This is a genomic window from Paenibacillus sp. L3-i20 (assembly GCF_022180385.2).
Taxonomy (GTDB): domain Bacteria; phylum Bacillota; class Bacilli; order Paenibacillales; family Paenibacillaceae; genus Pristimantibacillus.
Genome location: NZ_BQME02000001.1, coordinates 2,210,390 through 2,268,060, shown reverse-complemented (window position 1 = coordinate 2,268,060; position 57,671 = coordinate 2,210,390). Strand labels below are relative to the sequence as shown.

General features: G+C 42.6%; 49 protein-coding genes (2 of these 49 running past the window's edge). 15 read left to right on the top strand and 34 right to left on the bottom strand.

Annotated features, from left to right (window positions below; translation table 11 throughout):
* Positions 1-716, top strand: partial view of a GNAT family N-acetyltransferase gene (locus MFF31_RS10630; protein ID WP_238187979.1) — the 3' portion only. Its footprint begins 319 nt before the window's first position; only the last 716 of its 1,035 coding nucleotides appear in the window; the start codon falls outside the window, past its left edge; the stop codon is at positions 714-716.
* 103 nt (positions 717-819) lie between these two features.
* On the opposite strand, the gene MFF31_RS10625 is transcribed toward MFF31_RS10630, so the two are convergent.
* From MFF31_RS10625 to MFF31_RS10600, 6 genes are read right to left on the bottom strand one after another with little or no spacing between them, the layout of a single operon-like run.
* Positions 820-1,530, bottom strand: coding sequence for a hypothetical protein (locus MFF31_RS10625; protein ID WP_238187978.1), 711 nt, complete (start codon positions 1,528-1,530; stop codon positions 820-822).
* Positions 1,527-2,768 carry a hypothetical protein gene (locus MFF31_RS10620; RefSeq protein ID WP_238187977.1) on the bottom strand — a complete coding sequence of 414 codons (1,242 nt, stop codon included), beginning with the start codon at positions 2,766-2,768 and terminating at the stop codon, positions 1,527-1,529. The genes MFF31_RS10625 and MFF31_RS10620 overlap by 4 nt, the downstream gene beginning before the upstream one ends.
* 42 nt (positions 2,769-2,810) lie before the next feature.
* Positions 2,811-3,317: a hypothetical protein gene (locus MFF31_RS10615; protein WP_238187976.1), complete on the bottom strand. Its 507-nt coding sequence runs from the start codon at positions 3,315-3,317 to the stop codon at positions 2,811-2,813.
* The gene (locus tag MFF31_RS10610; RefSeq protein ID WP_238187975.1) at positions 3,314-3,949 is read right to left on the bottom strand and encodes an RNA polymerase sigma factor; all 636 of its coding nucleotides are present in this window, start codon (positions 3,947-3,949) and stop codon (positions 3,314-3,316) included. The genes MFF31_RS10615 and MFF31_RS10610 overlap by 4 nt, the downstream gene beginning before the upstream one ends.
* 28 nt (positions 3,950-3,977) lie before the next feature.
* On the bottom strand, positions 3,978-4,619 hold the full coding sequence (locus MFF31_RS10605; RefSeq protein WP_238187974.1) for a response regulator transcription factor: 642 nt from the start codon (positions 4,617-4,619) through the stop codon (positions 3,978-3,980).
* A 4-nt stretch (positions 4,620-4,623) separates the two neighbouring features.
* Entirely contained in the window at positions 4,624-6,918 is a 2,295-nt protein-coding gene (locus tag MFF31_RS10600; protein ID WP_238187973.1) for a sensor histidine kinase, read from the bottom strand.
* 120 nt (positions 6,919-7,038) lie between these two features.
* On the opposite strand from MFF31_RS10600, the gene MFF31_RS10595 reads away from it, so the two are divergent.
* Positions 7,039-7,818: a DinB family protein gene (locus MFF31_RS10595; protein ID WP_248565457.1), complete on the top strand. Its 780-nt coding sequence runs from the start codon at positions 7,039-7,041 to the stop codon at positions 7,816-7,818.
* Between the two features lie 76 nt (positions 7,819-7,894).
* On the opposite strand, the gene MFF31_RS10590 is transcribed toward MFF31_RS10595, so the two are convergent.
* The 3 genes from MFF31_RS10590 to MFF31_RS10580 all read right to left on the bottom strand — a co-directional run bounded on the left by MFF31_RS10590 (position 7,895) and on the right by MFF31_RS10580 (position 12,239).
* Positions 7,895-9,871, bottom strand: a complete 1,977-nt coding sequence (locus MFF31_RS10590) for a serine hydrolase domain-containing protein (protein WP_238187971.1) — start codon at positions 9,869-9,871, stop codon at positions 7,895-7,897.
* Between the two features lie 241 nt (positions 9,872-10,112).
* On the bottom strand, positions 10,113-10,721 hold the full coding sequence (locus MFF31_RS10585; RefSeq protein ID WP_309296667.1) for an acyl-CoA-like ligand-binding transcription factor: 609 nt from the start codon (positions 10,719-10,721) through the stop codon (positions 10,113-10,115).
* 3 nt (positions 10,722-10,724) lie between these two features.
* Positions 10,725-12,239 carry an MFS transporter gene (locus MFF31_RS10580; RefSeq protein WP_238187969.1) on the bottom strand — a complete coding sequence of 505 codons (1,515 nt, stop codon included), beginning with the start codon at positions 12,237-12,239 and terminating at the stop codon, positions 10,725-10,727.
* A 513-nt stretch (positions 12,240-12,752) separates the two neighbouring features.
* On the opposite strand from MFF31_RS10580, the gene MFF31_RS10575 reads away from it, so the two are divergent.
* Positions 12,753-14,522: a methyl-accepting chemotaxis protein gene (locus MFF31_RS10575; protein ID WP_238187968.1), complete on the top strand. Its 1,770-nt coding sequence runs from the start codon at positions 12,753-12,755 to the stop codon at positions 14,520-14,522.
* A 92-nt stretch (positions 14,523-14,614) separates the two neighbouring features.
* On the opposite strand, the gene MFF31_RS10570 is transcribed toward MFF31_RS10575, so the two are convergent.
* Positions 14,615-15,139 (bottom strand): YwhD family protein, encoded by a 525-nt coding sequence (locus tag MFF31_RS10570; RefSeq protein WP_238187967.1) that lies wholly within the window; start codon positions 15,137-15,139, stop codon positions 14,615-14,617.
* A 104-nt stretch (positions 15,140-15,243) separates the two neighbouring features.
* On the opposite strand from MFF31_RS10570, the gene MFF31_RS10565 reads away from it, so the two are divergent.
* Positions 15,244-17,259: a M1 family metallopeptidase gene (locus MFF31_RS10565; RefSeq protein WP_238187966.1), complete on the top strand. Its 2,016-nt coding sequence runs from the start codon at positions 15,244-15,246 to the stop codon at positions 17,257-17,259.
* 33 nt (positions 17,260-17,292) lie between these two features.
* Entirely contained in the window at positions 17,293-18,108 is an 816-nt protein-coding gene (locus MFF31_RS10560) for a hypothetical protein (protein WP_238187965.1), read from the top strand.
* Positions 18,109-18,223: 115 nt separating this feature from the next.
* Here the strand turns inward: MFF31_RS10560 and MFF31_RS10555 are convergent, their stop codons facing one another.
* From MFF31_RS10555 to cls, 6 genes are all read right to left on the bottom strand, one after another.
* Positions 18,224-19,555 carry a sodium-dependent transporter gene (locus MFF31_RS10555; RefSeq protein ID WP_238187964.1) on the bottom strand — a complete coding sequence of 444 codons (1,332 nt, stop codon included), beginning with the start codon at positions 19,553-19,555 and terminating at the stop codon, positions 18,224-18,226.
* An 86-nt stretch (positions 19,556-19,641) separates the two neighbouring features.
* A complete protein-coding gene (locus tag MFF31_RS10550) occupies positions 19,642-20,124 on the bottom strand; it encodes a CcdC family protein (RefSeq protein ID WP_238187963.1) in 483 nt (160 codons plus the stop codon).
* Between the two features lie 170 nt (positions 20,125-20,294).
* Positions 20,295-21,749: a catalase gene (locus tag MFF31_RS10545; RefSeq protein ID WP_238187962.1), complete on the bottom strand. Its 1,455-nt coding sequence runs from the start codon at positions 21,747-21,749 to the stop codon at positions 20,295-20,297.
* A 142-nt stretch (positions 21,750-21,891) separates the two neighbouring features.
* Complete coding sequence (locus MFF31_RS10540; RefSeq protein WP_238187961.1) at positions 21,892-22,656, bottom strand: winged helix-turn-helix transcriptional regulator; 765 nt, start codon at positions 22,654-22,656, stop codon at positions 21,892-21,894.
* Complete coding sequence (locus tag MFF31_RS10535; RefSeq protein ID WP_238187960.1) at positions 22,635-23,027, bottom strand: Fur family transcriptional regulator; 393 nt, start codon at positions 23,025-23,027, stop codon at positions 22,635-22,637. The genes MFF31_RS10540 and MFF31_RS10535 overlap by 22 nt, the downstream gene beginning before the upstream one ends.
* Before the next feature lie 503 nt (positions 23,028-23,530).
* Positions 23,531-24,979, bottom strand: coding sequence for a cardiolipin synthase (cls, locus tag MFF31_RS10530; RefSeq protein ID WP_238187959.1), 1,449 nt, complete (start codon positions 24,977-24,979; stop codon positions 23,531-23,533).
* A 101-nt stretch (positions 24,980-25,080) separates the two neighbouring features.
* Here cls and MFF31_RS10525 point away from each other — a divergent pair, with 101 nt between their 5' ends.
* Positions 25,081-25,236, top strand: a complete 156-nt coding sequence (locus MFF31_RS10525) for a DUF1540 domain-containing protein (RefSeq protein ID WP_238187958.1) — start codon at positions 25,081-25,083, stop codon at positions 25,234-25,236.
* Positions 25,237-25,405: 169 nt separating this feature from the next.
* On the opposite strand, the gene MFF31_RS10520 is transcribed toward MFF31_RS10525, so the two are convergent.
* Positions 25,406-26,362 carry a M15 family metallopeptidase gene (locus MFF31_RS10520; protein WP_238187957.1) on the bottom strand — a complete coding sequence of 319 codons (957 nt, stop codon included), beginning with the start codon at positions 26,360-26,362 and terminating at the stop codon, positions 25,406-25,408.
* Between the two features lie 300 nt (positions 26,363-26,662).
* Between MFF31_RS10520 and MFF31_RS10515 the strand changes: the two genes are divergently transcribed.
* On the top strand, positions 26,663-28,468 hold the full coding sequence (locus tag MFF31_RS10515) for an LTA synthase family protein (protein ID WP_248565456.1): 1,806 nt from the start codon (positions 26,663-26,665) through the stop codon (positions 28,466-28,468).
* Positions 28,469-28,572: 104 nt separating this feature from the next.
* Here the strand turns inward: MFF31_RS10515 and bcp are convergent, their stop codons facing one another.
* The 5 genes from bcp to MFF31_RS10490 all read right to left on the bottom strand — a co-directional run bounded on the left by bcp (position 28,573) and on the right by MFF31_RS10490 (position 35,659).
* Entirely contained in the window at positions 28,573-29,037 is a 465-nt protein-coding gene (gene bcp, locus MFF31_RS10510; RefSeq protein WP_238187956.1) for a thioredoxin-dependent thiol peroxidase, read from the bottom strand.
* Between the two features lie 13 nt (positions 29,038-29,050).
* A complete protein-coding gene (locus MFF31_RS10505) occupies positions 29,051-30,124 on the bottom strand; it encodes an asparaginase (RefSeq protein ID WP_238187955.1) in 1,074 nt (357 codons plus the stop codon).
* A 101-nt stretch (positions 30,125-30,225) separates the two neighbouring features.
* On the bottom strand, positions 30,226-31,803 hold the full coding sequence (locus MFF31_RS10500; protein WP_238187954.1) for a sensor domain-containing diguanylate cyclase: 1,578 nt from the start codon (positions 31,801-31,803) through the stop codon (positions 30,226-30,228).
* Between the two features lie 217 nt (positions 31,804-32,020).
* Positions 32,021-35,167, bottom strand: a complete 3,147-nt coding sequence (locus MFF31_RS10495; RefSeq protein ID WP_238188560.1) for an MMPL family transporter — start codon at positions 35,165-35,167, stop codon at positions 32,021-32,023.
* A gap of 45 nt (positions 35,168-35,212) precedes the next feature.
* Positions 35,213-35,659, bottom strand: coding sequence for a MarR family winged helix-turn-helix transcriptional regulator (locus MFF31_RS10490; RefSeq protein ID WP_238187953.1), 447 nt, complete (start codon positions 35,657-35,659; stop codon positions 35,213-35,215).
* A gap of 233 nt (positions 35,660-35,892) precedes the next feature.
* On the opposite strand from MFF31_RS10490, the gene MFF31_RS10485 reads away from it, so the two are divergent.
* The 3 genes from MFF31_RS10485 to MFF31_RS10475 all read left to right on the top strand — a co-directional run bounded on the left by MFF31_RS10485 (position 35,893) and on the right by MFF31_RS10475 (position 40,906).
* Entirely contained in the window at positions 35,893-38,544 is a 2,652-nt protein-coding gene (locus MFF31_RS10485; RefSeq protein ID WP_238187952.1) for an EAL domain-containing protein, read from the top strand.
* A gap of 237 nt (positions 38,545-38,781) precedes the next feature.
* Positions 38,782-40,527, top strand: coding sequence for a methyl-accepting chemotaxis protein (locus MFF31_RS10480; protein WP_238187951.1), 1,746 nt, complete (start codon positions 38,782-38,784; stop codon positions 40,525-40,527).
* A 94-nt stretch (positions 40,528-40,621) separates the two neighbouring features.
* On the top strand, positions 40,622-40,906 hold the full coding sequence (locus tag MFF31_RS10475) for a hypothetical protein (RefSeq protein WP_248565455.1): 285 nt from the start codon (positions 40,622-40,624) through the stop codon (positions 40,904-40,906).
* 78 nt (positions 40,907-40,984) lie between these two features.
* Here the strand turns inward: MFF31_RS10475 and MFF31_RS10470 are convergent, their stop codons facing one another.
* The 5 genes from MFF31_RS10470 to MFF31_RS10450 all read right to left on the bottom strand — a co-directional run bounded on the left by MFF31_RS10470 (position 40,985) and on the right by MFF31_RS10450 (position 48,015).
* The gene (locus MFF31_RS10470; RefSeq protein WP_238187949.1) at positions 40,985-43,012 is read right to left on the bottom strand and encodes an ABC transporter ATP-binding protein; all 2,028 of its coding nucleotides are present in this window, start codon (positions 43,010-43,012) and stop codon (positions 40,985-40,987) included.
* Between the two features lie 23 nt (positions 43,013-43,035).
* Complete coding sequence (locus MFF31_RS10465) at positions 43,036-44,781, bottom strand: ABC transporter ATP-binding protein (protein ID WP_238187948.1); 1,746 nt, start codon at positions 44,779-44,781, stop codon at positions 43,036-43,038.
* Between the two features lie 214 nt (positions 44,782-44,995).
* Complete coding sequence (locus MFF31_RS10460; RefSeq protein ID WP_238187947.1) at positions 44,996-45,142, bottom strand: hypothetical protein; 147 nt, start codon at positions 45,140-45,142, stop codon at positions 44,996-44,998.
* Positions 45,143-45,219: 77 nt separating this feature from the next.
* Complete coding sequence (locus MFF31_RS10455; protein ID WP_238187946.1) at positions 45,220-47,670, bottom strand: helicase C-terminal domain-containing protein; 2,451 nt, start codon at positions 47,668-47,670, stop codon at positions 45,220-45,222.
* Positions 47,671-47,808: 138 nt separating this feature from the next.
* Positions 47,809-48,015, bottom strand: coding sequence for a cold-shock protein (locus MFF31_RS10450; RefSeq protein WP_197937092.1), 207 nt, complete (start codon positions 48,013-48,015; stop codon positions 47,809-47,811).
* A gap of 333 nt (positions 48,016-48,348) precedes the next feature.
* Here MFF31_RS10450 and MFF31_RS10445 point away from each other — a divergent pair, with 333 nt between their 5' ends.
* Entirely contained in the window at positions 48,349-48,477 is a 129-nt protein-coding gene (locus tag MFF31_RS10445; RefSeq protein WP_375541285.1) for a DUF4023 domain-containing protein, read from the top strand.
* A 70-nt stretch (positions 48,478-48,547) separates the two neighbouring features.
* On the opposite strand, the gene MFF31_RS10440 is transcribed toward MFF31_RS10445, so the two are convergent.
* Genes MFF31_RS10440 through MFF31_RS10425 form a run of 4 tightly spaced genes read right to left on the bottom strand, consistent with a single transcriptional unit; the run spans position 48,548 to position 50,795 of the window.
* The gene (locus MFF31_RS10440) at positions 48,548-48,874 is read right to left on the bottom strand and encodes a hypothetical protein (protein ID WP_238187945.1); all 327 of its coding nucleotides are present in this window, start codon (positions 48,872-48,874) and stop codon (positions 48,548-48,550) included.
* Between the two features lie 27 nt (positions 48,875-48,901).
* Complete coding sequence (locus MFF31_RS10435) at positions 48,902-49,636, bottom strand: pirin family protein (RefSeq protein ID WP_238187944.1); 735 nt, start codon at positions 49,634-49,636, stop codon at positions 48,902-48,904.
* 38 nt (positions 49,637-49,674) lie between these two features.
* Positions 49,675-50,502: a membrane protein insertase YidC gene (yidC, locus tag MFF31_RS10430; protein ID WP_238187943.1), complete on the bottom strand. Its 828-nt coding sequence runs from the start codon at positions 50,500-50,502 to the stop codon at positions 49,675-49,677.
* The gene (locus MFF31_RS10425; RefSeq protein ID WP_238187942.1) at positions 50,457-50,795 is read right to left on the bottom strand and encodes a hypothetical protein; all 339 of its coding nucleotides are present in this window, start codon (positions 50,793-50,795) and stop codon (positions 50,457-50,459) included. The genes yidC and MFF31_RS10425 overlap by 46 nt, the downstream gene beginning before the upstream one ends.
* A gap of 325 nt (positions 50,796-51,120) precedes the next feature.
* On the opposite strand from MFF31_RS10425, the gene MFF31_RS10420 reads away from it, so the two are divergent.
* Both MFF31_RS10420 and MFF31_RS10415 read left to right on the top strand, forming a co-directional pair.
* Entirely contained in the window at positions 51,121-52,614 is a 1,494-nt protein-coding gene (locus MFF31_RS10420) for an ABC transporter substrate-binding protein/permease (protein WP_248565454.1), read from the top strand.
* Complete coding sequence (locus tag MFF31_RS10415; RefSeq protein ID WP_238187940.1) at positions 52,607-53,329, top strand: amino acid ABC transporter ATP-binding protein; 723 nt, start codon at positions 52,607-52,609, stop codon at positions 53,327-53,329. The genes MFF31_RS10420 and MFF31_RS10415 overlap by 8 nt, the downstream gene beginning before the upstream one ends.
* 178 nt (positions 53,330-53,507) lie before the next feature.
* Here the strand turns inward: MFF31_RS10415 and MFF31_RS10410 are convergent, their stop codons facing one another.
* Entirely contained in the window at positions 53,508-54,158 is a 651-nt protein-coding gene (locus tag MFF31_RS10410) for an rRNA methylase (protein WP_238187939.1), read from the bottom strand.
* Between the two features lie 295 nt (positions 54,159-54,453).
* Entirely contained in the window at positions 54,454-54,627 is a 174-nt protein-coding gene (locus MFF31_RS10405; protein ID WP_248565453.1) for a hypothetical protein, read from the bottom strand.
* A gap of 347 nt (positions 54,628-54,974) precedes the next feature.
* Here MFF31_RS10405 and MFF31_RS10400 point away from each other — a divergent pair, with 347 nt between their 5' ends.
* A complete protein-coding gene (locus MFF31_RS10400) occupies positions 54,975-55,829 on the top strand; it encodes an aminoglycoside 6-adenylyltransferase (RefSeq protein ID WP_238187938.1) in 855 nt (284 codons plus the stop codon).
* Here the strand turns inward: MFF31_RS10400 and serS are convergent.
* Positions 55,820-57,106 (bottom strand): serine--tRNA ligase, encoded by a 1,287-nt coding sequence (gene serS / locus MFF31_RS10395; RefSeq protein ID WP_238187937.1) that lies wholly within the window; start codon positions 57,104-57,106, stop codon positions 55,820-55,822. The genes MFF31_RS10400 and serS overlap by 10 nt on opposite strands.
* Before the next feature lie 370 nt (positions 57,107-57,476).
* Between serS and MFF31_RS10390 the strand changes: the two genes are divergently transcribed.
* Positions 57,477-57,671 carry the 5' portion of a GAF domain-containing sensor histidine kinase gene (locus MFF31_RS10390; RefSeq protein WP_238187936.1) on the top strand. It continues 1,491 nt past the right edge of the window, so the window shows 195 of its 1,686 coding nt (coding positions 1-195); its start codon is at positions 57,477-57,479; its stop codon lies beyond the right edge, outside the window.

Below are 57,671 nucleotides of genomic sequence, written 5' to 3'. Positions count from 1 at the left end.
TACTACTCCAACATATGCTTAACTGGGCTAAGGATATTGGAGCAAATGCGTTTATGTCCACTGTTTGGGACGATCAACCCGAGGCATTGCAGTTTGCCACTCACCGTGGGTTTATTGTTGAACGCCATGCCTATCAATCAGTACTTAACCTAAAGAAAACTTACCTAGATGAAAATAGTATTTCTCCAGATGCATTACTCGCAAAGAACGGTCTGCGATTACTCACATTAGCCGAAGAACCAGGTGAAGACAGCGAACGAAAGCTCTATGAACTTTCTACAAAAACAAGCAGGGATATTCCAGGCTTTATCGGGGAAACTCCCAACTACTCGGATTGGTTGCAGTGGTATTTGAAGGTTCCAGGATTTACGCCTGAACTTGTTATTATTGCTGCCCATGGTGATGAGTTTGTAGGTATGACCAATGTTCTATATAACGAGCAATCTAATGGCATGTATCATGAGTATACGGGTGTTCACCGTGCGTATCGTGGCAAAAAGGTTGCTCGCGCCCTTAAACTTAAAGCCATTGAGCTTGGCAAGCTACGTGGTGCCGACTACATTCGTACCGATAACGATTCTTTGAATGAGCCGATACTGCGCATTAATAGATCGCTCGGATATACACCGCTTCGGGGCTCCTTCCGATTATTAGCACCGCTCTATACAGTAATTAAAGCGTCCGAAAGTCACTTCATACAGTCTGATGTTTTGTAACAAACTTATACATTCCTATATTTTAAAAAAAGAGGTCGTCTCAAGCAGTCCCATCTAATCTGGACTATTTGAACAACCTCTTAATTCGTTATTCGTTCCTTTGCTAATTCCACTGTTCTACGACTACATCCTGTGGGAGTACGACTATGAGTCTTGATCGTACGTAATCTGATCTAAATTCATTAGTAGAGTGCTCCATTGATCCAATCATAATATACATAGTAGAGCCTACGATGCTTGTTTTCATGATAGAATCACTGACATTGGACGCTGGTTCTACCGATCGATAAAGAATTTGTCCAAGCACTTGTACTTCTCTCGCATCTGCCTTCTCTATCTTTTCACCCCCACTTGATTGTACAACAACTTTGGTCACCTCTGCGGGCACACTCAGCTTCTCTGTCTCTACGAAAGCTGTTCGTTCAGTCATATTAAATCCCTGTTTTAATTCATCAAACAGTCCTGTTGACATTACAGATGCGAGCACAATGCTTCCCATTCCCATCACACCGACGAAGAAAATACTAATCCAATCATAACGTACAATCGTATTACGATTGCCCGTCATCTTAAGATGAATTAGCAACTCTGCCCCGAGCAATATGAAGATAATTGGAGCAATCCACATCAACATTTCATATGCTTCTGTTTCCTGCCATAATGAAACCGCAAACGCTGTACCGATCAACATTAGCGCAATCCCCATTGACAGCGACCCTACTCTCCACGTACGTACACGCACCCCTTCAGCAGGAACTCCTATTCCAGCTGTATTCGGTGAATTGGATTGCCTCATCGTATCTGTGCCATTCATGAACGTTCACTCCCTCTACGCTCACTTGATGTTGTTCCTGATTTATCTATGGAACCCCCACCCAGTATACTTTTGCCCCCAAATGCTAGACGCAGTCCCAATGCAATCATAACAAAGGCAATGACAGCCGTAGGGAGCATATATTTGAACGCTATATAATGTGATTGAATGTCCGGAAAATATCTAAAAATGATTTTCAACATAATACGATCAACGATAAAGTAAATACCGAAAACGAGAAGGCCCAATCCAAACCACCTTTGGTACGGAACAAACAAAGGTAATATTGGCTCGTCGCTCAATTTCTGACGTTCATAACGAGAGATTTGTCCAAGGGCATCAAAGAAAGCAAAACACCAGAACAACGGCAATAAGAACAAAAACAATGACAATCGTAAATTGTCCATAATATAGATCGCAAGCAAGAAGCCCGTCATAAGCTGAAGCCCTCTCTTTTGGAGACCCATATACAGATGCCCTGCACCCGGAAATATCGCTAGTGATATAGCGAGCACTTTATTTTTGTGTCCCGTAGCAATATGAGCTTCAATACCTTCGAATAATGAACGATCTTCTACAACTTCACCACGATGCTTGGCATCTACCAATGAAACGGCGTCGTACATGCCATAGACCCAAATAATTGGAAGTATAAGCAGGAAAACCAGAATTGCCCCCGAACCCATAACAGCACTCAGAAACACAATAATCGCAAACAAGCCAACAAACGAAATAAGAAAAGTAATACCTCGTTGCATGAGGCCTATACTCATATGCCCCAGACCCGGGATGATGGACAGAAGCATCGTCTTAGTTTTTACCTGCTGATGCTCATAGGATCTGCCTTGACCATATACTGTACCTTGCTGATAGTCACCTTGACTATAACCATTACCATTAAATCCTGTATTGTCGCCGCCATGTTGTTGATTATATGAAGCGGAGTCATTCCGCTGTGATGTACCCTTGGCAAGACCAGGTGCATTACCTGTAACTAAAGTTACAATCATGTCTAACATATTAACTATGCCACTTATCGCTGCAATAAAGAAAAGAACCACCGCAGCTTCTCCACCAATTGAATATTGGGGAAGAAGAAATAAAAACAACCCTATTGAGCCAAAAAAGCTTCCTCCATACAGTAGAAACCTAACTGGCCGTCCCAAGTAGGCATGCCCTGCACCAGGCAGAAATGAGAGTAAAAACGCAACCATTGGACTTTTGTGCATACGCATCATTCATTCCTTTCCTTATTTCAAGTAAAATGCTATTTGTTTGATTTATTTGAATCGCGAATCTTGCAATCCATCTATCCAATTGCTTGTGAGATTAAGCATTCGGTCTGACCATGTTGATCCTTCTTGCCGTTCCTCTTCTGCTACAAATGGCGGCCCTGTATCAACCTCGCCTTCCAGCGATTGAAGCTTGCCCGAGAAATCCGCCAACGCGCCCGATGCCAGTAGCAACAACGTTATAGATGCTGCTATCGTATAATGTGTCACGGGATGCTGCAGCCACGATCTGCGTTTTTTACTCGTAACATCCTGTATTCGCTCTGGCAGTAACCCGATGACCTTTTCCTCAAGTTGGTTCCAATCTGGTGAGGAGGATTCCGAATAGAAACTGGTTATATCCGGGTCCTCCAGTACTGCCATATACTGCATCAAACATTGTTCGCAGTCCAACAGCTCCTGATCGACTTGCTCCCGTTCTAGCTCATCAAGCCCATTTTGTATATACTTCTGTAGTTGTTCGATTGAAATATGTCCCGCTCCACCTTCATTCATTCGAAATCCTCCTTTCGCCAATGTTGTCTCATCCAACCTCTTGCTCGGTACAACTTCGACTCGACACTTTTGCGCTCTAGTCCCGTTTCAACAGCAATCTGCTCACAGCTTTTTTCTTCTATATAAAATGCAGTCACAACTTCACGGTAATTGTCCGGCAACTTACTAATTTGCGCTTGTATCATTTTAAGCTTTGCCCGTTGCATCGCAACAACCTCTGCCCCCGGTTTCGGAGACGCATCCAGCATTCCTTCTGCTTCAACTGCCGCATCTTGCCGATCAACCGATTGTTGTTCCATCAACTCTTCCGGTCTTCTGGCTCTGCTCCTCTTAAAATCAATAGCTCGATTTACAGCGATACGTGTAATCCACGTTTTCAGTCCATCCATTCGGTAATTCGGGAGGGAACGATATATTTTTAACAGCACTTCCTGTGTCACATCCTCCGCATCATGCGGCGAATGCAGCACAGCGTAGACGATTCTGTATATGTACGGACCATAAGCCTGCACGAACGGTCGATACTGCTCGGGCCCGCCGTCACGCACTGCTTTAATCCATGCTTCATCATGTATGTCGTTCTCCTCCCTTCCCGATTTAATAGACGTTGAGTAATGGGCAAACCCCTGCACTCTCTTAAAATAAATTCGTCTATGAACGTTATTTTTCTCCTAAAAAAGAGAGATGACCTAATTCAAACCCTTTTACAACCGCGCCGATACGCGTTTTCACTCCAAGTTTCCCGTTAATGGAGCTCAAGTGGTATTCAACTGTCCGCTTGCTAATAGCCAGTTCCTCTGAAATTTCTTTGTTCGTTTTCTCCTTCGCAAGCAATTGAAGCACTCCAAGCTCAGCAAAGGTCAATGCATCCGGTGATCGGTTAGCAGCACCTATACCTTCAGGAATAATAATATGACCAAGCATGCTTTGTTTAATCGCATTAATAATTTTGGTATAGGATGCCTGCTTCGACAGATAAGCATGTACGCCTATCCTATATGCTTTGTAGTAAAAATCCTCGTATGTGTAGCCCGATAATAAAATGATCTTGAGAGCGTTTCCGTAACGCTCCTTCAACTGCTGAGCAAGCTGAAAACCATCCATATGTGGGAGTGATATATCAAGTAACACGACATCCGGGCACACTCGCTCCATTTGGGCAATAAAGTCACGAGGATCTGTAAATGTGTGGAGCACTTCTATTCCAGGCTCGGCGTCAAGACGATATTTAAGCCCCTCTAATACGAGAGGATGATCATCAAGTAGATACACACGTATTGAATCATTCCTATTATCGTTCATAAGATCATCCTTCCTTCCTAAGAGGTAGCTTCAGCGTCACTGTCGTACCTTCGCCAAATATTGAATCGACATCAACGAGCCCTCCTAGATGTTCGATTTGGTCACAAACGGACAATAAACCAAATCCTTTACCGCCACTCAAATTATGCCGCAATGAAGTTTCGTTGGAAAATCCAATCCCATTATCAGAAACACAACAATAAATATGTTCATGCATCGACCAGACTCGGACATTCATTTCTGTTGCTTGTGCATGTTTAAATACATTAACGATAAGTTCACGTACAGCACGAAAAATATTAGCTTTAATAAACGCTGGAAACGTCTCCGGCGATGGAACGTCGTACTGTAGATGTATTGTAATCACATTTTCACGATTCATATCACGAATGAGCCAGCTCAACGCTTCTTGCAGATCTCCCCGATCCAATATATGCGGATACAAATGATCGCTTAAAGATCGAATGCTGCGCTGCGAATCGTGTAAACACTTCAACCACGCTGCCGCTCGTTCTGCTTCATATCGGCCTGTATCATGAAGTTCTTCAATATCACGGGACAAAAAAATTAAGTTTTGTAACAAATCATCATGTAAAAAGTATGAAATCCTTATCTTCTCGGCTTCGCGCGCTTCAATTAACATTTGGCTATAGTTACGAAAATAATGCACTTGATGTTCATGTCGCTTCATCTGCTCTTTGTTTTGCTCATATTCATAGTGGAGATGGAACATTTTTTTGGCATTGAGGAGCACCTTGGTCATTTCGATTCGAAATTTCTCAATCTTATTTAGCTCTATAGCAGTAAACAATGTGGCGTTCGCTTTGGCACCAAGACAGAGATAACCTAATTTTTCAGCGTTTGCTCCAAGTGACAACTCCACGACATAAGCATATTCATCATTGCTCTTCCAATCGTTATTATCTCTATCTAAAATCTGCTTATCTTCATAAATGCCAGATAGATGTACGATGGGCAGTGAGGGTTCATTTATATAGACAAGCACATGTCCTTGTAACGCCAGTTTATCATCCAGTACATGAGCAAACATGCTGAGAATATCACGAATATATTTCTTTTCTGTCAGTTGCAATGATAGTCGAAGCTTTTGGTTCTGAAGCCAATCTTCTTTACTGTCACTATGTCTCTTCAAACTCTGAAGCATCTTGCGGTAGACATATGTTATCATTCCGAACACTACACATAGGAGAAAAGCATAAAAGAAATTTCCCAGAGCCGAGGACAGCACAATCAAACTGAATGCCAAACTATAATAAATAATGTGGGCAACTAGCTTAGGATTATACCATTTCAATTCTAGCATTTGGCGACGGACGAGCAGAAATGTCAATGTGCAAATGATAGGGACTAGCCCAACGAAAGTATATTTGATGGACACAATAAAACCTGTCCACAGAAGATCAGGAATTGCATGCAGTAATAAATAAGGCAATAAGCTGATCAAAACGCTAATAAACAAAATAAACAACTGTTTCTTCTCAATCCGATCTAATTTGGCCCAATAAAATGCTGTTATGCCAGCCATAACAATAATTGTGGAAATTAACACAATGTTAAATACATCAGTCATCCACTGATATGATTTCCCTTTGAAAAAGAAGTAGTTGGCACAAATAGTGAAGCCGACTGAATAAATTTGATAACAAAGAAGCAAATATTGAAATTTGGAATGAATAGAGCGGAACGCAAATAACAAATAAAAGGAAAGCATGAAGTAAGTCAACCAAGTAATACCGTAAGGGAATAAGTAATAAGATAGCTGAACTTCATTCGAAAACATGGCGACCATACAAAAAGCAATTAACATATTAAGCAAAAAAAACTTACGGATAAGACTCGAATCCGGTTTCTTCTTAAAAGCATACCAACCGACACCTAGCAGAAACATTTCCATTAGAAAAGCAAATCCAATCTCAACCTTTTCACTTGTAGTCGGTTCGATCACAATGGTTTGTTGTAAACCTTGTTTATCTAGCAATGTTAGTCTTTTGACGTTCGTCAGCATCTTCTCATTATTTAATATAAACAGCCTCGGGTTAGGTGAGCCGTCAAAAAATAATATCCGATCGCCCGGCCTGATGTTCATATCTACGGTGATAGGCTCGTCTATAACAAAATCAACTATCCACTCGGAAGAAGCATTCTGCTCGACAAAAATACCCGTAGTAGGAGTCGTTAACGAACGAAACTGAATATACGAAGTCGTACATATACATAAAACGAGGCAACTATAAATGAACAAGCGACTAATCCGTTTATTATGGAGAAAACTTCGCATATATCTCAACCCTTCGGTGTGTTTATAATCCTTTTATTTCTCCACTAGTATATTTACTTTACAACTTTAGCGGGACTACGAACATCGTCATAGATCCACTGTACCACTTCCTCGCCTCATTTGGGCTTAACACTTACACCTGATACTATATTGGACAACATCGCTTTGGAAAAGTTCCCCAAGCTGCGGCAACTGCGAGCCCGCTCACGGATGGTTGAAGATGTTCTGCTCCGCGTGGATGATCAAGCTGAACTAGAAGAGATGGATGAAGTGGATGAAGAAGAGATCAATCGACATACAAGGAGAGCACCTAGCCAATTCGGAGATTTGCAGCGGCTTACGGCAAGTCCATTAACACAGTTGAAGCTTATTGATTGCCGACTGCGCGAACGCGGTGCTAATGATGAAATAGTGGAGTGTGTAATTCAACTAAAAACAATTCTTTTAGAAAGTATCGAGCATTTAAAACCAAAACAAGAAGAAGCATTTGCGACTACGGATGAATGGCGCTTTTATAATGCACTTTATTTCCCTTATATCATCGGGATAAAACCATACGGTTTGCGATATTCAGCTAGTAGATTAGATTCTTCTTCCCTTGAAGCATACCAGTGGTTTCGTACATATGTACCTGAACGAACCTATTATAATTGGCAAAATGCCGGTGCCAAGTTAGTCGCACTGATGCTGAAAGAAAAACTCCTCTCACATTTATCCGAACAGTGTGAAGCTCTGGCGAATATAGCTGCCGAGTCACTCCATAAGCCGCGTCAAGTTCCCTTTGAATTGGGGCCATTCCGCTTTAATACCGCTGGAGAGTTGTTTAACTTCGCAGTTGGACATGAAGCTGTTCATCTTGGTATCATATCTGGAATTAGTAAGGTGTCCCAAAAGCTATAGGCTTGAGGGACACCTCTTAACGCTTAAATGCAATCATCTGGTCCCAATGAATAAATGTATTTTTGCGCTCCCCTAGTTATTTAATTGCTTCTTGAAGCAAACGGTATAACATGGCAGCCACTTCTTGGTTTAATATATGCTCTTTTGCTCTGTAATCAGTCGGACCTGTAGACACTTGTACATCAGGCCCATGTAGCTGCTTACCTACTACATATTGAACCCCTGTGGATGCCCAAGATGAAACAGGTTCTTTAAGCTCTGCCTCCACCGGAGTGGCACCCATCAAAACGATTTTTACTAACCGCCACAAAATAGTCGCAGCCTGTTCACGAGTTAAAAGTTTTTCTGGCCCGAATGTACTGCCTGAGAATCCTTGGATGATGCCTATTTCAAGCGCTGTCTGAATTTCTTTCTCATATGGGCTGCCTTTTGTGTCCACAAACGTAGATGGCTGAGTCGAAATAGGATACGTGGATAACGGCATAATGAGTCCCAAAAACTGTCCTCTTGTCATCGCCTTTGCTGGCTCAAAGCTTCCTTCTGTGCTTTTGAGAACTCCAGCTTGAACCAAACCATAGATGTACTCTGCATAGGGATGCTCACTCGGCACATCAGTGAATTTCGGCAGCTCTGATTCAAGTACCCTCTGAGACCAACTGCCTGCCTTGTTGTAAGAGAAGTAACGAATATCCCCCCTCCAATCGACCTTAAATCCAGCAGCAATGCCCTCTTCATCGTAAAACAACATATCATCAGCCTGTCGCAAAATATGCTTTCCCGTCGGAGCTTCGACGATTAGTGTTCCATCTGTTGCCGTAATGTCATAACCCCATCCCGGCATACGCAAATCATTGTATTGACCCTCAAAGCGCATTAACTGCTCTTTAGTCGGAGCTGGGGTCATATAAACAGGCTTATCATCGCCGCTTTGAGGGAAATAACGGTTCATAAACTGTTCGATGAAAGGTTCACGAATATTACCTTTATCACTGTTGAACGCGATAAACATTCCTGTATTCTGATCGGGTAGCAGCCACAAATTTGCATGAAAGCCAGGTAAATCCCCACCTTTCTCTACGACGTTGTGACCGTTATAAGATTGTGGATAGATCGTTTCGAGACCGTAGCCTACACCTGGAATATCTGGGTGGATTGTAACGCTTCTATTCACCATCTCTTTCACCGAAGCTTCGGTGAGGATACGGTTACTGCTGAATTTGCCACCGTCCACCATCGCTAGTAAAAATTCAGCCATATCAGATCCGGTAGAAAACATACCGCCTGTTGGCATGTTATCGGGTACGTTGATCGTATGCTCAGCTTGCTTAAGTTCACCATCATAAGGAGTAGCGATTGCTTTTTTCACTTTTTCACTAAAAATTAGACTACTATTGCTCATACCCAATGGCTCAAGTAAATTTTTATTTAAATAACTATGATAGGAAAGGCCTGATACTTTCTCGATGATATATCCTTGTAGATCATATCCGAAGTTGTTGTAGTAGTACGCTTCACCAGGCTTTAATACGACTGTGGGCATCGTATCTTTCACATATTGTTCAAGTGAATATGACCTGGCTGGATTAGGGGCAGTCCCATTGTCAAAACCAGTTGTATGAGTTAGAAGATGCTTTAACGTGAGCGGATAACCTGTTTTATTCGGAATTTGAATATTCGGCAAGTATGTCTGCACATCTTTGTCTAAATCTACTTTGCCCTCTTCAGCCAGTTGCATAATACCTACTGCTGTTATTAACTTTGTTACTGATGCTATGCGGAACACCGTTTTATCTGGGTCCACTGGCTTCTTCGTAGCGATGTCAGCATATCCGTATCCCTCATTCAGCAGTATTTCTCCATCTTTGACGACTACGAGAACCGCACCTGCGAGTTGATCTGCTATTTCCTTTTGTTCAAAAAATTGCTTTGCGAATGTCTCTATCTCTGCCTTGTCTAGCTTGACGGCGGGCGGATTCGGTTTTGAATCCGCTGAGATTAGGGAAGATGGGATCATAAGAGCAGCGACGAGAATAAGTATCATTATTTTTTTCATGAGAGATCTCCTTTGGTTTAGTATAGTACCTCTTCATGCTAACACCGGAGGCTCAATCTGAAATCCGTAAGAGAGGGTTAAAAACGTGGAGGCTACGTATTTTTTTTGCGTGATCACGCAATTTGTTGGATTCAAAAAAGGGCAGTTCCTCATTTTAAAATAGATATTAAAAATTAGAAACTGCAAATAGCTCCGCTTCATTAAAGAAGCTGGAGCTAGCATGGTATATTCTATAATCATCTCAAAGTTGCATTCCGGATTCCAAAAAAGCGAATGACTCATCTAGAGTCTGGATGAAATCCGATTCAGGGTTCTCCGCGTAATACATCATGACAGACATACTGATGCCAATAAGGGCTCCTGCAAATGTTTGCACAGCTAAATCATCCTTCGATCGACCAACTCTATTCGCAAGCATTTCAGCAAATAGTTGCATCGTGTCTGTCAAATTGTTCATCGTCGCAGCTCTAAGTTCTGGTACAGCCATAATAAGTTGGTTTCTTTCTCGAAGTGTGGCGAACTCCAATTTGGAGAATTTTGTTAAGCTGGCTATCATTGCGCTACGCACAGCTTGAATTGCACTGAGATCGCTTGGCTGCGCTTCGAAAGCAGCAATGAGCATTGGATCATAGCTATCTTTAATGACTACATCCTCTTTAGTTGGAAAATATCTAAAAAAAGTGCTAGGCGATACTTCAGCCGCGTCTGCAATTTGTTCTATCGTTGTTGAGTTATATCCTCGTTCGCGGAAAAGTCTCATGGCATGCGATTGAATGGCTTCCATCGTTTTCGCTTTCTTACGTTCTCGCAAGCTCATCCTTTGTTCATTATCCGTCGACAACTTTGTCACTCCCTAAGTTGGTAACCCAGATTCCATTTTGCTATTTTTACTTGCCCGCTTCGGCAAATAAAGCAAGATGACTACGAATCCCAAAGCTGCTGAAGCCCCGCATACCCAAAGCATAACATCCATACCTTGAACAAAAGCATCGCGCACAGTATGGAGCAATATCGTTGAATCGGCTTGATGTGCAACACCCACACCAGCAGAGACGCTTCTCTCTACGACTTCAGCGGTTTCACTTGGCAATCCGTCCAACTCTAGTTTATCACGATAAACATTGCTTAGCACAGTACCTAATACCGCGACACCAATCGTTCCTCCAACTTGGCGAATCGTCATAATAAGCGCCGAGCCAACACCGCTTCTCTCTGCAGAAAGTGCACCTATTGCTGTATCCATTGAAGCAGGCAAAACAAACCCTATACCAAGACCTACTATCGCAATCCATATTGCAGCGAAGCTGTATGATGAGTCTAACCCTGTATTAGCTCCTAATGCATATCCTGCGGCAAGCAGCAGAAACCCTGCAATCATTATTGTACGATTACCTAATTTACGTGCAAGAAGCTCGGATACCTTTGCACCTACAAGCAGACCCCCCATAATAGGCAATAATTTCAACCCTGTATGAAAGGAATCTGATCCTTCTACCGCTTGAAAGTATTGCGGCATTACGAACAACAAACCAAACATAGCGAATGAAACGATGCCTGCTGCTGTAGATCCCCCAGTAAAGCTAGGTGAACGGAACAAAGAGAGATCGATAAGTGGATTTCGGGAGCGTCTTACCCACAGAATAAATAATAGAAGCATTAACAGTCCTGCACCGATAATGATCAAGGCAGAAGCATCGCCCCATCCTTCTTCCCCTGCTCTAATAACACCATACGTAATGCCGATCAAACCTAGGCTTGAAACTAGTACACCGATGAGGTCTATTTTAGGTCGAATTGCACTTCTTGATTCCTTAAGCAGGACAGATACGGCAATGAGCCCAATACAAATGATCGGTATATTAATCAGAAATACAGAACCCCACCAATAGTGATTTAACAGCCACCCGCCTACTATAGGACCAAGCGGAATACCAATCGCATTAGCCATTGTCCATATTCCAATTGCCTTCGGTCGCTCTTCCTCTGTGAACAATACAGGAATGATGGACATCGACAACGGAATGAGAAAGGCCGCTCCAAGCCCAAGTAAAGCACGTCCTGCAATTAACGCTGCTGCAGTATCCGCATAAGCACACACTAAAGAAGCAACACCAAACAATAGAAGTGCAATAAGCAACATCTTCTTCCGTCCGAATCGATCCCCAAGCAGCCCTGCTGGCAATAACGCAGCAGCCATAACTAGATTATAAGCATCGGCAAACCATTGTAATTGACCGTTCGTCGCATGCATGTCAGTCGCCAATATTGGAAGCGCCAAATTCAGAACAGTCAAATCTAGTCCCACCGTCAATAAGCTAAAGGCGAGTGCTCCTAGTACCCACCACTTGCGATTTTCTTTCCAGTTCATTACCTTTTCACTCCTTAATATTCCAATTTAATGATAGTCTATGTCATTTGAATGTTACTGTCAAATTAATTCTATTTATGGTTGTCCCTGTTATAAAAGCAAAAATAGCCATTCTCCTATGAGAACAGCCCATTTAACATTAAACATGAAGATTTATAGCATTCCATCGAATGAATTAACAGGAAATTCTATTTTTATGGTTGATTATTGATTTTGATTTAATGATACATGAAAGTTTCATGAAAAATTCATCTTTATGGTTGATTGATTTTAAATAAAATGATATCGTTATATTAATTAAAAGTAATTAAATGCCATTTTTAATGATGTGTACTTTAAACCGCTTGAATGCAAAACTATAGGGCCACGATGTATACATGATGCCCGTCAGTAACAGCGGAATATCTATGTATGTAGAGTAACCTTCCTCCATTTTGAGATTGGTTACTTTTTATTTTGTATAAAAGAGCAGATGAACCGAAGATTATACCTAGTTAAAGAGGGGGAATCACCATGTCAATTGTACATTCACTGAAATTGAAAAATGTAAAGCTTCGAACAAAAATTATTATTGTATTGTCTATCCCAACTCTTGCTCTTATCCTCACAACAGCAATAACCTTTAGCATTATGAAGGTTTTAACTGCAGACAAATCGCAAATTTACTCCAGCGCAAATCTTTCCATGAATGCAGATAGAGATATGTATCAGGCTTACTCAGCCGTTCAAAGTCTTCTCATATTTGATACGCAAAGCAATGAATTCAAACAATCAAAAGAAGACTTCTTAGAAAATGTACAGCAAGTCAATGAAAGAATAGCAACCGTTAAAGAGCTAGTACATAACATTAAGGAACTTGAAACCTATCAACATAGCGGGGCAACGAATAAAATAGATGAACCGATTACTCAATTTCAAAAGGATTTTGGATCATGGGTAACGCTCTCTACTTCCATCATCGAAGAGAAGGAAGCATCATCAAATGAGTTGAGCTTACAACCAATCGTACTTACTTTAAATAAGCTAACTGATTCCTATACAATCGCAAGAGATGAACTAAATGAGATCGGTGAAATTAATACTCAATATGTAGAATCACGTATTGTAGCCGACGAAAAAATAATAAAATCGTCAAAAAAGTCCCTTATGATCACCGTTTCAGTTGCAATTGTAATCGTAATTGTGTTAAGTATCATTCTCATCCGAGTCATCACCCGACCAATTAATAAACTAGTTGCGGATATGAATCAACTCTCCCAGGGAGACTTTACGATTAAAACTAACAACTATGATGGGAAAGATGAAATTGGGCAACTTATGCAAGCCGTTAACAGCATGGTAATTAGTTTGAAAGACCTCTTTCGAAAAGCAAACGACACCTCCACGCATGTTGCTTGGTCATCAAAACAATTAACTGCAAGTACACAACAAACTGTACAGGCAACAAATCAAATTACGATGACTCTTCAGGACATAGCCAGCGGAGCAGAGACGCAAGGTGCAGGTGCAGAAGAAAGCGCACGAGCAATGAAAGAAATTTCTATAGGCATCCAAAGAGTGGCCGAGACAACATCCTCCGTATCAGATGCAGCCTTAGAAACACAAAAAGAGGCGAACCAAGGAAATGAATCGATCCAAAAAGTAATTCAACAAATGAATGAAATACATCGATCAACAAATGACTCTGCTTATGTTATTAGACAATTAGGAGAACGATCAAGCGAGATAGGCAAGATTGTTGAGGTTATTACAGGAATAGCTAATCAAACGAATTTATTAGCACTCAATGCTGCTATTGAAGCTGCTCGTGCAGGTGAACATGGGAGAGGATTTGCCGTTGTCGCCAGTGAAGTAAAAAAACTTGCTGAGCAGTCAAAGAACTCTTCTGAACAAATCTCGCATTTAATACAACTCATCCAAAAAGATACACTACGAGCAGTAGAAGCGATGGAAAAAGGCACACAAGATGTAAAGATGGGAATGGATGTTGTGCAAGAAACTGGGGAAGGCTTCCGAGTCATCCTAAAATCAGTAGAAGAGGTAGTAGCGGATATTCAAGAAGTGTCAGCTGTTTCTGAGCAAATGTCAGCCAGCGTGGAGCAGGTTTATACATCCATCGAGCATATGGCTAACTTCGCCGTACGCTCCGCATCCAGTACCCAAAGCGCAGCAGCAGCTTCCGAAGAGCAATTAGCTACAATCGAGGAAATCACCTCTTCAGCTGCTTCACTGACTAGTATGGCGGATGAGTTACGAGTCCTTGTAGGTAAGTTTAAGTTATAACGGCATTTCACTCCTTTCATACAAATCTATTCTTCAACGTAAAAAAGAGAAAGCTGCCGTTTCCGGCAGCTTTCTCTTTTTTAAATCAACTGTTATCCACCGAGTGCATCTTTAAGTTCCGCTGGCGAACGGTCCCACCATTCCGCATTATGTTCAATAAGCAGCTTGCGTAATGCAGCCTGCTCGGTCTCACCCAGATTGTCCAGCATGTATTTACGCTTAATTGCATAATCTAGTCGGTTAACATGATCGGCAAGAATTTTCCAACCGCGCTTCGCTTCTGTATCAACGAGCATCTCACAAGATGTTACTCCCGCATAAAATGAACCTTCCTCGTTACGGTCAACAGCTACCCAAACAATCCAGCATTGTCTCCCATTCGGTGTATCTTCCTTATTAGGAGTAAATTTAATACCGCGCTCCACTTTACTCTTCGCATGCATAATACCTACATCAATGTAAGCAACACCTTCGTCAATCATTACACAAGCTACATCACTTAGATCGATTGATCCTGCACCAAAGCCTTTATGTTTCTTGCTGCTCACTACGTTGAGCGTCAAGGATTTTTTCTCTTTCACTTCCGGTTGTGCTGGTACGTTCTGCTCTTCTGTCATCTTCACTCCACCTTCCCCATACAATAATTCCATTTTAGCTAATAATCTTGGAATTGCAAACATATACATGCTGTAGATGCTTGTCAACGGGAGGGAAACGTTCAATGACCCCACGTAATGTCAAACGAATTTTATTTAGTTTATTCGCCGCCGTATTGCTTATTTTGTCGGTGAATTATGGCTTCGGGAACGCTTGGCAATCTCAATTTACATATGCTTTCGCCCCTGCCGCCAAAGCTATGCTGCCTACACTGCCTGCCCCAAATTCGGCCAAGCCGCAAGTTGTCCAGCAGCCGGATACGGTTGTGCCTGCTAACCCTAAGCCACTAAGCAAGTGGGTAGTGGAATATCACATCAACGTCTCGCTCCGTGACGACGGTCAGCATCTAGACGGTACACAAGATGTGACTTGGACTAATCCAGGTAAAAAAGCCGTGTCCGAGCTTTACTTCCACCTCTATCCGAACGCATTCCAATCTCCCAAAACGACCTTCATGATGGAATCGGGTGGAAAGCTGCGACACGATAAAGCGACGCCTAACAGCAGAAGCCATCTCAAGCTCCTTACCTTACAAACGTTAGAAGGGGAAAGCTTACTACCACGCTTGCAGTATACACAACCAGATGACGGGAACAAAAGCGATTTTACACTCGCTAGACTTCGTCTGCCTGAAGCAGTTGCTCCTGGCAAATCCGTTACACTTCGAATGAGCTTTGAAGTAAAAATGCCTGAAGTATTCGCTCGTATGGGCTATTCTGGTGATTTCGTTATGGCCGGACAGTGGTTCCCGAAACTTGCCGTATATGAAACCGTCGGTATGAGGGGACGGGCCTCTGAGGGTTGGAATGTTCATCAGTACCATGGGAATTCAGAGTTTTACAGCGATTTCGGTATCTATAGCGTAGCTATTCGTGTTCCCGAATCTTATACGGTCGCAGCAACTGGCTTCCAAACTAAGCCCACTGTCAGCGAAAATGGGACCAATCTGTTTCAATTTTATGCGGAGGATGTTCATGACTTTGCATGGTCTGCTTCACCTAACTTCATCTATGAGGAAGCAGCCTTCTCTGACAAGGGAGTTCCCGGTGTCCGTATCAAGCTCTATTTGGACCCCCTGCACGCCCATCTTAAAGACCGATACATGCATGCCGCCAAATCAGCTCTAGCCAATTATTCGAAATGGTATGGCTCTTATCCATACAATACGTTGTCGATAGTCGTTCCTCCAAAGGGTGCTAACGGCGCCGGAGGCATGGAATATCCAACATTAGTAACATCATTTGCCGCTGAGAAGGAAAATCCAGGATATGATCTGGAGCGAACCGTCGTCCATGAGATTGGGCATCAATTTTGGTACGGAATGGTCGCCTCCAATGAATTTGAAGAAGCATGGTTGGATGAAGGCTTTACATCCTACGCCGAAGACAAAGTGATGGAAGCTGCCTATGGGGTAACATCTAATCTTCGAATGGAAGCCAGTTACATGACCCATCCAGCACCTCTCAAGCAACCTTCGTGGGTGTACGCAAACCATAAGCAATATGCAGAAAACGTTTATATGCGCGCTAAGTTGGTACTTGTCGACATCGAAAACAAAGTCGGAGATGCTGTGATGGGTAAGATTATGCGTACTTACTTCCAGAAGTATAAATTCAAACATCCTACTACAGCCGATTTCCAACGTATCGTGGAATATGTGACTAAGGCAAAGTGGACGGAATACTTTAATCAATTCGTCTATAGCAATGAGATGGCTGACTTCTCGGTGGATGCCATCCAAGTAAAAGCGACAAATAATGATGATACAAAGCAATATGAATCCAACATTTTGATCAAAAAAAATGGCGGCTCGAACGGGCCTATACCGATTCTATTTAAGTTTACAGATGGTTCAACGATTAGCAAAGTGTGGTTAGGCGATGAAGCTCATATTCAGTATACAGAAGTAACAAATTCGCCGCTGCAATGGGTTTCCGTGGACCCTGATCATACAAACGTGCTGGATAACAAGCTGATTAACAACTATATGCTGGCAGAAATCCCTCATGAATCACGTACTCGCTGGAGTCTCGGTGTAACGAAGTTTATTGAAGGTCTCCTTGGAGCATTAGGCTGGTAAAAACCAAAAATTCGTAACAACGGGGTGATATCGATGAAAGCTCATATGCGGCAAGGCTGGAGAATAACATTTAAACACTTTTACTTCGTACTGCTCTTATTTCTCTATCAATTCATTTGGGGGTTTTTCTTATATCGCATCATAGACAACACAGTATCACCACTACTGAGGCGATTCCCGTCCGCTTCTACAACAGATCATGCCGTACAAATCTTTATGACAGAGGCACAGTTTCAATTGTTTAAAACTGATTTAATTGCACCATACATATGGCTAATCGGCGGGTTATTTATCGCAAGAATGCTGCTAACTCCACTATTTAATGCCGGTTTCTTCTACTCTATGCATCAACAGACGAGAGACGCCGGAAGTACACGCTTCCTAGAAGGCGTTCGAAAGACATGGAAGCCCGTCATGCTGCTCTATTGGATTCAATCTATTCTCGTACTCGCTCCAGCTTGGTGGCTCATACCAAAGGCACTTCATATCTTTCTTAGAAGCAGCAGTGTTCCTGAGTTGCTAACTACTATTGTGCCAGGGGCACTCATCTGGATTGTTTGGGGAGGGCTACTTCATTTATTGTTCCTTGCAATGCAATTCGGCGCTGTTTCTGGTGACGGGATATTGGGCTCCTTGTGGCATTCCATCAAGCGATTCGCCCCTTATGCTGCCATCTCTTTGTTAATGTGGGGAATAGCCGCTCTGCTCGGCCTTGCCGTGACAAGCGTCTCCATGTTGTGGGCGGGCCTGTTCGCTCTCATCTTGCACCAAAGCTATCCATTCATCCAAACTTTACTGCGCGTTTGGACCATCGCAACGCAATACAACTACTTAAAGTCAGAAACATAATTTTCTCATCCACTTAATCAGTCGTATAGACGGAGCAAAAGGCTGCCTTTAAGGTTCATTAAACCTTGAAAGCAGCCTTCCTATTGTCATTCCTATTGACCGTTTATTTAATTGCTCACAGCTTAATAATGCCTGCGTAATAAAGAAGTACAAGCAGGACCAAGACTGGAGAAACAAACTTCAACATAAATATCCATACCTTCAACCATCCTGAGGATAAGCCCGATTCCTTCGCTGCGCCTTCCCACCTATACGCAACAAAAATTGTTATAAGCAAACCGCCAATTGGCAATATGATGTTGGAACATACAAAATCAACCCAATCGAACAGCGATTTACCACCAATCATAAGCCAGTCCACCTTACCTCCAAGCGAGATGGATAAAGGTACACCTGCGAAGAAGCAAATAGTACTAACAACAATGACAGACTTGAAACGGCTCCATTTGAATTGATCTCGGACGAAGGCAACGGAAACTTCCAGTACTGATACTGCAGAAGTAATTGCTGCAAACGCCAGCAAAACAAAAAACAATCCGCCGAACAATGCACCAAACGGCATGGCAGAGAACGCTGCAGGCAGCGCAACAAACACAAGTCCTGCACCTTCCGTTGGCGCAATACCAAACACAAATATCGTTGGGAAAATAATTAACCCTGCGAGCAGCGCATACAATACGTTGCCGACACCAACCGCTACGGTCGCTGTACCTAATGATTGATTTTTTTCCACGTAAGCGCCGTAAGTTACCATCGTCCCCATTCCAAGAGACATCGAGAAAAAGGCTTGTCCAAGTGCTACAAGCGCAGATTCCGCCGTTAGCTTACTAAAGTCAGGTTTTAGGAAAAACGATACCCCTTTGCTAGCGCCGTCCAGCGATAATGCTTGAATGGCAAGGAGAACGAGCAATATGACTAAACCAGGTACAATCAGTTTATTGAACTTCTCTATACCTGCTGATACACCACGGATCAAAACAAATGCTGTAATCAACATAACAACAAGCTGCCAGCCAATTGGCGTCCAGCCACCAATAAACTGTGCAAACACGCCCGCAAAATCATCTTTTGAGAACAGGTTCCCCGTAAAGGATAACAAGGCATAATGAAGGGTCCATCCTGCAACTACACCATAAAATGACATGACGAGAAATGAACCTATTACCGTTAAAAATCCAACAGCGCCCCAGCCCTTACTCCCGCTCAGCTTCGTTAATGAAGATGAAGCACTCCCACGGCCTCCCCGACCAACAGTCAGTTCGGCAAGCAGTACTGGCAAACCAACTAGCAGCAAACAGAGTATAAATAGTAAGAAAAAGGCTGCGCCACCATACAAACCTGTCACATAGGGGAATTTCCACATACTACCTAAGCCGACTGAACTGCCAATAGCGGCCATAATAAATCCTTTTGAGGTAAAACGTTCCGTATTCTTACTTGAACTCATAAAAAAACCACCTATCCGTGAAATCATCACCAATGGGTAGTATGACCATTTCTATAAAATAATCGTTATCGAGTCTACCCATCCTGTCATGCAGCGAGTTTCCTTAGCCGCAAATAATCACTTACCATTGCTAATCTCCACGGAATAATCATTCCGAGTGCTAATAAATAAAAAATCGCCCCTGTCTGTGGAATTGTCACATAATGCTCTACCACGCGATGCAGCATGATTCTAAGCAGGAACATAACAATAATAATAGCTACGAAGGCTTTCGACCGTCGTACAAATATAGCTGTGTCCACCCTCTCTAGTCTAGTCGTCACAATAAGTGGAAATGCGAATAGAAGCAGCCCTGTACCAAAGGCTGATACTCCCCACAACCACGGAATATGTGTCATAGGAAATGCAAACATAATAAAACCAGTAGCCATACCCAGTGGTGGAATAACAATTTTTTTTAGCGTTGTCGGCTGATTACCTGCGCGAATACGAACAATAATGAGACATAGCCCCATTATAATCGAAACCGAAATAGCTCCTAATTGTAAGATTGGATTGGTCCACTGCATCCGAAGAACCTCCGTAATCAAAATGTGTAATAGCTACTAGCCTAATTTGCATGTACTCTAGTTTACCGTTATAAACGGTTTAATTTCAAGCAAAACAAAGAAGCCCCTCCTTACAATGACTAATAAGGAGGGGCTTCACCACAAATGATAACATATTTAGAAATTATGGTTTATCCTTTCGGGATAAACTCACGAATATCTACATCAAGCTCTTCGGACAACTTCGTACCGAGTGTCCGATCGGCACGGAAGAAATTACAGAGTGCACGAAGCCGTATATCATCGTTCGTTGCACGAAGCTCATTAACCAAATTCGTCACTAGATTTTCTTGTTGCTCCTCAGGCAATGAACGGTAGCGCTCCCCTGCTTGAGTGAAGTCATCTGTTTTATCAATCTTTTGCCGACCTGCGCCGCCAAGAATGGTTGAATAGGAATCGTTGTGATCCGGTGACTCCTTCGGACTGTCAGATGCACTATTGGGTTCGTAATTGACCGATGATGGATCCGCATGCATTGTCATTGCTCCGTCGCGCTGATGATTGCGAACAGGCGCATAAGGGCAGTTCACGGGGATGTTCAAGTAGTTGGCTCCCAAACGATAACGCTGCGTGTCGGGATATGAAAATAACCGGCCTTGAAGCAGCTTATCTTCAGATGGCTCAATGCCTGCTACTAACACGCCCGGTGAAAATGCTGACTGCTCTACTTCAGCGAAGTAATTGACAGGATTGCGGTTCAGCGTCATCGTACCGACTTTATTCAGCGGATACATATCTTCCGGCCAAATCTTAGTAGGGTCTAGTGGATCGAATGCATAACGATCGACATGCTCTCGCGGCATTAATTGCACGTGCAGCTCCCATTCTGGGAAGTTGCCAAGTTCGATTGCATCGTATAAATCACGAGTAGCATGATTGAAATCCTTTGCCTGCATTTGAGATGCCTCTTCGGCAGTGAAGTTGCGAACGCCTTGCAGCGACTTCCATGTATATTTTACATACGTCTGCTTGCCTGCATCGTTAATCCACTTAAATGCATGAACACCAAAGCCGTCCATTTCACGATAGGATGCTGGCGTACCGTCGTCAGAAAACAGCCAAGTAAGCATATGTGTGGATTCTGGCGTCAACGTCATAAAGTCCCAATAACGAGCAGGGTCTTGAATATTCGTATGTGGAGCTGGCTTAAGTGAATGTACCATATCCGGGAATTTCATTGCATCACGAATGAAAAATACTGGCAAATGGTTGCCGACTAAATCATAATTACCTTCCTGTGTGTAAAACTTTACTGCAAAACCTCTAGGATCACGTACCGTCTCAGGGGAGCCAGTACCATTAATAACAGTGGAGAAACGTACAAACACTGGTGTTTCCGTTCCTGCTTCACCGAGAAATAAAGCTTTTGTATGTTCCGTCATACTATTTTCTGTACGGAAAACACCATGTGCACCTGCTCCTCTAGCATGAACGACACGTTCTGGAATGCGCTCACGGTCGAAATGAGCGATCTTCTCCAGCAAATGATAATCTTCCAATAAAGTCGGTCCGCGCTGGCCTGCTGTACGAGAGCTCTGATTATTGCCTACAGGAGTACCTTGATTAGTCGTCAAACGATTATTCATAAATAACACCTCATTAGTTTTATATATTTAGACTTGATCTAAATCTTTATACTAATTGTATCGTCACGCTGTCCATATGTCATGAACACATGATGAATGGTAGATGAATATTAAATGAACGATTAAGACGCACAGAACGGTATTAATGAGCTGAATCATCCGCGAGTCGATAACCAGCTCCACGGACGGTAACAATGTATTTGGGCGAAATTGCACTATCCTTAAGCTTCTTACGAAGACTCTTAATATGAACATCTACAACATTGCTGCTGCCATAAAACTGAAGTCCCCAAACCGTGTCCAGTAGAGATTCCCGCGATAGAACAGAACCATCCGAAGCAATAAAGTGGAGCAATAGATCATATTCTGTCTTCGTCAAATCTACACGTACATTTCCTTGCGTTACTTTCATTTTGCGCAAATCAATTTCAATGTCTTTAAACATTTTTATATCGTCAAGACCTAGCAATCCCTGTGAAGTTGAGCGGCTTTCCAACATTCGGTTAATAAGCTCCAGCGCCTCCTCAGGTTTCGCAGGCCAAACAAGCAGCTGAGCACCCGATAATTCCTCTTCTCCGCATGTTTCATACGATTGTTTATCCATAAGTACAAGTACGGGAACACCATATCCTTCGGCGGCCTTCAATAATTCTTCGCCACCTCTTAACGTCTGACCCGCTTTAGGGTGAGCGATAGGTAAAGCATCATATACTAATAGTTCGGGCTGCAAAGCTGGCAACATACTTTTGTTGAAATCATGAAGAGAGAATACATCAAAACATTCCGTCGATAACATAACTAGCAAGCTGCGAACCCGATCTGGCAAGGGGCTAATGATCATGACCCGCTTCGTTAGGGAGCAAATAACGCCTTCGTTCGTATCTACTATTGGGTCTTGTTCGTACATGTCTCACATACCCCTTCCAGCACAACTTGTGCATGCTCGATCCGATAGTTCGTTTCCTTTGCTACAGCTGTAATCCAATCCGACGGCACTTCAATCAGCACCTCATCCACTCGACCACATTTCGTACATACGATATGCTGATGTTCATCTGTTCTAGCATCATAGCGGCTAATCGCCTCCCCTAGCTTCAGCTCACGAATCAACCCAACATCTCTCAAGTAGCGCAATGAATTATATACGGTTCCATATGCGAAGTTATAACCTCGCCCCCGAAGTCTATCGATGACATCAGCTGCCGTAGGATGATCGTATGCTTCCTTTACAACTTCGAAGATGGCTTTCCTCTGTATAGTTAAGTTTATTTTGCTCATGACTGCTTCATGCCGCCTTATCCTATGATTTTAGACTAAGTATAAATATAATTATATATACCGTCAATCCATTCACTTGTGATTTCCGCGCTACAACTAACATAATAGCAGTTTGTTTTTAAGTTCTACTCTTAACAAATTTTAATTATCTGAATATTTACAATATTAAAATAATAGTATATACTGAGCTTAACTTAATCGAGAGGGGATAGACCAATGCAGTGAGTTAGCGAAGCGTGTCCTACTACAATAAGGAAGGAGCAACAAGCAAAAGAGGACATGTGGGAATCCATCGAACAGACTACTAAAATAAGTAATCCAAAGATATCTAATAGTCTAATCAAAGACTAAGAGATTAGATACTTATCGAAAGGATAAAGCGATTAATAATATGCTATGGAAGCCAAAGATTGGAGAGTTTGAATAAATTGAATAGTTGTTCATCAGAAACATAAAGGGATTCCGGTTATCATAGATAAGCGGGATCCCTTTAAACTTGTTCGTTATAGAATTGGGCTAAGCAATCTGGAGATTGACTCTCTGAACCGATTAAACAAGGGACGATTAGCATAGTCCTCTACTGTGAGCTGACGCGAATAGGTGACATCCCCTTCAAAAATGGTCATTAGCTGCGTAGCCGTTTTAGTGTCATAAATAAATGCATTCATCTCGAAATTTAGTTTAAAGCTTCGGATATCCAGATTCGTTGTTCCGACAGAGGCAATTTTACTATCTACCACTAACGTCTTCGCATGGAGAAATCCTCGTTCATATAAGAAGATCTGAACACCGCTTGCTAACATTTCCCCCAAATAAGAATGCGTCGCCCAATAAACAAAGAAATGATCTGGTTTGCTCGGTAGCATAATTCGCACATTGACTCCCGACAGTGCAGCAATTCGAAGGGCTGTCATAAGGCTCTCATCCGGTACGAAATAAGGCGTTTGCAAACAAATTGATTCTTTAGCGGAATAAATCATTTTGATATAAGCATTTTTGATCTCTTGATATTCCGTATCGGGGCCACTTGCAACGAGCTGCATCCCAATGTTACCTTTTCTCTCCACCGTCTCAGGAAAATACGTTTCACTGAGTTCCAATCTACCACTCGATGCCAAATTCCAATCCATAAGGAACTGTGCTTGCATCTGCAGGACAGCACCGCCTACTACCTTTAGATGGGTGTCCCTCCACTCGCCGAAGTTTTTGTTCAATCCCAAGTACTCATCACCAATATTAAAGCCGCCAATGTAGCCAACCTTGCCATCAATGATAACGAGCTTACGGTGATTCCGATAATTGACCTTCAAATTAACGTAAGGAATGCGAGAAGGGAAAAAGGCAGTCTCCATCCCCCCAGCAGCACGAAGCTCGCTAAAGTACCGTTTAGGCAGTTGTGAGCTTCCAATATGATCATATAAGAAACGTACCTCTATCCCTTGAGCAGCTTTCTTCGCTAGCGCTTTAACTAATCTTCGTCCCAGAACATCATCTCGTACAATATAATAAACAAGATGTATGTGATGCTCCGCTGCTTCGATATCTCTTATTAGAGAATCAAATTTTTGGTTACCCTCGGTAAAAATATCGACCGAGTTGTTATTCGTATAGAGTGCATATCCTGTAGTTAAGTTCATGTAGATCATATCTTGATACATCGCATGCTCGCTATTGGCTGAGAGCAGTTTTCTTTCGATCACTTGCTGCTTCTGTTTATCAAGTGTGTCTTCAATAATAAGCTGATTGTCACCAAGCAGCTTATTCAGTTGCCTTCTTCGCACCCTTTGTCCCAATACAAGATACAATATGAATCCCAACACAGGAATAAAAAAGAGAATCATAAGCCATGCCCACGTAGACGTTGCATTACGACGTTCTAAAAAAATAACGGTTATTGCAAGAAAAATATTTAATAACATGATAATCAAAGATATATTCTGGAGCATACTCATTCGGCTCTTCAACCCCCGCAATTGGTAACGATCATTACATAATGTCTTAGTATAAAAGTGACTCCCGATTGTCCATCCTATGGATAAGGGGGTGATCATCAATGGCAAAGGACGTACTTTGTGAAGTAAGCTCTTGCAAATTTTGGGCAACAGGCAATAATTGCGGCGCTTCTTCGATCTATGTTGTAAGTAATCGCGGCAAGCAAGCTAGCCAGTCCGAAGAAACAGATTGCAAAACGTTCGAATCAAAGATCTAAAGGCAAGACCTAAGAGAATGCATGCGGCGTGGTGCGAACTCTTTGCTATCACCTTAAGTGATTGCATAAGGCCAACATACGCCGCTGCTACATTTCATCTATTTTACTACTATTGCAGTCATCTCATACCATGTATAGTCTTCCCATGACCTCTAAATAAGAAGCCTTATTAGTTATTCACAGGCACAGCGTCATAATATTCTTCTAACGTCTGATCGTTTGCAACAAGCTCCTCTGCAACTGATGTACCAACATAACGGAGATGCCATGGCTCGTATTGATAACCAGTAATCTTGTCCTTGCCTTCTGGATACCGAATGATGAATCCATACGTAGCTGCGTTCATCTTCAACCAATCCGCTTCCTTCGTCTCACCAAAACAATCCGCTGCAGCACACTTGCCGTCACTGCTCGTCACATCGACCGCTAAACCAGTCTCGTGCTCGCTTGTCCCAGGCAGCGCACTGTACGTTCTTGCTTTCTCATAACCATCACGCTTCACATAGCGATCAAACAGTTTTTTCTGGGTCTCATGTGAACGATATGCAGATACACCCGCCAAATAGATCTTAGCATCTTCCGCACCACTGAATAGCTTCTCCAGCGCCTCCGCTGCTTCCTGACGCATTTTCCGTTTTTCAATTTTCTCAGAAAAGATGAATCGAACGTCTGGGTATACGAGATCCGTTGGATTATAGTCCTCCGGCAACTTATTAAAAGGATTAACAAGCGAAGCTACGTTCTCCGGCTCAGCAACTACACCCATAGCGCCATCTTCACCCTTTGATATACCAACAACCTCGACAGTCGAACCTGTATTGATAGGTTTGTCCGTACTTTCGGGTTTATCCGTACTTTCAGGTTTATCCGTACTTTCCGGCTTATCAGTAATCTCAGGCTTGTCCACATTGGACTCATCGTTACCCTCAGTAGGCTGTGGAGTTTCCTCACCCTCTACTTGACCGCCTTGCTGACCAGTACTTTCCTTCGCTCCATCAGCAAGCTTAGGCGGCTCTGAGAGTGTCGGCGACTGTTCGATCCAGCCAATATCTTTAGCGAAGTTAAACCCAATAAAAACGGTCAAACCCACTATACCTACTACCAATAATAATCTTCTTTTTTTCATAAAACAGTTCCCCCTATCAATTTCAAGACATACATATAGACGTTGGCAGCATCACTTTTTAATCAACTCTGAGCAGGAAAAAAACAACAAATTTGTTAAGGTCCGTTTTGCCTTTTGACAATTGGCTGTAAAAAGGAGCATAATAATAAAGAAATTGCAGTAAATATTTATACTATTAGAAAGCAACTGGCTAGCTCTAAGAGAAGGCCTGTTTCTGCTGTGAAAGGTAGGGTCATTGTGTCATTTTTAAAAAATAAAATGCTAGTCAGCACTCGTCCCATCTTAATTTTCTCATTCATCATGTTAATTAAAAGCTATTTGGCGTGGATGGTCATCTTCGAAAATGGAACGTCATGGACGACGATTCTAAAGGAGATTCCATTCGTCCTTATTATTTATTGTCTAATTGAATGGTTCGCTAGTAAAAGAAAGATGCTCTATTATTTGATAGCCAACCTTACTCTAACCTCTATTCTATTTGCAGTCATAATGTATTTCAAGTATTACGGAGTAATCGTCACCTATTTTGCACTTGCTCAAGTCAATCAGGTTACAGCTGTCAAGAACAGTGTATTTTCATTAATGGACCCTTACTTCCTGTTAATCTACATTGATGTTGTCATTCTAGCGATAATTATGTTCCGTCGTAATAAATCTCAAGATTGGAAGAACAAATTTAATCGCAAAGAGAATAAAAGAATGATCATCCTTCTGTTAACTGGATCACTTGCCATTTGTATATTCAACATTATGCCGAATCGCGCAAGTATGAATGAAATTGTGAAAGCAGAGCAAATGGGTATTTTGAATTACGAGGCTTACACGATATTTTCTAATAAAGATGTTGAATATATTGATTCTAATCAAATTTCACAAGAAAAGATTGAAACGGTTAAAGGTATTAAACCAGTCGATAAGCCACTTCTTCAAGGAACAGCACAAGATAAAAATCTTATTATTATTCAAATGGAGTCTATGCAAAACTTCCTAGTTGATTTACACGTTGAAGGGCAAGAAATTACGCCTGTCTTCAATAAACTAGTGAAGGAAAACAGTTACTTCAAACATTTCTACCAGCAAGTTGGGCAAGGCAATACGTCAGACGCCGAGTTTGTCGTTAACACATCGCTTTATATTCCGCCTCGGGGTGCTGCTACTCAAATGTATGCGGATAAGGAATTGCCTAGCTTACCAAAATTATTGAAAAAAGAAGGTTATGATTCAGCGACCTTCCACACAAATGTTGTAGAATTCTGGAATCGCGGTGAGCTTTACAAAGCGGTTGGCTTTGATCACTACTATGACGCAAAGTTTTTTGGTGAAGAGGATACCGTATTTTTCGGAGCTTCTGATTCAATGCTCTATAAGAAAACAGCTCAAGAACTTAGCAATATGGCTGCGAAGAATAACCCATTCTACGCACATGTCATTGCAATGACTGCGCATCATCCCTATACGATGCCAGAAGAGAAGCAATTAATTAAAATTCCTGAGCGATACGAGGATACACTTGTAGGCAACTACCTTATCGCACAAAATTATGCTGACCATGCACTAGGAAAATTTATCGAAGACTTGAAACAGCGCGGTATTTGGGATAACAGCTTAGTCGTATTATATGGTGACCATCTTGGACTCCCAATCTATTCGCTTGATCGTAACGAAAAAGATTTGATGGCAGAAATCTATGGTAGAGAATATAAGTACACTGATATGATCAATATTCCGCTTGTCGTTATTAATCCAGGTAATGAATCAGGACCTGTTGTATATGATCAATTAGGTGGTCAGGTGGATTTATTACCAACGATCACAAATCTACTTGGTGTATCTATCGAAGATCAACTTTATTTCGGTCAAGATTTATTTAATCAATCGAATTATAATATTTTGCCTCAACGTTATTATTTGCCTAAAGGTTCGTTTTTAAGCAGCCAAGAGCTGTTCCTATCCGGAAGCGGCTTTGAGGACGGTAAACATTTCCCACTGACTGGTGACGGGAACACGAAGCAAGAAACGACTGAAGATGAGTTTAATCGTGCTCTTGAACTGCTGCGGCTTTCAGACAGCTACGTTAACTCACTTCCAAGTTGGAAAACAGAATAGTTCGTTAAGTAATAAGGGTCTTCATTCCGATAGTTCCGCAATCTGCGGACTATTGGAGCGAAGACCCTTTTCCTTTTTAACCAATCCTTCTACGATTGGTAATGTTATGCCTTAACAGCCTCAAGCACTTCATTGGCATGACCTTCAACACTTACACTGCGCCATTCACGAACAAGAACTCCCTCTTCATCAATTAGGAAGGTAGAGCGTTCTACACCGAGGAATGTTTTCCCTCCCCAACTAAGTTCTTTCCAAACTCCGAATTGCTCCGACACCGTGTGTTCTGTATCCGACAGCAATAGGAACGGCAAGTTATATTCTGCTATAAATTGATCATGGGAAGCAAGATCATCCGGACTAATACCAACAACCTCTGCACCATTCTCCGCAAATTGACCATTGAAATCACGGAAATCACATGACTCCGTTGTACATCCAGGTGTCATATCTCTCGGATAGAAATAAATGACCAACTTCTTCCCTTTATAGTCATTCAAAGAAACCTCTTTCCCGTTTGATGCATGAAGTTTAAAGTTAGCTACCTTTTCTCCCACTTGTACATGACTCATTCTTGTTCCTCCTCTAATTTATAGGCTCTTGTACGTCGTACTTTTCAAAATAAATCGATTGTCCACGAATTAATGCATCTGCCTCGTTGCTATCTTCATATAGCCCATAAGCAAGCATCATCTTCGTCAGTGCCGCTTCTACTGACATATTCTCAATAAACCAAGCACCCGCTTCAATTAATCTGTGTGATGATTCATATAACGCATCTGAAGCATCCTTAATGGGACATAAGTACACATCGATGTTCATTTCCTTGCATCGTTTAATGAACGCAGTAAGCGAATATTTTCCTGAGTCCAATGCACACGCAGTTCCTGAGTGATGAAGATCATGAAGAATAACCCTCGGCTTCGAGGCTGCGAATTCATACAAGGAATAATCAAGACCTGGATATGGCTTTATGTAAAGGATTGCATCCTGCAACTTCAACGTTGCGGGAGTCCATCCAATTGCACTTTTCGTAACTGACAAGGATTCAGGGGTAGGGTTTCTACGATCCGCTTGCCAGAGGAAGGTTCTATCACTCGTCATTTGACCGTATGCCAGTACATATGGGCTCCTAAATTGATCGGTGAAAGATTCATTTTGAAAAATTCGTGTTCCCAAATAAACAACTGATTGCCCTTTATCATTTTCATACACAACAAATACACCTGATAACTTTGCATCCATAATAAAATCAATGGAGCTGGACATATTCCGAAGTCCATTGCTTCTCTCATCTGCGATCGGGTAGTTGCTTGCTGTCAGCACTAACGGCAGTGATATATCCGTGAACAAATAACTCATCATTGCTGCCGTATAGGCAAGTGTATCTGAGCCATGCGTTACAATAATCCCTTCATAAGCACTCCAATCAACTTCGCGGATAGCTGCCGCCAAAGTAATCCAATCGCTAGGTGTTATATTCTCACTTAACAGATTTAATGGTTGCAACGTATCCAGCGACACATCTTCTCGGCTGAAGGACTGCTTGCGATATTCCTCTAACAAAGCGTAAGAACCGGAGTCTGTTACATTTATCTCAAGTCCCTCTGCTTTACTCCCGATTGTTCCACCTGTAAAAATGACTAAAAGCTGCTTCATATGCAGTCCTCCTTTCGGTATTTCTTATGTTCTGACCTTATTATACGATACTAATGGCATTGAGCAAAAAAAGGAGCCGTAAGCGGCCCCTTCTTCCTTAATTACCCTGCGATTGTCGTTCGATTCCGACCATTATTCTTCGATTGATACAGTGCTTTGTCCGCTAAACGGAACAGTTCTTCTGGAGACTTCGAATGGTTAGGATATACCGCTATACCAAGAGAAATAGTAACAGCTTGTCCTACTGGACTAATCGTTTTTTCCGTTGACACTCTCAGCATTTCAGCTATTTCGTAAGCTTCCTCCGAATAGGTGTTAGGCAATAGAATAACAAATTCCTCCCCACCATAACGGAAGCAGCTGTCTGATTCTCTAACCAATGACTTGATCGTTCCAGCGAGATGTTTAAGCACTTCATCACCTGCTTGATGTCCATACGTATCATTAACGCCTTTAAACCAATCAATATCAATAACTATAACTGCAAATGGCTTGCCATCCTGTTCCCAGTCGTCCATAAGTTCCGTTAATGCTCTGCGATTTGATAAACCTGTAAGCGGATCAGTAACCGCCCGATGAGCAAGCTGATTATTATTCATTTGTATCGTTTGAATCGCGAGAACAACTGTTTTTGTTAAAAAGTCTGCCTCTCTGTTCCAATGTGATTTCAGTGATGGCAAAGATATTGTTCGGCCCTCTGAAAAGTCATTTACAATGTTAGCTAAGGAAACAAAGGGTCTCACTAGACGTTGAGCAAGCCACATCGATAATAGGAGCAACAATACGAAAGGAGTGATCATATACAATATTTGTTTTTTTACATTGTCAATTAACTGCTCATTCATCGATGTCGTCGGGGTTTGCTGAACAATACCCCATCCCGTTTCATTAATGTAACTGTATGCAGCAGCCATCTCAACCCCTCGCGTATTAACGACTACCCCCATCCCATTTTGTCCACTTATTAATTTTCGAACAAGTCGGTTTGTCGTTACATCTTCACCTAGACGAGAGGTATCAGGATGATAGATCAAATGCCCCGCACCATCTACAACAAAATAATAAGAATTAAACTTATCTGATCCATGTCCGCCGATTATTTCATACAGAATATTTTGTTCACGCAAATAAATTGTTCCTGCGATATAACCTTGAAAATGTCCATCTTTGGTAAAAAAAGGTTCTGCAATGACGATAATTAGCCTTCCTGTTGATGCAATGTAGGGAGCGGTAATAAAAGGTTTTCGTGCTTCCAATTCTGACTGCGTTATTTGTGGAGAAACCGTTGACCCTCGAAGTTCTATATTATTTGGTGCTACATTTCTGATGTCACCTTTTTCGTTAATCCATAAAATTGAATTAAAATATCGATTCAACTCAACAGCTAGATCAAGATGAAGCTGTACTTCTCCCGAGCTAGAGGCTGTTTCGTCCTCTAGAAAACGTGCAGTAGATTGCAAGCTTTCACGCATTGATTTAAAAAGGGAATCGACCGTAATACTCATCTTATTAGCTTTTGAATAGTTATGTGTAAGTGTCGAGTTAAGTAAAGTGTTTTTTTCTGCAGTGTAGGAGGTCACTAGCAATATAAGTGCAGTGCAAAGTACAGACGTGGCAACCAAGCCAGTAAGTAAAGTTGAGAGCTTTATCTTTCGATTGGCTTCGAGCGTTAATTTCATTGCGGCCCTCCGTTTACTTTCAATAAGAGACAGCTTATTCCATTATACGGATAAGGGCAATTATATTCTATGCTATCTTTACCATTTTTAAATAAAAATAATTCCACCCTACATTTAATTTAATCCGCCCCGAAAATCTCCCTTTTTCTTACTAAAAAGAAAGAAAGCTCCGCATATGCTGAACAGCATATACGGAGCTCGCTCCCCTATTTTTTCGTTACAGCGATCTCTCTTCACTCTTCCGTTTCATGAACGGCCACCAATTAGCGTCACCGAACGTTCGTACCATAACAGGTATAAACAGAGGCAACATAACTAGCGCATACAGAAACAGTCCGCATAACACTACAGTCGCAATCTGTAAGAGGGACATTACCCCCGAAGGCAGCATTGCTGCGAATGTTCCTCCAAGAATGACTGCAGCCGACATAATAACTGTTCCCATGTTTTTCATCGCTTCTAATATAGCCTTCTTCGGATCAAGATCCTTGTATTCCTTAAACCGATCCATTAAGAAAATGCTATAATCGACGCCAAGAGCAACAAGTAATACGAAGCCGAAGAACGGAACTGCCCAGCTAATGCCCGACAGACCCAGCATTCGTACAAAGATAACTTCTGTTATAGCAAGGGATGTATAGAACGTCACTAACAGTGAAACAACAATATAGATAGGAATAATGAAAGAACGGAACAATACGATCAATATGAGTGATATGCCGATCAGCATGAGCACTATCGTACGACCATAATCACCTTTAGAAATCGTGTTAAGATCGTTGTTCATGCTCGTCACGCCTCCGATAGCTACCTCGGACTCCTTGTACTGCGTTCCTTTCATTGCTCGATCAATTGCCGCTTCCAGGGAGCCAATTTCCTCCATCGTACTTTGCGAATACGGATTGCTGGCAAAGATGACTTCGAATTTCGCCGTCTTGCGATCAGCGGACATATAAACATCAAGTGAAGCTTGGAATTGCTCCTCCTTAATCGCTTCCTTCGGAATATGCCAGCCTGTAATTCCTTTGTTCGGGGCTTCCGCTAAGCCTTGCAAGTAACCACCTGCCGAAGCTAGACCGTCCGTAACTTGGGATAAGCCCTCTACACTCTGATCTAAGCCGCCTGTTAGCTCACTTAACTGTTTGTTCATAGTAGTGAATCCGCTCTTCAGTTCCTCTTGCGCCTCAGCAAGTTCACCAAGAGCTTTCGTGACACCAGGCAGTTTCCCTACGATCTCGCCTTGACCTGCTGCTGCTTGTGAGATGCCTTCGTTCATATCACCTAATCCGTCCGCAAGCTTTTGAAGTCCAGCAGCTAGAGCGGATTGTCCTGCAGAGGCCTCCGCATAACCTTTGTTCGCTTGCTCCATGCCAGCTGCTACACCTGCCAACTGCTTATTCATCTCGACTAACTGAATGCCAAGTGCCGAAGCACCCTTTTGCAGCTCTGCAAGTGTACCTATTGCCTCTTGGAATACACGATCATCTTTAAGATCAGGATAGTTTTCTTGGAGTCCAGTCAAGTGCTTGGTCACACCGCCAAGACCCTCAGTGAGTTTTGCTTGCTCTGTAGCAACCTTTCCATAACCTGCCGTTAGTCCAGAAAGCCCTCCAGCTAACCCATTGTAGCCTTTAAGAAGCTCACTACTGCTTGCCGCTAATGTTTCTGCACTTTGTTGTGCGTTTGTAAGTCCAGCGACTAACTCCTTTGCACCTATGGAACCTTCATTAAGCCCTGTTTGAATGGCAAGTAGACCATTCGTCAATTCAACAATACCTGAACGAAGCTCATTCGTTCCTTCAACTAATTGATCTGCACCATCTACTGCCTCTGCAAGCTTCGGTGCGTTCTCATTCAGTGCGCCGCTCGCCTCTGCCAAACCATCACTGATTTCTCCGAGTCCTTCGCCGCTTTTGCCTAATCCTTCATCGAGAGTAAGTACTTGATCCGATACAAGGAAATCTTCAAGCACCTCTCCTGTCGGCCTTGTGGCACTTCGAACCATCTTCACCCCTTCAACCTTTGCAAGCTCTCGGCTTGCCTGCTCAAGAGTTGCAAGTCCTTCAGGTGTATCCATTGGTTTATCTGATTTAATAATGACGTTAGTGGGCAAAGTCTCACCCGGTCCGAAACTTTCAGCGATTTGATTAAACCCTTTTACCGAGCCATATTTATCACTAAGTTCATCTAGTGAATTGAAAGAAATAGTACCTTTGTAAGCTATTAGGAAGGGTACAATGATGACTCCTAAAATAACGAGCGCCCATGCTGGACGTTTCAACGAGAAATTACCTACAAATCCCCACAGCTTGCTAGGTTTATGCTCTAATGAGCCCTTTGCTGGCCAGAACAATGCGTTGCCTAGCAGGGATAGAAAAACGGGTACTAGTGTGTATAGCGCTAGTAATAAAATGAGAATACCTACCGCTACTGCTACAGCTGAACGATACAGTACAAATGTAGAGAAACCGATCGACGTAAAACCTACAAGCACTGCTAGCCCTGAGAAAAATACAGTTCTGCCAGCCGTACGATACGTATGTACGATAGCTTCTGTCTTATCACCACGGTGAGAGAGCTCTTCTTTGTAGCGACTAATCAGAAGAATACAATAGTCTGTACCTATTCCGAATAGTACTGCCACTAAGAAAATTTGTGTAAAGTTTGAAAGTGGGAAGTTCACATATTCCACTAAAAAGGCTACAACAGATTGTGATACTAAATAAGTAAATCCAACTGCCAGCAACGGAACAAACGGAGCAGCTACAGAACGGAATACGATGAATAAAATAATTAAAATAAATCCTACAGTTATAACCTCTGTTTTCTTAAGCCCTTCTTCTGAGCTATGAATGACATCTTCGTTTATAAGCCAGTTACCCGTATAATAATGTTCGACTGACACATTCTCAAGAGCCTTGTACAAGTCTTCTTGAACAACTTTCAGTTCACGATCCCCAGCTTCAACATTTAGAAGCGCAAGAATGGTATCTCCCTTTTCTGATACCATCTGTTTCTTAAGCTCAGGTATTTCAAAGTGAGTCATAATGGAGCTGACGCCGAGAGCATCCCCTTCATTCCTCAGCTTATCAATACTACTCTCTACTTCTTTAAGATCAGAGTCACTTAGCCCCCCTTTTCGATGAAAAGTTAGCACTGTTGACATACCTTCTGATCCGCCAGCGGCAGAACCAATCTCTTTTTCTAACTCACTTGCAATTGTAGAGGTGTAGCCATCGGGAACGGTTATTTGTCCCTTTGTACGAACAAGCTCCGCCATATTAGGAGCAGTAACCATTAAACCAACAGCTCCGAGTACCCACAGTGCAAGCACCAGCCACTTAAACTTTAAAATAACTCTCATCATTCCACTCCTTCTCCCACATGGATAAATCTTTCTTTAATTCCCTCACGACTTCTGCGATTGTTTAGCCAGCTTCTCATACGTTTCTACAAAGGAAAAAGCCTCTTTTTCGTCGAAGTGGCTTATCATCCCTGTAAGTATAACGAGCACTTGCTCCTCCATAAGTCCACATATACGATCGCCTTCTTCTGTTAGAGCAAGGTTAATAACCCGACGATCCTTTTCTTCAGGAAGACGCTCTATGAGACCTTTATCTGACAATCTCGAAACGATTGCCGTAATTGAGCTTCTTCCAACACAGAAAATTTCAGATAACTCTGAAGAGGTACTGGTTCCGTTATGCTTTAAGTAACGAATCGTTTTGAATTGCTCAACGGTGAGCTCCTCCGGCAGTATATCGCGCATCCTTGCATTTAATCTGCGTTCAAATGTAAAGTTAGCCATCTCATACCGATAGATTAGTGATCTAAGTATATTTTCATCTACTCCCATCCACTCTACCCCCCAATGTAATTCTATTATAGAACTATTCGATAATAGAACTATATCAGCTTCGCAATCCGGTTGCAAATTCCCCTCATTTTTCCAAATAAAAAAGGAATTTAAATAATTTTGTCGAATGTCGAAAGGTAGATGTACGGTCAAAAATACAGTGAACTCAACACTTTTCGTTTTCATGAAAGCCCATACACTATATTGCTTGTTACAGCACTGGGAGGACTTGCGTGACTATTTCATTTCAAAAGCGCCACAAATGGATGATACTCGTTCCATTTACCGTTTGTACTCTACTTGCCATTCTCGGGGAATGGAGTCAATTTACGTTCATTTATGGAATAAGCTTCTCACTAACAAGCCTCTTCCTGCTGCTTGCTGTTCGACTTTTCGGCATGTGGGGAGGGCTTCTGTCAGCAGTAATTGCATATGTTGCCGGAGGTTTCATGGTTACTCATCCGGTATTTTTAATGTTAGGCATTTTGGAGGTTATTGTAGTAGGACTATTGCTGAGAAGATACAATGGGCGCCTTTTCTGTTCTGCTGCATTTTATTGGTTTATTATCGCCATTCCTCTAATTATTTTCATTAGTAACGCACAATACCCGAATGACAATATTGATGTGAAGTTAATTATATGTATCTACGTCGTCAACGGATTATTCAACGCTCTATTCGCTGAAATTATCCATCAATATATGCCCCTTCGCCGTTGGAGCGGATTATCCAACATGAAACGTTTGCCCAGTACAATCAATCAGCTTCTTCTTCATTTGACTCTTGGAATTGTGATGGGCGCCTTTCTACTTAACATGTTGGTTAACAGTCTTAGTTCCTTTAAAGAGGCTAGTGTCTATGCTGAGCATACTTCTACTGAAGCGATTAACACCGTTTCGAAAGAGTGGAGCGCAATTAGCAGTTCCTACGCCGGTCCACTAGATGAGGTGCAAACGAGGCAACTCCAGTTTTTGATTGATCGATATACCTTTCCTGATAGATACACATTCAGTTTAGTAGATCAGAATCATCTTATTGTCGCATCCAATCAATCAGATTTAGCTAACAAGCATATAAGGCCGTTGGAGAAGGTTTCACTTCGTCATATCAATAATAACTTGTACTTTTTAACATCAAATAAAAACGAAAACCCATTCAAGCCTTATACATGGCAAGATGAAAAATTTCTATATAAAAGCGAACTCGTTGACGGATCAGGTTTTTTTCTGGTTAGCATCCCGCTCAGCAATTATCATACTTCCTTGTTTGATAAGTACTTTATACACTTTATCTACATGCTCTGCTTTGCAATTGCAGCAGCGATCGTAGCAATGCTCATTAATCGGTCCATTGCCAGAAGTCTGCAGCGTCTTGCTGTTTCCACAAAAAATCTTAGTTTGAAGTTGAGTCAAAATCGTACGTTAGAGCTCCCAAAGAGCAGTATTATAGAGATTCACTCCCTAATCGCCAACTTTAAACATATGGGGGGTAGCTTACTGCACTTGTTCCATGAATCACAAAGAAATACGGATCGTCTACAGGCTCAAGCTGAATTGCTCTTGCAATCGGAAGAACGTCTTCATCAGCTTGCTTATTACGATATGCTGACAGGTCTTCCGAACCGACTTCAGTTCACTTTGCAATTTCAGGAGCTTATAAAAAAGAGCCTCGGCAATACATCCGATCAATTGCCTATCGCTGTGTTATTTGCTGATATTAATCGATTCAAGCAAGTGAACGATACACTCGGACACTCATTCGGTGATCGTCTGCTCCAAATGTCAGCAAATCGCTTTATGAACATGAATTCCGAGGCATGCAGCGTATACCGATTGGGGGGCGACGAATTTGTATTTGTCGCTCGCTATGAGGATGAGAGTGAATTAAAAAAATCTGCACAAGCAATCTGTGATAGTTTTAATGAACCTTTTGTCATCAATGGGTTCCCGCTATTTCTAACGATCAGCGTTGGTATTAGCGTCTTTCCTCACGATGGCGAAGACATGGATAAAATTATCCGTAACGCTGACATTGCGATGTACAACGCAAAAGAGGAAGGCGACGGCTGTTATCGCTTCTTTAAACCAGATCAAGAACAGGTCATCGCTGAGAAAATGCGCCTTGAGAATGGCTTGTACAATGCATTATTAGAGGATCAATTTTCCCTGCAGTATCAACCTAAAATTAATGCAAGTTCAGGGGAGCTTAGCGGTATAGAAGCACTTATTCGATGGAATCATCCTGACTTTGGCCTTGTTCCACCTGACAAGTTTATTCCACTTGCAGAGGAATCCGGTTTCATTCTAGAGATCGATAGCTGGGTTTTCCACGAAGCATGCCGGCAAAATAAAGCTTGGCAAGATGCAGGTTTGAATAAGGTGTGTGTGTCCGTCAATATCTCTGCACGGCATTTCTATCAAGGAAACTTGAAAGAAATGATTCTGACGGGGCTGCAAAAAACTGGCCTTGAGCCTAAATACGTAAGCTTGGAAATTACGGAAGGCGTGTTCATGCGCAATATTGATCAAGTTATAGAGACAATACTGTATTTACGTAATCTTGGCATTCAAATATCCATTGACGATTTCGGTACAGGTTATTCCTCCTTAAACCAGCTGCAACGATTGCCGATTACCGATGTAAAGCTAGACCGTTCCTTTATTTCAGGAATTACGAGTGACGACAAAAAATCTTCCATCGTTCGAGCTATCATTGAACTCGTTCATAGTATGAATATGAAAGTAGTTGCTGAAGGTATCGAGACCATTGATGAGTCACAGTTCTGCAGAGAATTAAATTGCGATGAACTGCAAGGTTATCTGTTCAGCCGTCCGCTTCCTGCCTCACAGATGGAAGCTTTATTAGCACAACACAAAAAAAGCTAGTATTGCTAAAGGATTTATAGTCACTTTCCAAGTTGATATTTTGAATTCACAAGCCCTTCTCCATGCCCCAATGGAGAGGGGCTTGTTCATACTTTTCTAACATTAGCAACAAAACATTTCTAATATTTCAATGCTACTGTTAGATTGACTAATTAAGAAATTAAATCCATATAGTAGCCCTTCCATGACGTTTCTTAATCAAATTTAGCCAAATACTATTTTATGGGGTGCATATTGATGTTTAATTTAAAGAATAAAAGTCTAGTACTGACAAGTTCCATTATTATTACTGTTATATTAATGGTACTGATCTCTTCAACACAAATTTTATCGTACAGCTTTCAGAAAAAAACACTAATGGATGAAATCAGACATACAGGTGAAACATTAGGTTACCAATTGGAGTTTGATTATGAGTTTATTTCAAGGGGTTACAAGGAACTGTTAACGACCAAAACAAGCAAAGCAGCCATGTTTTCTGTAATGAAAAACAAGTTTGACGCAATGACTCGCAATGATAGAATTACGAACGCCGTTCTTTATATACCTGATTTTATCGTGAAAGATGGGAAGAAACACATCATGATCCTGCAAAGTAGCGAGGATATGACCGCAAACGGTTTTGGAATTGGCGAAATGTATGAGATGTCCGCTGAATTTGAGCAGACGATCCGTATTGCCCTCGAGAAGGGGGAAAGCTGGAGCGATGTATATGAAGATAAAATGGGAAGTTGGATTTCATATTTCAAGCTTATTGTTAATGAAAAAGGCGATCCCGTGGGAGTATTCAGCATCGACTTCAACTACAACCAAGTAGATAATGAGCTATCCGCTATGGTCAAAGAGAGCATTATCATTGCATCTGCTCTAGCGATTGTCGCTATTGCGATTGTTATCATACTCATCCGTTTTGCTTTGATGCCGCTTAAACGACTTGTTGAAGTAGCAGATCTAGCAGCAGCAGGAGATCTTACTTTAGCCGTTCCTGTTCGAAACAGTAACGAAATCGGAAAAGTATCAGCTTCCTTTAACGCTATGATTGCAAACCTCCGTACATTATCTAAAGATATTCGGAGCAGCTCAGAGGAGGTTTCTAACTCTGCTTACCATATGCAGCAAAGTGCTGAACAAACCTCTAAAGCGACAGAAGAAGTGACCGAAGCCATTCAAGAGGTTGCGTCTGGATCGGAAACACAATTGCAGAGCTTCCAGGAATGCCAGCGCGCTATGGGCGAGATGGCAATCGGAATCGGTCGGATAGCAGAATCTACATCTTCTGTATCTGAGCTAGCGGCAGAAACGAACGAGCTCGCCTCTGAAGGTGAAGCAGTTATAGAGCAAACTCTGCATCAGATGCAAGAGGTAGAATCCAATATTGAAGCAACTGTAGTAGCACTGCAAGAGCTTAAGAACCAAAGCGACCAGATTGGGAACATACTCGTACTGATCAGCGACGTAGCCAATCAGACGAACTTGCTGGCACTCAACGCATCAATCGAAGCAGCACGTGCCGGAGAACACGGCAAAGGTTTTGCTGTTGTTGCGGTTGAAATTCGCAAACTTGCTGAGCGCTCCAAAGATTCTTCTCAGCAAATCGGACAAATTTTGAACACGATAAGCAGCCGGACGACTGAAGCAGTCGGCGCTATGGAGCAGTCCGTCTCCGCAGCACGCACAGGCTCCAATGTCTCTAATCAAGCTGGTGAATCATTCCGTACCATTATGGAATCCATCAAACATGTAGCTAGTCAAGTGCAGGAAGTGTCCGCAGCCGCTCAGCAAATGTCTGCTGGAAGTGAGCAAATAGCCGCTTCGTTAGATGAACTTGAGCATATTGCACAATCAGCGTCAGCAAATTCACAACGCGTTGCAGCTGCATCAGAAGAGCAACTTGCTTCTATGCAAGAGGTTGCAAGCAGTTCTGTACAGCTCCGTAGTTTGGCAACAAGCTTAAAAGAAGCGGTAGGTAGGTTCAAAACATAACAGATTATCTATGTAACATTCCGATCTTAAAAAACGTTTTAACCTTTAGTAGTATGTTTAGGTACACTATTTTCGTTAATAACATTAGAGAGGGATGACGGAAGTGGAATATACTTTTCTTATAGTAATCATGTTTATATGTGCTCTCGCTGCCTCCAATAAAATGAATAATTTAGAGAAGATGATTAAATACCAGCAATACACAATAGATAAACTATCCAAACAACTTGGGGTACCTGAACATCCAATTAATGATGTAGTTAGAAAAAAGCTCAAAGAAGACAAATATGTAGAAGCGATTAAAGAGATACGCGAAGTTTTAAATATGTCATTACCTGAAGCAAAAAAATATGTTGATGCGATAAAGGACGATATGTAAATAACATGCTAAAGAGGTTGTTTCCCAATCTATCTGGGAACAACCTCTTCTTTAATTTGTATAAACCTAGTTGCCCTATTACGCTGTTTGCACCGAGCCTTGTTGAAGCTGATACATCGCATAATACTTACCTTCGTGCTCCATAAGCTCATCATGATTGCCTCGCTCAACGATAACACCACGGTCTAGCACTAGAATTTGATCCGCTTGCCTGATCGTGGACAAACGATGTGCGATAACGAAAGTGGTACGACCCCGCTTGAGCACATCCAATGCTTCTTGAATGATAGCTTCCGTCTCCGTATCAATGCTTGCCGTAGCTTCGTCCAGAATGAGAATGGCAGGATCATACGCAAGTGCTCTTGCAAAGGAGATCAATTGCCGCTGACCAGCAGACAAAGTACTTCCCTTCTCGATAACCGGCGCATCAATACCTCCAGGCAACAAGCTGAACATATCATAAGCACCCACATCCCGCAGCGACTGTTCAATCTTCTCGCGTGAAATAGCTGGATTATCTAAGCTAACATTGGATGCAATCGTTCCAGTAAACAGGAATGGATCTTGCAATACGATACCCATATGTTGGCGTAACATTTGCTTAGGAATGTCTCTTACATCTTTGCCATCGATAGCGATGGTCCCTTCATTCGTATCGTAGAAGCGGAACAATAGATTGAGTATGGAGCTTTTCCCTGATCCCGTATGCCCAACCAATGCAACCGTCTGACCTTGACGAGCATCCAATGAAATATTTTTAAGCACATATTCGCTTTTCTTATAGGCAAACGATACATTTTTGAAGGTAACCTCGCCTTTGTATCGATCCATCTTCCCCTTCGTTACCTCAATACCTTCCTCGTCCATCAGCTTGAATACACGCTCTGCTGATACACGGGCGGTCTCCAGATTAGACAACTGATTCACGATTCCGACGATCGGTGCAAACATACGGTTCATATAATCGATATAAGCATAAAGCACGCCCACTGTTACGATAGCGCCTAGAGATCCACCCCAGAACATCCAAATAACAATAAGGAAAAGGATGTTACGAACGACGTTAACCAAATTGTGCGAAGTAATAGAATTCAAGCTAAGCAACTTGTTTTGATATTTAAAATAATAATTGTTCATTTCATCGAATTCTTTTGTTGTTTCTTTCTGACGGCGGAACGCTTGAATGATCGTCATCCCTTGTATGGATTCATTGATCATTGCATTAATTTCGCTCAGTTTTGTCCGAATAATCGTATTGTACTTCGCCGCAAATTTGCGATAAATAATAATCCAAACGATTAGAATTGGGATTAGCGGTAATGTAATTAACGAAAGCCTAGGATCTAGCAAGAACAAGGCACCATAAATCGCCACCATATAGATCGTACCGGTAAAAAAGTTGGCCAGAACGCCAACATACAGCTCCCGAATGGACTCCGTGTCATTCGTAATACGGGAGACGACTTGGCCCGCAGCCAAGTTGTCATAATAATTAACAGGCAGTCGCTGTGTATGAGCGAATACATCATTACGCATTCTCATCACAATTTTATTAGCCGATGTCTGCAAAATTAATCGCTGCCCGTAAGAGAATATCGCGACGAGTACTAGCAGTCCCATGTAAAGTGCTGCTAGTTTGAACAAGCTTGGTATTTCTGGTTTATAGAACGCGTATAACTCCTGTTTTGTTAACTTCGTTACGGGATATACGGCATTTTCTCCAGTTGTGCTGTTCCGTACTGTCATCTCGCTGCCAGTTACTTCCCGCTTACCGCCCTCAAACGCAAGCGCACCATTCAAGAAGTAATAGCTGCGTCCTACTTGCAAGACGCGAACCTCTGCGCCTTTTGAAGCTGCTTCGTTAGGTTCGAAGCGATCTGTACGTTTGTACCATTGATCCTTATAATTCACAGCGTAAGGCTGCTTACTCTCTACTTTATGCCACTGCTTCTCTACGCCAAGAATATTTTGGTCAATCATTCGCTTTGCAATGAGCGGCCCTGTAAGCTCCGCACATACTGCAAGAACAAGCAGTACCATTGCAGCCAGAATCGACTTGTTGTATAACATGGCGTATTGAAACAAACGTTTACCTGTCGTTCCCATTGTTCTTCCCGCCTCCTATCTATTTACGTTTCTATCGTAGCTTCAAGTTGCTGACGGTCATATTGCTCACGATACCAGCCGCCATTTGCAAGGAGACGATCATGAGTACCTTCCTCGATAATACGTCCATCCTCCAGCACAATAATCCAATTTGCATGTTGTACTGCAGAAAGCCTATGCGTCGTTATAAGCGTCGTCTTACCTGCACGCTCCGTACGAATACCTTCAATAATTTCAGCTTCTGTCTTCGCATCTACCGCCGATAACGCATCATCCAGCATCAATATTTCAGGATCAGCTATTAGTGCACGCGCAATGCTGACACGTTGCTTCTGTCCGCCGGATAAGGCAACGCCCTTCTCACCAACCATCGTCTCAAGTCCGTCTGGCAGGAATACGATGTCTTTGGCGAATGATGCCCGCTCAAGCGCTCGCTGTAAATCAGCTTCCGAAGCATCTGTACGTCCGAAGCAAATATTTTCTTTGATCGTCTTCGAAAAAAGGATTGGCTGCTGCGGCACATATCCTATCCAACCAAGTACCTTATTGATCTCTAAATCAGACAGTGATGTTCCAGATATACGAATATTACCGCTTCCTAGCGGATATTCACGAAGCAGTTGCTTCAGCAATGTCGTCTTGCCGCTGCCCGTACGCCCAACGATACCGAGTGTCCCGCCTTGTTCAAGCTTCAAAGAAATATTTCGCAAGTTATCCACCTCTGAAGATGGGTAACGGAAAGTTACGTCATTAAACTGAATTCCAGTTGGCTTCTCAACATCTACTGGCTTGCTGGCATTTACCACATCTGCCTTGTAGCCCAGTGTCTCATTCACTCGGTCGAGTGAAGCATTACCACGCTGCATAATATTGATTAACTCACCGATAGCGAACATTGGCCAAATTAACATCCCTAGAAATATATTGAATGATACTAACTCGCCCAAGGAGATCTCATTGTGGAAGACGAGAAATCCGCCATAACAAAGACCGATTAAGTAACTCATTCCGACGAGAATTTTAATGGTAGGCTCAAAAAGCGCATCGATGCGAGCAACTGCAATGTTTTTGCCCAGCACCTCTTTTGTCTTATCTCTGAATCTTGCCTCACTTGCTTCCTCTTGTACAAAGGCGCGAATAACACGTACACCCGCCACAGATTCCAGCACCTGATCGTTCAATTCACCGAATGCATCTTGCGCGTTGGTGAACCGTTCATGAATTTTTTTGCCGTAGTAAGACATCGCAATCGCCATAAAAGGAAGCGGCAGCAATGCTGCTAGCGTTAGCTTCAAGCTGATTGTAGCAGCCATTACGATTAGAATCGTAATCATAAAGAGAGTTGAATCCACAAGCGTCAGAATGCCGAAGCCCGCAGTCATAGATACAGCACTCAGATCATTCGTAGCCCGTGCCATAAGATCACCCGTCCGATTGCGCTCGAAAAACTTCGGTGTCATCCGTAGAAAGTGACCCATAAGACTGGAACGCATCAGCCTCTCCAGCATGAAAGCTCCGCCAAATAATTTATAATGCCATACATACGTAATGAGGTAACCTACAATAGTTAACGCGATCCAAGCATACATAATGCGGTTGAATTCAGCAGTACCAAGTACGTTCTGATTAATTCCGTCGATCAAGTAACCGAGCATCCAAGGGGGAATAACATCAATAATACCTGTTAATACGAGCAAAAATATGGCTACCGTGTAACGTTTCCATTCCATTTTGAAAAACCAGCTTAATTTGTTTAATACGCTGAACATATTCCTCTATCACACCTTCCATTGCCATCCACATGACTATTTTTTTACAACATACAAAAAAGCGTGTCGCCGTAACGACACGCTTCATCAGACTGAAAATTGGCATTCCTCCGCTATAGAAACGGAGCAACCAATCCAAAGTACAGAAAAGGCGCATGATTACGGAAACGTAATCCTGCGCCTTTGATATCGGGTAGTACCCTAATGATCAAAGTTAGAAATCGCACGGATGGATTACGTTATTATGATGAAAACGATGACGATTAAACATAATGTTAGTGATCCCGTTAACACGGAACTCGTTGGCGTCCATTACATTCATAGTCACTTCGTTATTGTTCATTCCATTGAAATTAATCATCGACGTAATCCCCCTTTCCAATTGTGAAATCTATTTGTCACTTTACCATCACAAGAAAAAACTGTCAACCTTGTAAATCAGTTTAAATCATTCTCTACCAGCGGCAACCATTCCTCTGGCAACAATCGCAGGTAAGCTCCTTGCAAATAACGATCATCAATCAGAAGAAGCGTACCGCTATCCTTCTCAGAGCGAATGAGGCGACCTCCAGCTTGCAACACTTTGTTCATTCCTGGAATGACATATGCATAGTCAAAGCCATTATGGCCTTGCTTCTGATAATAATCTCTCAGCGTATTGCGTTCTATACCAAGCTGCGGTAATCCTACTCCGACGATAACAACCCCAATTAGTCGATCTCCCGGCAAGTCGACTCCCTCCGAGAAGATGCCTCCCATTACAGCAAAGCCGATTAACGTTCGCTTATTGTCTGGCTGAAAGGCGGATAGAAACTCGTCACGCTCCGCTTCGCTCATATCCGTCCGCTGAAGCAGCACCTGAACATCCTCGTCAGAGGACTCCCCCGCAAGCTTTCCTAATAACTCTATATATGCTTCGTGAACAGCATTCATGTAAGCATAGGAAGGGAAAAACACAAAATAATTTCCTCGCCTTGCTTGCACTGACTGTTGAATCAGCTCTGCGATTGGCACATAAGAATCTCCCCGATCCGCAAATCTAGTGGACAGTGGGTGTATCGCAACTTTAAGCTGATCCCGAGAAAACGGCGATGGGAGAGATAATGTATAGTCCTGTTCCCTTCCGCCAAGCATGTCCATATAGTATCTCAGCGGCGTCAACGTCGCCGAGAAGTAAATATGCGAGCGGTAGCCCTTTCCCATCTGGCCAAGCAGACTTGAAGGGTCAAGGCATTGCAGCTTCACTCTCATATCTTTTCTAGTCAGCTCCGTCAACGTGACAAAGCGCTCATCGTAAACTTTGGCTGCTCTAAGAAACTGCTGCGCACCATAGTAAATATCAAGAAGTTGACTGCTATTTACACGCTTTTGATTCACTTCTGGTGTATCGGGGATATGACCAACTGTCCCCTCAGTTTGAGCAAATAAATCACCGGTTTGTAAAACAATCTCACTAGCATTAGTTTCGGTGATACCACCCAACACCACGCCTGATTCAAGAAGCTTCTCCACTTCTGCGGCGAATGCTTCCACTAACGCAACAAGCTCTTCTGGCAAGTTATGATCCACCGATTGGGTCGATTCTCCGAGTAGCTTACGCTGAGCAATAAAATTATCATTTACCGCTTTAGCAGCCAAATAAGCGCTCTTATGTCTACCTTTCAGTTCTCTTTGCATCGAAAGAAACGGTGCTTTCATTAACTCCCCCGAATACATCTCCCGGGCTCGATCAACTAAATTATGAGCTTCGTCTATGAGCAGCGCCGTCCGTTTCTTCCCTTCCGCATATTGCCGTTTGAACGAAATACGTGGATCAAACACATAATTATAATCGCAAATAACGATATCTGCTCCGTAAGAGAGATCCAATGAAAATTCAAACGGGCAGACACTATGCTTTCGTGCATATTGTTCAATGACAGCTCGTGTCATTATTGTTTCATGTTCAAAAATATCCAACACTGCTCCATTAATTCGGTCATAATAGCCGTCTGCGAATGAACAGCTCTCCCTTTCACAGCGAGTTTCTTCCTGGAAGCATATTTTATCCTTCGCTGTTATTGTCACCGCATGTATCCGAAGTCCCTGTGACTTCATAAGTATAAGCGCATCCTCAGCGGCTGCACGTGTAGTCGTCCGAGCGGTTAAATAATATATTCGTTGCAACACCCCGCTTCCGATCGCCTTAATGGCCGGGTACGTTGTCGATACTGTTTTGCCAATGCCCGTCGGGGCTCGTGCAAATAAAGAAACACCTTCATCAATTGTTTTGTACACAGCCCCCGCAAGTTTTCTCTGGCCCGCTCGATAAGATTCAAAAGGGAATGGCAACTCAGCGATACTGACATCTCTCTGCTCCTGATGATTCTTCCGTAACTGCGCATATGGGGCGTAACGTGCTACCATTTCCAAAACATCACACTCGAGCTCTTCAAAACTTGCTTCCCGAACGAATCTAATCTCTTCCCCCGTCCCCGTCTGTACATACGTCAGTTGGACTCTCATGGCTTCAGTTCCCGTTTGCTTGGCGTACATATACGCATAGAACCAAGCTTGAGCCCAGTGAACTGCGTAACCTTGCTCTTCCTTAATACGAACTAGATCTCCCCGACTCGACTTGATCTCGTCAATCGTTGGAACTGGCTCTGTTGCAAGCAAGCCATCGCAGCGCCCATCCAATGCAAACAACAGATCTCCCCATGCGATATCTGCCTTCAAATAAACTTCACGCTGATCACCGTCACCGTAATTCCCTTGTACACGCAGATGTGCCTTCGTTCCTTCGTGCATCGCATCAACCGACTGAAGTCGCGCATCAATACTGCCGCTCCGGTATACATATTCAACAAGATGCCTAACCGATAAATTAACCGTGTATGTATCCGTCATAACCTCTCCTTCAGGCATCGCCAAAGAACATTTGTTCCCATAGTGTACCATATCTCCCACCTGTCACGATAGGCTGTAAACGCAGAACAACCCTGCTGGCGGGGTTAGCCGCGCTCGCAGGGTTGCATGTATATTCGATCAGCTCTTTAATTCTGCCGTGGTGTTAACCAAAGTCGGGAGCATTCGCTCGCCGCTTACCATCGGCGCGTCACACATGATGCAATTCGGGACTTGCTCGAATGAAAAGTTATCTCTCATCCAGCTGTTGCAGCCCTCAGTTTCGCATGTCCATACCTTCGTGTTTTCCTGTGGAATTTCCTCTAGCGGTTTTTTACGATTGTACATGGTCAGCCTCCTTAGCACTAGCGCAAACGTGTAACACAAGGAGTCGTCATACGTCTGCATCTCAGAAATAAAAGTGATCCCTTCCCGCTGCATTGAGGACTAACAGTGCCGCTTTTTTAATCCAAAACGGAAAACTGCCTTAAACACGAGGTCCAAGGGCAGCTTTTGTCTATGCGGCTCTGTTGCCTTTCACAACAACAGGATAATGTTTTCAAATTTCAGTTATTGTACCATGTTCACCCAGATAAGGCAAACGATGTTCGTTTTGTGTGTACGCGTTAAGAATTGATCAGACACAACTGGGGGATAGTTGAGTATAGGAGGTGAGAAATTATGAGTACAGAAGACTTCGTTGACAAGGTTAAAGATACACAACAAAAAGCGGAACGCAACAAACGTCGCTTCGGACACGGCACTCCTGCGAAGGGGTTATCCACCAAACAACACAGTACAAACAAATAACATAATACAAACAATTAGCCCAAAACGACAGAAGAGGCTTCACCGCTGTAATGGCGAAGCCTCTTTTGGTTCATTGCGCATATTCATGCGGATAATATTCGATTCGAGAATGGGCGTATATGACAAGACGCTCCCTGTCTATGTCATATTGTACTGGTCCATCCTTCACATAATACCAAGTCTTCAGTGTAGGCTGATCCTCATAGGTTGTGAAGATAAACACATTAAGCTCTTCCTTAACCTGTATGAGCGCTTCTACCTTCTCATCTTTTGGCGATTCGATCTCCAGCAGCCACCCATCACCTTGTTCAGTTAGAGTATAGGCAACATGTTGAGTCTTGGAATCAAAAAACATTCGGCCGCTCACCGCATGTTTTACCAGCAACGTTTGCTTCATATGTGCTAACCCCCAATGCAAGCTCTACTACGGCAAATCAATTAACATAAAAAAAGTATCTTCCACCGCTGTAAGGGTGAGTTCTGTCGTATCTTCGATATGTGCAGTATCGCCCGTTGCAAGCAAATCTAGATCATCCTCGGCTAATTTATTCGCTGCGCCAATGCTGCCTTCAATCGTATAGAGAAACAGCTTTCGCCCAGGCTTTGTTTCAGCAACCAGCGACTTACCCGCTTCAAGCTTGCTTAAATAGATCGTTAAGTCCTGATTAATGGATGCAATCTCTCCTTGTACTCGTTCTCCAGCAGCGTTTCCAGTTACGACTGGAAGCAATTCGTTAATAAGCCCATCCAGATTAAACTGCTTAGCTTCATAGTTCGGCGCAAGTCCACGCTCCCGTGGCATAAACCATAGCTGCAACAAGCGCATTTCTTCCGTTTCCGACGCATTAAACTCTGTATGAATGACACCGCTGCCCGCCGACATTCGCTGTACTTCTCCGAATTCCGTCACGACAGTATTTCCTAAATTATCTTCGTGTCTAATGCTGCCATTCAGAACGATAGATACGATCTCCATATCACTATGAGGATGAGCACCAAAACCTCTTCCCGGTGCCAAATAATCATCATTGCAAACGCGCATAACACCAAAGCCGTTGCGCTCTGCGTCCTGATAATCTCCAAATGAATAGAGCGGCTGGCTGCGCAGCCAGCCTAGATCTGTCATATGTCGCTCCGATGCAGGAAATATATGAATCATCTTCATTCTCCCTCTTATCGAACAATATTTTAAACCCTTCAAGATTGACTACTTACTGGCTTCGTCACTGAAGGCGAAACGTTATTAGGATATAACTTACCCAACAAGTACGACTGTGCAATCATGAATAGACCACCAGTAACCCAATATAACGATATAGCAGCTGGCGCCCAAAGCGCGAATACTCCCATAAGTATTGGAGACAAATATCCAAGCATCGCAAGTTGCTTTGGTTGATCCGAATCTGCCCCACGCTGGGACACTTTGAACTGTATGAAATAGACAACCGCAGCTATAATCGGCAGAAGAATATCTGGCTCTCCCAGCTTAAACCAAAGAAAAGAATGCGATGCAAGCTCAGGAGTTAATCGAATCGCTGAATATAGTCCTGTTAGAATCGGTAATTGAATGAGCATCGGAAGACAACCCATCGCAAGAGGATTCACTTGATGCTTCGCATATAACTGCATCATCTCTTCTTGGCGCTTCGTCACTGATGCTGCGTCCTCTTTACCTTTATATTTCGCTTCTAATTCCTTAAGCTCCGGCTTTAGAGCCGTCATCTTCACTTTCATAGCTTGCTGAGAACGGTACTGCTTAAGCATTAATGGGAATAATACAATTCTTATAGCAATGGTAATAACTATAATTGCGATACCGAAATTATTATGAAACAATCCTGCCGTCCATCCAATTACTTGAGATAAGGGATATATCACATAATGATTAAATACTCCAGGCGTCTCTGCATCAATGGTTCCCGAAGCTGGCGTGCAGCCTCCAAGCATGAATAACGCAGCAAATACGAACAGTATAGTAATTAAACGTGCTTTGGCAGGGAATTTAATATGTTGAATACGTGGCATGAATAGCCTCCTCGTTTGTTTGTTTTCCATGAAACAAACGAGTACAGACACTCCGATTCGTCATCATCAGGTGCATCTTTGCGCTTAATGTAACGAATTAGCCACTTATGAACTGCAGTGATTGTATGGATAACTTGCGGCAATTCGCCTAGTCGCACTTCTTCGACTGCTGCTCTGTCATACGTCATTACCGATTTGTCATGTAGATGTGTTGCATACGCATATACAAACGTACATAACAAACTAATGGAAAATAGATAAGGTATCCATTCCTGCAATTCTAATTCAAACATTGCATTCCCTCCTCCCGTCACGATCTTATTTATTCATTAATTATACCATGAAAAATTTATTAGGTTTCAATATGTTGATGTTTATTCAATACCTTCAAACCCAGCACTACAGCTACTAAATCAGTTGGTAATATTTCACACTGGTTAGAACATACTTTTGCAATTGTATCGAATATGGTATGCTCTATACTCTCGACTGCATAATTATACACTATTAAGTGAAATCAATTATTGAAGTCGCATTTTTAATACAATAACTTTGGCTAAAACAACTCAATTTCAAGTAGACATCAAGAAGGGAAGAGGCCTTATGCGAACATCATTCATGAAAAAAATGTATATGCTGCTTATCGTTCTAATTGTGACGATCATCGGTTCGGGTGTTTGGCTAAATAACACCATTAGCAGCAACCTAGTGCCAGTCGCTTCAGCCGCTGTAGAACAAACGACCCCGGTCGCTGGTGAGAAGGGAACGCTCGTTATGGGCACTTCTCCTGATTATCCGCCATATGAGAACGTAGATGCAAAAAATAACGGCGAGATTGTTGGCATGGACATCGACATCGCCAAACACATTGCGGAGCAGCTAGGCTATAAGCTGGAAATCGCCAGCATGGATTTTAACGGCTTAGTCGCTGCCCTGCAAACAACACGTGTCGATTTTGTAATGTCTGCAATGTCTGTCACAGATGATCGTAAAAAAAATGTCGATTTCTCATCGACCTACTATGTCGCTCGTAATACGATCGTTTCGAAAAAGAGTGCTCCATTAGAAACAGTTGATTCGTTGGTCGGTAAGAAAGTCGGTACACAACTAGGTTCTACTCAGGACATATTCGCTCAAACGCTTGAAGGCGTAGCCCTTACAAAATTAAATCGCATTCCTGATTTAATCCAAGAGCTGAAGACAGGCCGCATTAATGCTGTTGTCGTCGAGGACGCCGTCGCTGTCGAGATGGTTGCGGCGAATCCTGATCTTATCATGAACTTCCTTCCACCAAGCAACGTGGAAGATGGCTATGCGATTGCCTTCCCTAAAGGCTCTACTCACGTCGAAGCCTTTAATGGCGTATTGGAAGAAATGAAACAGAACGGTGAGCTGGATAAGATCGTTAATAAGTGGTTTGCGACGGAGGAAGCGAAAAAAGAGGGTTCGATGCTTAACCTAGACTTCAGCATCCTTAAGGGCTACATGCCTTATATATTGAAGGGTGTCTATGTAACGCTATTGTTCACGTTTGTGTCTGCGTTGTTCGGATTTGTTTGGGGGACTATCCTTTCCCTATTCAAAATATCGGGTATCAAACCGCTTGAATGGTTTGCGACTGCATACACATCTATCTTCCGTGGAACACCGCTGCTCTTGCAGTTATTCCTGATCTATTATGCAACACCGCAGCTGTTCAATTATGATATTTCCCCACTGCTGGCAGCAGGCTTAGCGTTTGGTTTAAACTCTGCAGCCTATTTATCAGAAACGATTCGTGGTGGCATCATGGCAGTAGACAAAGGCCAGCGCGAGGCAGCTATGGCGCTAGGTGTCCCTTACTGGACAATGATGTTCAAAATTATTTTGCCGCAAGCCATACGTACAATATTGCCTGCACTTGTTAATGAATGTGTTGCATTGCTCAAAGAATCATCACTTGTATCCGTCATTGGTGTGCAAGATATAATGCGCAGAGCAGGAGTTGTTCAGGCAACGGAATTCCGAGCGCTTGAGGCATTGTTATTCGCAGGTGCGATCTATTATGTGCTTGTCCTTATTTTAACGTCATTTGCGCATTTGCTTGAGAGGAGGCTGCGTCGCAGTGATTAAAGTAACCGAACTTACTAAATCCTTTGGCAAGAACCAGGTACTCAAAGGTATTACTACATCGGTGGCACAAGGAGAGGTCGTTGCTCTGATCGGACCGTCAGGCTCTGGTAAATCCACCTTCCTTCGATGCTTGAATCTGCTGGAGAAGCCTACCTCGGGCAGCATTACAATAAACGGTGTGGAACTGACTAACCGCCAAACCGATATTGGAGCTGTTCGTCAGCGGATTGGCATGGTGTTTCAGCACTTTCACCTATTTCCACATATGACTGTGCTCGACAATATTACATTTGCACCCCGCACAGTAAAAGGATTATCCCCTGCTGATGCTAAGGATAAAGCGATGGTGCTACTAGAGAGAGTAGGTCTTGCAGACAAAGCAGACAGCTACCCTTCCAGACTATCCGGCGGGCAAAAGCAGCGTGTAGCAATCGCTCGAAGTCTAGCCATGGAGCCAGACATTATGTTATTCGACGAGCCAACATCTGCACTTGATCCAGAGATGGTCAAAGAGGTGCTTGCTGTTATTCAAGGGTTAGCAAGCTCTGGCATGACGATGCTCATCGTTACACATGAGATGAAGTTCGCTCGTGAGGCTGCTGACACAATCTACTTTATGGACAACGGACTTTTAGTAGAAAAGACCGCTCCACAGCAGTTTTTCACCCAGCCGCAGAGCGAGCGGGCAGCTCGATTTTTGGAGCAGGTTTTGTAGGGATTTGGGTTATGAGGGAGGACGGCGGAGTGCCGTCCTCTTTTTGTTTTGGAAGAGGAGATGACTTCGCAGGAATAGATTGAACAATTCTGAAGTTTATCATTTCCACATCACGTCAATTTCCTCGAATGATATCTTGCTTTCATTCAGCCCTCTTAGCTATTCGCACCTATTGTTTTTATGTACTCTGCATTTCTGTTTGTAGGAGACTGCAAAATTTACAAAAATAAAAATAAAGAAAGGATTCTCCAAAATTGAAACTAAATCCTTCGTGAACCAAACCTTCTGAATCAAAATCCTCACTACAAATTGTTGCAATGTACTCTATATCTTCATTACATGAGTAACACTTTTTTTGAATGGGTTCTGTTGCAAAAAGTGGCTCACCTAAAATTCTACAAATATATTCTGAGCCAAAGTCTTCAAAAGCCTTGTCCGAATCCCATTCTCCTGTCGGAGTGTCCGTTTCATATAATTCTTCTAATTTCACTTTAGTGAATGGCAATGGATAAGGGAGACGATCTTCTTCATCACTAAGCCAGTTGTCCTTGTCATTTTGTTTAAGAATAATAATCTCCCTTGTTCTAGGTTCGATTTTAAACACCTGCGTCGACCAATATGAAGAACAGTTTAAACAAGAAACCATTGGTATACTATCCAATTGATCATTTGATAATGTTGAGAGTTTATTATCATTAAGTTCAAAATTAAAGATGAAGTGTACATTAGTACCACAGTTTGGACAGATCGGAGTTTTCCATGAATCACTACCAAAAGTATGATGATGCCTATCATCTCCCGTAGTAACTCTATAACCATGAACCCTCATAAGATCATTATCCCCTAATTTTTATAGACTTTTTAACCATAACGAACTGATTGCTTGAGACTTTCGTTATATTTCGTATCAAAAAATTTTTTTGAACTATGAACTCATTCAGCATTCGATCTATTCCTATCGAACCTAGAAAGGAATTAAAACAATTCGTATAATGATGCTTCTTCCTTGCAATAACTAGTAACCGATTGAACAAACGCATATTTTGCTTTAATTAATACGTTAAACGTTCCATTAATTTTAACAATAATAGGCTCCGATTCATCCTTGAAGATTTCAATATCCCCTATATAGTTTTTTTGCCTGAAGAAAGTGAAATCTCTTGTACAGCTGAAAAGTCTACTCTAACATGAACTGTATTTCCACTATAATCGATCCATTTCTCAGGAGGAAAATCAGCATACCATGACATAACAAATGAAATTGCGACGACTCTACCTTCATCTGCGACTAACTTCACCTATACTCTAAGTAGTAATCTCAAAATCTATTAAAGGGAAAATGGCAACCGTCTTACTAATTACCGCCATTATATCATTCGGCTTTGAATTCTGTTAAAGATCCCTCCACCCTGTATCCGGTTTTGTTCTTCATCATACAGTAGTCGATATTCACAAGCCTTCACATGACGCATATGAGAGCCTGCTTCTTGGACTTGCTAAACGGCTAGGTTATTTTTCACAATTTAATGCAACGCTATTGTTTTTCTATAAAAATCATGTCTCGACGTATAATCATTGCTTTGCTAAACTCATTACAATTGTTGCTATAACGAATGTAAAAATGTACAAAAGGAGGCTATAAATCATGCGTACAGAAGAAGAAATGATGCGGCTGATTATGAGATTTGCAGAGCAGGAGCCCCGCATACGAGCGGTTATTATGAATGGTTCACGGATTAACCCCCATGCTGTGAGGGACAGATTTCAAGATTATGATATTGTGTATTTTGTTACCGATGTGCGGGAGTGGACGAAGAATCGTGAATGGGTGCAGCATTTCGGGGATATTCTCATTATGCAAACGCCTGATGATGGCATGCTTATTCAGGATGAACCACGTGAAAGCTTTGCCTTCCTGATGCAGTTCACCGATGGCAATCGCATCGATCTTACATTATCGCCAGTAGAGCAACTTGAGGGTATGCACCATGATAGTCTTAGCTTAGTTCTGCTGGATAAGGATAACCGAATCGGTACACTTCCACATCCATCTATCAATGATTACCGAACGAAGCCGCCAACGGCCGCACATTTCTTAGAATGCTGCAATGAGTTTTGGTGGGTGAACACTTATATAGCGAAAGGGTTGTGGCGTGGCGAACTCTATTATTCGAAGTTTCATTTAGAGGGACCTGTACGAGAGATGTTGATCTATATGCTGGATTGGTACATTGGTGTAAGTTCAAATTACGAAAGCAATCCCGGCAAGCTGGGCAAATACTATGAGGAGCTTCTGCCGCCCGTTCTTTGGCGGAGATTTGTTAGTACGTTTCCAGATGCCGACGAAGCCAACATCTGGCGTTCTTTATTTGCGATGGGCGATTTGTTCCGTGAAACTGCCTCCGTTGTTGCCGATCATTATGGCTTCAACTACAACGAAGGCGAGGATCAGCGTGTTACCGCCTACTTAAAGCACATTCAATCACTGCCTCAAAGCTGAGGGGGAATAAGCTCCGTCTTCCCATACATATATGGACTTAGTGCGGCGGGTATATATATCGAGCCGTCCTCCCGTTGATGGTTCTCAAGCAACGGAATGAGAATGCGCGGGCTCGCCACAGCTGTATTGTTCAACGTATGGCAGAAGCGTAACGTTCCATTTTCGTCACGATAACGAATGTTTGATCTGCGAGCTTGGAACGCATGGAGATTCGACGACGAGTGGGTCTCTCCGTAGGCCGCCCGGCTTGGCATCCATGTTTCCAAGTCATATTGCTTATACGTTTTTTGCGACATGTCGCCTGTACAGACTGCTACTTTCCTATAGGGCAATTCGAGCAGTTGGAGCAACGTTTCTGCATTTGCTGTTATCTCACCTAATATAGCATCCGATAGCTCTGGATCTGCACGGCAGATGACGACCTGCTCGACCTTAGCGAATTGATGGACTCGATACAGTCCATGCACATCCCGTCCCGCCGAGCCTACCTCGCTCCTGAAGCACATCGATGCTGCCGCAAGCTTAATCGGCTTCTCTACATCGACAATTTCACCGGCATGGAAGGTTACAAGTGGAACCTCCGATGTTCCAACCAAATAACTTTCTTCATCTTCCAGCCGATACGTTTGATCCTTCCCGAGTGGGAAATAGGCTGTGTTGCTCATCGCTTCCGGCCGGACCATAAGCGGCACTTCCATCGGGGTGAAGCCCTTTTCGATGAGCAGATCCAGTGCTAGCTGTTGAACGGCACGATGAAGTAACACACCTGCACCTTTTAAATAGTAGTGACGGCTTCCAGCGGTTTTTACACCTCTTGGTATATCGATAAGATCGTGAAGTTCACCAAGCGCTATGTGGTCCCTTATCTCATAATCGAAGCAAGGTAGATCCCCGACTTTCGCCAGTTCAACATTGTCAGCATCCGAACGACCAATTGGTGTATCAGGCGATACTCGATTAGGAACTAACTCATAGAGAGCCACGAATCGTTCTTCCACAGCCTTAAGTTCACAATCAAGTAGACTAAGTCGCTCATTAACTTCCTTTGTTTCAACCTTAATTACTTCTGCTTCCTCTACCCGCTTCTCCAACATGAATCGTCCAATTTCTTGCGATAGCTTGTTGCGTCTCTCGCGTAGTCCATCTGTTTCTTGGATAAGCCTTCTTTTCCGTTCATCCAGCTCAAGAAGGTCATCGACCGATATGTCGATTCCTTTGCGCTCCGCCGTTATCCGTACCTCTTCTGCGTTCTCTCTAATCCATTTCATGTCCAACATTCTGCCCGCGCTCCTTTTTTTGGAAAATACAAAAAACGCCCTTAATCCCACATGGGACGAGGAGCGTTTATCTCGCGGTGCCACCCAAATTGATCAGACAGACAACTACTACAGTCTGATCCTCTTTGTTCCGCGATAACGGGCAGATTCCGGTAAACTTAGGGGGAGCTGACCATATGACTGGTTTCCCCTTGACGAGAACGCCTCCGAGTTGGATACTCTTCACTGGCATAATAGTAATGTTAAGTTGATCCATATTGTAACTTATGCCACATATCAAACGCAAGCACAAATCAATCGTTGTTCCCCTCATTTGAATTACACGGTATATTGTAAATAATATCCATCGATACAAAAGGAGGATTTCGCATTGAAACCACTCTCCCATATTCAAGAGCTTACGACGCTCAAAACGATCGCAGAGACTCTCAATCAATCCAATGACGTTTTCGCCATGCTTGAAGTTGTACTTGAGAAACTTCTTGATGTAACAGGACTTACTTTTGGATGGATCTTTCTTATCGAGGACAATCGTGAATATACATTTGCTGCCGATCGCAATCTT

Coding starts and splice junctions, on each gene's coding strand:
- MFF31_RS10520 (WP_238187957.1), bottom strand. CDS start 26,362: ATGAAAAAAAGAAGATTATTATTGGTAGTAGGTATAGTGGGTTTGACC.
- MFF31_RS10480 (WP_238187951.1), top strand. CDS start 38,782: ATGTTTAATTTAAAGAATAAAAGTCTAGTACTGACAAGTTCCATTATT.
- MFF31_RS10570 (WP_238187967.1), bottom strand. CDS start 15,139: ATGACAGAAGAGCAGAACGTACCAGCACAACCGGAAGTGAAAGAGAAA.
- MFF31_RS10500 (WP_238187954.1), bottom strand. CDS start 31,803: ATGAAATTAACGCTCGAAGCCAATCGAAAGATAAAGCTCTCAACTTTA.
- MFF31_RS10420 (WP_248565454.1), top strand. CDS start 51,121: ATGAAAAAAATGTATATGCTGCTTATCGTTCTAATTGTGACGATCATC.
- bcp (WP_238187956.1), bottom strand. CDS start 29,037: ATGAGTCATGTACAAGTGGGAGAAAAGGTAGCTAACTTTAAACTTCAT.
- MFF31_RS10550 (WP_238187963.1), bottom strand. CDS start 20,124: ATGCAGTGGACCAATCCAATCTTACAATTAGGAGCTATTTCGGTTTCG.
- MFF31_RS10495 (WP_238188560.1), bottom strand. CDS start 35,167: ATGAGAGTTATTTTAAAGTTTAAGTGGCTGGTGCTTGCACTGTGGGTA.
- MFF31_RS10515 (WP_248565456.1), top strand. CDS start 26,663: ATGTTAATTAAAAGCTATTTGGCGTGGATGGTCATCTTCGAAAATGGA.
- MFF31_RS10445 (WP_375541285.1), top strand. CDS start 48,349: ATGAGTACAGAAGACTTCGTTGACAAGGTTAAAGATACACAACAAAAA.
- MFF31_RS10505 (WP_238187955.1), bottom strand. CDS start 30,124: ATGAAGCAGCTTTTAGTCATTTTTACAGGTGGAACAATCGGGAGTAAA.
- MFF31_RS10625 (WP_238187978.1), bottom strand. CDS start 1,530: ATGAATGGCACAGATACGATGAGGCAATCCAATTCACCGAATACAGCT.
- MFF31_RS10590 (WP_238187971.1), bottom strand. CDS start 9,871: ATGAAAAAAATAATGATACTTATTCTCGTCGCTGCTCTTATGATCCCA.
- MFF31_RS10440 (WP_238187945.1), bottom strand. CDS start 48,874: ATGAAGCAAACGTTGCTGGTAAAACATGCGGTGAGCGGCCGAATGTTT.
- MFF31_RS10490 (WP_238187953.1), bottom strand. CDS start 35,659: ATGGGAGTAGATGAAAATATACTTAGATCACTAATCTATCGGTATGAG.
- MFF31_RS10525 (WP_238187958.1), top strand. CDS start 25,081: ATGGCAAAGGACGTACTTTGTGAAGTAAGCTCTTGCAAATTTTGGGCA.
- MFF31_RS10540 (WP_238187961.1), bottom strand. CDS start 22,656: ATGTACGAACAAGACCCAATAGTAGATACGAACGAAGGCGTTATTTGC.
- MFF31_RS10580 (WP_238187969.1), bottom strand. CDS start 12,239: ATGAACTGGAAAGAAAATCGCAAGTGGTGGGTACTAGGAGCACTCGCC.
- MFF31_RS10455 (WP_238187946.1), bottom strand. CDS start 47,670: ATGACGGATACATACACGGTTAATTTATCGGTTAGGCATCTTGTTGAA.
- MFF31_RS10435 (WP_238187944.1), bottom strand. CDS start 49,636: ATGATTCATATATTTCCTGCATCGGAGCGACATATGACAGATCTAGGC.
- MFF31_RS10620 (WP_238187977.1), bottom strand. CDS start 2,768: ATGATGCGTATGCACAAAAGTCCAATGGTTGCGTTTTTACTCTCATTT.
- yidC (WP_238187943.1), bottom strand. CDS start 50,502: ATGCCACGTATTCAACATATTAAATTCCCTGCCAAAGCACGTTTAATT.
- MFF31_RS10605 (WP_238187974.1), bottom strand. CDS start 4,619: ATGAACGATAATAGGAATGATTCAATACGTGTGTATCTACTTGATGAT.
- MFF31_RS10410 (WP_238187939.1), bottom strand. CDS start 54,158: ATGAGGGTTCATGGTTATAGAGTTACTACGGGAGATGATAGGCATCAT.
- MFF31_RS10615 (WP_238187976.1), bottom strand. CDS start 3,317: ATGAATGAAGGTGGAGCGGGACATATTTCAATCGAACAACTACAGAAG.
- MFF31_RS10600 (WP_238187973.1), bottom strand. CDS start 6,918: ATGCGAAGTTTTCTCCATAATAAACGGATTAGTCGCTTGTTCATTTAT.
- cls (WP_238187959.1), bottom strand. CDS start 24,979: ATGAGTATGCTCCAGAATATATCTTTGATTATCATGTTATTAAATATT.
- MFF31_RS10465 (WP_238187948.1), bottom strand. CDS start 44,781: ATGTTCAGCGTATTAAACAAATTAAGCTGGTTTTTCAAAATGGAATGG.
- serS (WP_238187937.1), bottom strand. CDS start 57,106: ATGTTGGACATGAAATGGATTAGAGAGAACGCAGAAGAGGTACGGATA.
- MFF31_RS10460 (WP_238187947.1), bottom strand. CDS start 45,142: ATGATTAATTTCAATGGAATGAACAATAACGAAGTGACTATGAATGTA.
- MFF31_RS10400 (WP_238187938.1), top strand. CDS start 54,975: ATGCGTACAGAAGAAGAAATGATGCGGCTGATTATGAGATTTGCAGAG.
- MFF31_RS10565 (WP_238187966.1), top strand. CDS start 15,244: ATGACCCCACGTAATGTCAAACGAATTTTATTTAGTTTATTCGCCGCC.
- MFF31_RS10470 (WP_238187949.1), bottom strand. CDS start 43,012: ATGGGAACGACAGGTAAACGTTTGTTTCAATACGCCATGTTATACAAC.
- MFF31_RS10425 (WP_238187942.1), bottom strand. CDS start 50,795: ATGTTTGAATTAGAATTGCAGGAATGGATACCTTATCTATTTTCCATT.
- MFF31_RS10575 (WP_238187968.1), top strand. CDS start 12,753: ATGTCAATTGTACATTCACTGAAATTGAAAAATGTAAAGCTTCGAACA.
- MFF31_RS10450 (WP_197937092.1), bottom strand. CDS start 48,015: ATGTACAATCGTAAAAAACCGCTAGAGGAAATTCCACAGGAAAACACG.
- MFF31_RS10475 (WP_248565455.1), top strand. CDS start 40,622: ATGACGGAAGTGGAATATACTTTTCTTATAGTAATCATGTTTATATGT.
- MFF31_RS10545 (WP_238187962.1), bottom strand. CDS start 21,749: ATGAATAATCGTTTGACGACTAATCAAGGTACTCCTGTAGGCAATAAT.
- MFF31_RS10535 (WP_238187960.1), bottom strand. CDS start 23,027: ATGAGCAAAATAAACTTAACTATACAGAGGAAAGCCATCTTCGAAGTT.
- MFF31_RS10555 (WP_238187964.1), bottom strand. CDS start 19,555: ATGAGTTCAAGTAAGAATACGGAACGTTTTACCTCAAAAGGATTTATT.
- MFF31_RS10560 (WP_238187965.1), top strand. CDS start 17,293: ATGAAAGCTCATATGCGGCAAGGCTGGAGAATAACATTTAAACACTTT.